Source organism: Methylobacterium sp. J-026 (genome assembly GCF_022829585.1).
Taxonomy (GTDB): Bacteria; Pseudomonadota; Alphaproteobacteria; order Rhizobiales; family Beijerinckiaceae; genus Methylobacterium.
Genome location: NZ_JAKSYC010000055.1, coordinates 1 through 45,238, shown reverse-complemented (window position 1 = coordinate 45,238; position 45,238 = coordinate 1). Strand labels below are relative to the sequence as shown.

General features: G+C 67.1%; 41 protein-coding genes. 30 read left to right on the top strand and 11 right to left on the bottom strand.

What is annotated here, in order from left to right; genetic code table 11:
• Positions 1 to 516 precede the first annotated feature (516 nt).
• The 9 genes from MKK69_RS04255 to MKK69_RS04215 all read left to right on the top strand — a co-directional run bounded on the left by MKK69_RS04255 (position 517) and on the right by MKK69_RS04215 (position 10,810).
• Positions 517 to 1,410, top strand: a complete 894-nt coding sequence (locus MKK69_RS04255) for an amidohydrolase family protein (RefSeq protein ID WP_243966121.1) — start codon at positions 517 to 519, stop codon at positions 1,408 to 1,410.
• Positions 1,411 to 1,538: 128 nt separating this feature from the next.
• A complete protein-coding gene (locus MKK69_RS04250; protein ID WP_243966113.1) occupies positions 1,539 to 2,324 on the top strand; it encodes an IclR family transcriptional regulator in 786 nt (261 codons plus the stop codon).
• Positions 2,325 to 2,416: 92 nt separating this feature from the next.
• Positions 2,417 to 3,220 carry a class II aldolase/adducin family protein gene (locus tag MKK69_RS04245; RefSeq protein WP_243966104.1) on the top strand — a complete coding sequence of 268 codons (804 nt, stop codon included), beginning with the start codon at positions 2,417 to 2,419 and terminating at the stop codon, positions 3,218 to 3,220.
• A gap of 11 nt (positions 3,221 to 3,231) precedes the next feature.
• The gene (locus MKK69_RS04240; protein WP_243966130.1) at positions 3,232 to 4,614 is read left to right on the top strand and encodes an MmgE/PrpD family protein; all 1,383 of its coding nucleotides are present in this window, start codon (positions 3,232 to 3,234) and stop codon (positions 4,612 to 4,614) included.
• A 70-nt stretch (positions 4,615 to 4,684) separates the two neighbouring features.
• On the top strand, positions 4,685 to 6,028 hold the full coding sequence (locus tag MKK69_RS04235) for an MFS transporter (RefSeq protein WP_243966102.1): 1,344 nt from the start codon (positions 4,685 to 4,687) through the stop codon (positions 6,026 to 6,028).
• A gap of 14 nt (positions 6,029 to 6,042) precedes the next feature.
• Positions 6,043 to 7,383 (top strand): MFS transporter, encoded by a 1,341-nt coding sequence (locus MKK69_RS04230; protein WP_243966099.1) that lies wholly within the window; start codon positions 6,043 to 6,045, stop codon positions 7,381 to 7,383.
• A 49-nt stretch (positions 7,384 to 7,432) separates the two neighbouring features.
• Entirely contained in the window at positions 7,433 to 8,221 is a 789-nt protein-coding gene (locus MKK69_RS04225; protein ID WP_243966097.1) for an enoyl-CoA hydratase, read from the top strand.
• A gap of 43 nt (positions 8,222 to 8,264) precedes the next feature.
• On the top strand, positions 8,265 to 9,437 hold the full coding sequence (locus MKK69_RS04220) for a CaiB/BaiF CoA transferase family protein (protein ID WP_243966095.1): 1,173 nt from the start codon (positions 8,265 to 8,267) through the stop codon (positions 9,435 to 9,437).
• A 68-nt stretch (positions 9,438 to 9,505) separates the two neighbouring features.
• Complete coding sequence (locus MKK69_RS04215; protein WP_243966093.1) at positions 9,506 to 10,810, top strand: MFS transporter; 1,305 nt, start codon at positions 9,506 to 9,508, stop codon at positions 10,808 to 10,810.
• Between the two features lie 479 nt (positions 10,811 to 11,289).
• On the opposite strand, the gene MKK69_RS04210 is transcribed toward MKK69_RS04215, so the two are convergent.
• Complete coding sequence (locus MKK69_RS04210) at positions 11,290 to 12,699, bottom strand: carbohydrate porin (protein ID WP_243966084.1); 1,410 nt, start codon at positions 12,697 to 12,699, stop codon at positions 11,290 to 11,292.
• A gap of 415 nt (positions 12,700 to 13,114) precedes the next feature.
• Positions 13,115 to 13,828: a hypothetical protein gene (locus MKK69_RS04205; protein ID WP_279598181.1), complete on the bottom strand. Its 714-nt coding sequence runs from the start codon at positions 13,826 to 13,828 to the stop codon at positions 13,115 to 13,117.
• 594 nt (positions 13,829 to 14,422) lie between these two features.
• Between MKK69_RS04205 and MKK69_RS04200 the strand changes: the two genes are divergently transcribed.
• From MKK69_RS04200 to MKK69_RS04170, 7 genes are all read left to right on the top strand, one after another.
• The gene (locus MKK69_RS04200; protein WP_243966080.1) at positions 14,423 to 15,556 is read left to right on the top strand and encodes a cupin domain-containing protein; all 1,134 of its coding nucleotides are present in this window, start codon (positions 14,423 to 14,425) and stop codon (positions 15,554 to 15,556) included.
• 518 nt (positions 15,557 to 16,074) lie between these two features.
• Positions 16,075 to 16,401 (top strand): TetR/AcrR family transcriptional regulator, encoded by a 327-nt coding sequence (locus MKK69_RS04195; protein WP_243966071.1) that lies wholly within the window; start codon positions 16,075 to 16,077, stop codon positions 16,399 to 16,401.
• A gap of 235 nt (positions 16,402 to 16,636) precedes the next feature.
• A complete protein-coding gene (locus MKK69_RS04190) occupies positions 16,637 to 17,533 on the top strand; it encodes an AraC family transcriptional regulator (RefSeq protein WP_243966069.1) in 897 nt (298 codons plus the stop codon).
• 177 nt (positions 17,534 to 17,710) lie between these two features.
• Positions 17,711 to 18,193, top strand: coding sequence for a (2Fe-2S)-binding protein (locus tag MKK69_RS04185; RefSeq protein WP_243966067.1), 483 nt, complete (start codon positions 17,711 to 17,713; stop codon positions 18,191 to 18,193).
• A 95-nt stretch (positions 18,194 to 18,288) separates the two neighbouring features.
• On the top strand, positions 18,289 to 20,460 hold the full coding sequence (locus tag MKK69_RS04180; protein WP_243966065.1) for a xanthine dehydrogenase family protein molybdopterin-binding subunit: 2,172 nt from the start codon (positions 18,289 to 18,291) through the stop codon (positions 20,458 to 20,460).
• Between the two features lie 2 nt (positions 20,461 to 20,462).
• Positions 20,463 to 21,062 carry an Isoquinoline 1-oxidoreductase subunit gene (locus MKK69_RS04175; RefSeq protein WP_243966063.1) on the top strand — a complete coding sequence of 200 codons (600 nt, stop codon included), beginning with the start codon at positions 20,463 to 20,465 and terminating at the stop codon, positions 21,060 to 21,062.
• 201 nt (positions 21,063 to 21,263) lie between these two features.
• On the top strand, positions 21,264 to 21,698 hold the full coding sequence (locus MKK69_RS04170; RefSeq protein WP_243966061.1) for a tautomerase family protein: 435 nt from the start codon (positions 21,264 to 21,266) through the stop codon (positions 21,696 to 21,698).
• Positions 21,699 to 21,726: 28 nt separating this feature from the next.
• On the opposite strand, the gene MKK69_RS04165 is transcribed toward MKK69_RS04170, so the two are convergent.
• The gene (locus MKK69_RS04165) at positions 21,727 to 22,263 is read right to left on the bottom strand and encodes a TetR/AcrR family transcriptional regulator (protein ID WP_243966058.1); all 537 of its coding nucleotides are present in this window, start codon (positions 22,261 to 22,263) and stop codon (positions 21,727 to 21,729) included.
• A 134-nt stretch (positions 22,264 to 22,397) separates the two neighbouring features.
• Between MKK69_RS04165 and MKK69_RS04160 the strand changes: the two genes are divergently transcribed.
• The 5 genes from MKK69_RS04160 to MKK69_RS04140 all read left to right on the top strand — a co-directional run bounded on the left by MKK69_RS04160 (position 22,398) and on the right by MKK69_RS04140 (position 27,860).
• Positions 22,398 to 23,804 (top strand): amidase, encoded by a 1,407-nt coding sequence (locus tag MKK69_RS04160; protein WP_243966044.1) that lies wholly within the window; start codon positions 22,398 to 22,400, stop codon positions 23,802 to 23,804.
• 81 nt (positions 23,805 to 23,885) lie between these two features.
• A complete protein-coding gene (locus MKK69_RS04155; protein WP_243966042.1) occupies positions 23,886 to 24,263 on the top strand; it encodes a tautomerase family protein in 378 nt (125 codons plus the stop codon).
• A gap of 175 nt (positions 24,264 to 24,438) precedes the next feature.
• Positions 24,439 to 24,588, top strand: coding sequence for a hypothetical protein (locus MKK69_RS04150; RefSeq protein WP_243966040.1), 150 nt, complete (start codon positions 24,439 to 24,441; stop codon positions 24,586 to 24,588).
• 306 nt (positions 24,589 to 24,894) lie between these two features.
• Positions 24,895 to 27,018: an ATP-binding protein gene (locus tag MKK69_RS04145; RefSeq protein ID WP_243966129.1), complete on the top strand. Its 2,124-nt coding sequence runs from the start codon at positions 24,895 to 24,897 to the stop codon at positions 27,016 to 27,018.
• Between the two features lie 488 nt (positions 27,019 to 27,506).
• Entirely contained in the window at positions 27,507 to 27,860 is a 354-nt protein-coding gene (locus MKK69_RS04140; RefSeq protein WP_313900824.1) for a response regulator, read from the top strand.
• Between the two features lie 173 nt (positions 27,861 to 28,033).
• On the opposite strand, the gene MKK69_RS04135 is transcribed toward MKK69_RS04140, so the two are convergent.
• The 5 genes from MKK69_RS04135 to MKK69_RS04115 all read right to left on the bottom strand — a co-directional run bounded on the left by MKK69_RS04135 (position 28,034) and on the right by MKK69_RS04115 (position 32,832).
• Complete coding sequence (locus tag MKK69_RS04135; protein ID WP_243966038.1) at positions 28,034 to 28,504, bottom strand: regulator; 471 nt, start codon at positions 28,502 to 28,504, stop codon at positions 28,034 to 28,036.
• A 565-nt stretch (positions 28,505 to 29,069) separates the two neighbouring features.
• A complete protein-coding gene (locus MKK69_RS04130) occupies positions 29,070 to 30,035 on the bottom strand; it encodes an alpha/beta fold hydrolase (protein ID WP_243966036.1) in 966 nt (321 codons plus the stop codon).
• Positions 30,036 to 30,172: 137 nt separating this feature from the next.
• On the bottom strand, positions 30,173 to 31,027 hold the full coding sequence (locus MKK69_RS04125; RefSeq protein ID WP_243966035.1) for an alpha/beta fold hydrolase: 855 nt from the start codon (positions 31,025 to 31,027) through the stop codon (positions 30,173 to 30,175).
• Between the two features lie 31 nt (positions 31,028 to 31,058).
• On the bottom strand, positions 31,059 to 31,829 hold the full coding sequence (locus MKK69_RS04120; protein WP_243966033.1) for an enoyl-CoA hydratase/isomerase family protein: 771 nt from the start codon (positions 31,827 to 31,829) through the stop codon (positions 31,059 to 31,061).
• A 97-nt stretch (positions 31,830 to 31,926) separates the two neighbouring features.
• Complete coding sequence (locus MKK69_RS04115) at positions 31,927 to 32,832, bottom strand: LysR family transcriptional regulator (protein ID WP_243966031.1); 906 nt, start codon at positions 32,830 to 32,832, stop codon at positions 31,927 to 31,929.
• Positions 32,833 to 32,952: 120 nt separating this feature from the next.
• On the opposite strand from MKK69_RS04115, the gene MKK69_RS04110 reads away from it, so the two are divergent.
• Both MKK69_RS04110 and MKK69_RS04105 read left to right on the top strand, forming a co-directional pair.
• Positions 32,953 to 33,627, top strand: coding sequence for a peroxiredoxin-like family protein (locus MKK69_RS04110; protein WP_243966029.1), 675 nt, complete (start codon positions 32,953 to 32,955; stop codon positions 33,625 to 33,627).
• Positions 33,628 to 33,670: 43 nt separating this feature from the next.
• Positions 33,671 to 34,387: an SDR family oxidoreductase gene (locus MKK69_RS04105; protein WP_243966027.1), complete on the top strand. Its 717-nt coding sequence runs from the start codon at positions 33,671 to 33,673 to the stop codon at positions 34,385 to 34,387.
• A 14-nt stretch (positions 34,388 to 34,401) separates the two neighbouring features.
• Here MKK69_RS04105 and MKK69_RS31310 read toward each other — a convergent pair whose 3' ends face one another.
• Entirely contained in the window at positions 34,402 to 34,677 is a 276-nt protein-coding gene (locus MKK69_RS31310) for a hypothetical protein (protein WP_409564775.1), read from the bottom strand.
• Between MKK69_RS31310 and MKK69_RS04095 the strand changes: the two genes are divergently transcribed.
• From MKK69_RS04095 to MKK69_RS04085, 3 genes are all read left to right on the top strand, one after another.
• Positions 34,667 to 35,392 carry a hypothetical protein gene (locus MKK69_RS04095; RefSeq protein WP_243966018.1) on the top strand — a complete coding sequence of 242 codons (726 nt, stop codon included), beginning with the start codon at positions 34,667 to 34,669 and terminating at the stop codon, positions 35,390 to 35,392. The two genes, MKK69_RS31310 and MKK69_RS04095, sit on opposite strands and share 11 nt — an antisense overlap.
• A gap of 96 nt (positions 35,393 to 35,488) precedes the next feature.
• Complete coding sequence (locus MKK69_RS04090) at positions 35,489 to 36,760, top strand: tyrosine-type recombinase/integrase (protein WP_243966016.1); 1,272 nt, start codon at positions 35,489 to 35,491, stop codon at positions 36,758 to 36,760.
• Positions 36,761 to 36,975: 215 nt separating this feature from the next.
• A complete protein-coding gene (locus MKK69_RS04085) occupies positions 36,976 to 38,574 on the top strand; it encodes an ABC transporter substrate-binding protein (RefSeq protein WP_243966014.1) in 1,599 nt (532 codons plus the stop codon).
• Between the two features lie 626 nt (positions 38,575 to 39,200).
• Here the strand turns inward: MKK69_RS04085 and MKK69_RS04080 are convergent.
• On the bottom strand, positions 39,201 to 39,431 hold the full coding sequence (locus MKK69_RS04080) for a hypothetical protein (protein ID WP_243966013.1): 231 nt from the start codon (positions 39,429 to 39,431) through the stop codon (positions 39,201 to 39,203).
• A gap of 444 nt (positions 39,432 to 39,875) precedes the next feature.
• A complete protein-coding gene (locus tag MKK69_RS04075) occupies positions 39,876 to 40,487 on the bottom strand; it encodes a hypothetical protein (RefSeq protein ID WP_243966006.1) in 612 nt (203 codons plus the stop codon).
• Here MKK69_RS04075 and MKK69_RS04070 point away from each other — a divergent pair.
• The 4 genes from MKK69_RS04070 (at position 40,480) to MKK69_RS04055 (ending at position 44,519) form a co-directional block, all read left to right on the top strand.
• Positions 40,480 to 40,662: a hypothetical protein gene (locus MKK69_RS04070; protein ID WP_243966004.1), complete on the top strand. Its 183-nt coding sequence runs from the start codon at positions 40,480 to 40,482 to the stop codon at positions 40,660 to 40,662. The two genes, MKK69_RS04075 and MKK69_RS04070, sit on opposite strands and share 8 nt — an antisense overlap.
• Positions 40,663 to 40,802: 140 nt before the next feature.
• A complete protein-coding gene (locus MKK69_RS04065) occupies positions 40,803 to 41,225 on the top strand; it encodes a hypothetical protein (RefSeq protein WP_243966002.1) in 423 nt (140 codons plus the stop codon).
• A complete protein-coding gene (locus MKK69_RS04060; RefSeq protein ID WP_243966000.1) occupies positions 41,225 to 41,365 on the top strand; it encodes a hypothetical protein in 141 nt (46 codons plus the stop codon). Before MKK69_RS04065 ends, MKK69_RS04060 begins: the two co-directional genes overlap by 1 nt.
• 295 nt (positions 41,366 to 41,660) lie before the next feature.
• A complete protein-coding gene (locus MKK69_RS04055) occupies positions 41,661 to 44,519 on the top strand; it encodes an AMP-binding protein (protein WP_243965998.1) in 2,859 nt (952 codons plus the stop codon).
• The last annotated feature ends 719 nt before the right edge of the window (positions 44,520 to 45,238 follow it).

Genomic DNA, 45,238 nt, shown 5'->3' with positions numbered 1-45,238 from the left:
CCCACGCGGACGGCGACGGGTCGCGCCGTGGGCGGCGCGCGACCGGCGCGAGGGCGGGGGCGAGCGGGTGACGGCCGCGGGGCGGCGTCGCGTGCGGCGTGGTGGCAGCCGGGGCCCGAGGGGACTGTCGGCCATGGTGGGAGGGTGTGTGCGGCGGGGTGGGGTGTGTGGCGTGATCGGGGGGGGGGGGGGGGCGGGCGGGGCGGGGGGGGGGGGGGGGGGGGGGGGGGTTACGCCCGTATCTTTCACAAGTGTGTAAGATCGGATGCTCGCTGTCCATAGGCATCGACGGTCGACACAGATCGAGGCAGGCGGCGGATGCCGGAGCGCGACCGATCGCATCGCCCTCTGAGAGGGTCGAACCAGCGCTCCTTGGCATTGACGAGCCGCTCGGCGAACCCTGAGATCTGATCCTTGAACGGTACGGGGCCGGCATCGAACTATTTCATATCTGTGCATTGCGATCGAATCCGCAGCAGGCCATCACGGGCACCGGATGCGAGCCGGAGGATGCCGATGAGCCGCGACTGCCTACCTCCGCAGGCGCCCGAGCCCCCGGGCTTCGCGCTCCCTGACGACGCCTGCGACAGCCACACCCACGTCTTCGGGCCCTACGCGCGCTCCCCCCTCGCGGAAGACCGCAGCTACACGCCCCCGGAGAATGACGGCGCCGCCCTGGTGCGCCAGCTCGACGCGATGGGCCTCGCCCGATGCGTGATCGTTACCGCCAGTGCCTACGGCGACGACAACCGCGCCATGCTGGACGCGCTCGCGGTGGCTCCGGACCGGCTGCGCGGCGTCGCGGTCCTGTCCGAAGGCGTCGGCGAGGCCGACCTCGACGCCATGACGGAGGCGGGCGTGCGCGGCGTACGCGTCAACCTGTTCCGCCGCAACGGACGCCAGGTTTACCGCAACGGCATGGGGCTGGACGCCCTGCGGACGCTCGCGCCCCGGTTGCGGGCGCGGGGATGGCACCTCCAGGCGTGGCTGCACGCACCGGACCTGCCCGAGCTCTGGCCGAGCCTGACAGCCTGCGGCATGCCGGTGGTGATCGATCATATGGGCCGTATGAGCACGGCGCGGGGCGTCGCTGATCCGGGCTTCGCGCTGCTCTGCCGGCTGGTGGCGGACGGCACGGCCTGGACCAAGATCTCGGGTGCCGACCGCCTCACCGAGGCCGGTCCGCTCTACGGCGATGTCGATCCCTTCGCCGCCGCACTCATCGCGGCCAATCCGGAGCGCCTCGTCTGGGGCAGCGACTGGCCGCACATCAACTACTTCGGCGGCGCGAGCGACCACGGCGTCCCGTCCGACGCGGATCTGCTGCGGACGCTCCGGCGCTGGACGGACGACAGCGCCCTGCATCGCATCCTGGTGGACAACCCGGCCGCGCTCTACGGATTCCCGTGAGTCTCCGCGCTACCGGCGCCCTCCGCCTTCCGGTATCACCGACCGGTCAGACGAAGAGGCGGGCCAGCCGGACCGATGCGGGTCATGTGTTTCATGGATGTGAATATCGTTCGTGCGGTGCTGGCGCCGTGACGGTGCGCGCGGACGTCCCGACCGAGTCGCAGGGCGCGGCCGTGAAGTCGGCGCGCCGGGTGGTCGAGGTGCTGGAGCATTTCGACCGCGTCCAATGCCCGCAATCGCTCACCGAGATCGCGGGGGCCCTGGGCTACCCGGCCTCCAGCACCCTGGCCCTGCTCAAGAGCCTGCTCGCCCTCGACTACCTCTCGTACGATTTCGAGCGGCGCACCTACAGCCCGACCATGCGGGTCGCCATGCTGGGCGCCTGGGTGCAGGCCTGCGTCTTCCGCGACGGGGTGCTGATCCGGCTGATGGAGGCGCTGCAGGAGGCGACCGGCGAAACGGTCGTGCTCGGCATGCAGAACGACCTCCACGTCCAGTACATCCACGTCGTCCAGGCTCGCCACCTCCTGCGCTACCACCTGCATCCCGGCACGTTCCGGCCGATCCACTCCACAGCCGCCGGCCGGATGCTGCTGGCGCACCAGTCCCGCGACGCGATCGCCCGCCTCGTGCGTCAGCTCGACCGGCGCGGCGGCGTGACCCTCGACCTCGACGCCTTCTGGGACGGCCTCCAGGCAGTCCGCGCCGCCGGCTACGCGTGGTCGGCCAATCAGGTCACCGAGGGCGCCGGGACCATGGCGGTGCTAGCGCCGAAGATGGCCGACGGGCGCGCCACGGTCCTCGGAGTCGCCGGCCCCCTGTCGCGCCTGGAACCCAACCGGGCGCGCATCCTCGCGGGCCTGCGCGGCATCGTCGGCCCGCCAGTCGCAGATCTGAAAAATTCACGGTTGTAAATTTTGCGGAGTTGAGCGACCCTCCGGTCAAGACGCGCCGGTGCTTCGGGACCCCTGTGGCCTGCGCCGGCGCCGAAGACGGGAGGAGACGGATGACGAGCGGCATCGCCGAGCTTCGGGGGAAGCGCTACGATCTCGATCTGCCCTCGATGCGCGATCGGGTCTCGCCGGAGGAGTGGGAGGCGCGGATCAACCTCGCGGCCTGCTACCGGCTGGTCGCCCTCTGGGACATGACCGACATGATCGCGAACCACATTTCGGTGCGCGTCCCCGGTGAGCCGGAGCATTTCCTGATCAATGCCTACGGGCTGCTCTACGAGGAGATCTCCGCCTCGAACCTCGTGAAGATCGATTTCGACGGCAACATCGTCGACAAGCCCGACTTCGACTATGGCGTGAACCGCGCCGGCTTCGTGATCCACAGCGCGGTCCACCGGGCCCGGCACGCGGTCGATTGCGTCATCCACACGCACACGCCGGCCGGCATGGCGATCTCCGCCATGAAGTGCGGCCTCCTGCCGATGACCCAGACGGCGATGCGCTTCTCGACGGTCGCCTACCACGATTACGAGGGCGTGGCGGTCGATCTCGACGAGCAGAAGCGCCTCGTGGACGACCTCGGCGACGCGGACCTGATGATCCTGCGCAACCACGGCCTGCTGGTGGTCGGGCCGACCGTGCCGCAGGCCTTCAGCAACATCTACCGGGCGGAACTGGCCTGCAAGGCGCAGCTGATGGCGATGGCGGCGAGCACCGATCTGGTCCTGCCCTCCGACGACGTCATCGCCAAGACCAACCACCTCTACCGGCCCGAGGTGCGCCGCCCGTTCGGCGTCCTCGAATGGCCGGCGCTCCTGCGCAAGCTCGACCGGATCGACCCGACCTACCGGGATTGACCGCCGTGACCATGGCTCACCCGGGCACGGTGATCGAGGTGCTGGCGGCCTACGCGGCCTCCGAGCGGGCGCACCCGCTGCCGGAGACCGTGCTGCACCACGCCAAGCGTGCCCTGATCGACTGGTTCGCCGCACTCCTGCCGGGCGCGCGCCTCCCACCCGCGACGCTGCTGGCCGCGGCGCTCGCCGACGAGTTCGGGGGTGCGGCGGGTGGCGGCCGCGCGGTGGTCTACGGCACCGGGCTCCGGGCGCCCCTGCGGACGGCGGCGCTGATCAACGCCACCGCCTCCCACATCGTCGAATTCGACGACATCTTCCGCGATGCGATCTACCATCCGGGTTGTCCGGTGATCGGCGCGGCGCTCGCCGCCGCGCAGACCCTGGGCGCGGACGGTGCGGCGCTGCTGCGGGCCATCGTTGTCGGCTACGAGGTCTCGACGCGCATCGGCGTCGCCGTGCAGCCGTCGCATTACCGCTACTGGCACACGACCGGGACGATCGGCACGTTCGGGGCGGCCGCCGCGACCGCCAGCCTGCTCGGCCTCGATGCCGGTCGCACCGCCCACGCGCTGGCCACCGCCGCCACCATGGCGGCCGGGCTGCAGCAGGCCTTCCGCTCGGACGCCATGTCGAAGCCGCTGCATGCCGGTCACGCCGCGGAGGCCGGGGCGCTGGCCGCCCTGGCGGCCGGCCGCGGCGTCACCGGCGCCCTCGACGTGCTGGAGGGGGAGGCCGGGTTCGGGGCGGCGATGAGCCGGGGCGCCGCGTGGGACCATGCCGTCGATGAGCTGGGGCGCCGCTACAACATCTGCGCCATGACCTTCAAGAACCACGGCTGCTGCGGCCACGCCTTCGCGGCCATCGACGCCGCCCTGGTGCTGCGACCGGATCTCGACCTCGACGCCATCGCGGACATTACGGTCGGGACCTACCGGACGGCCCTCGACGTCACCGACCGGCGCGCGGTCGCGACGCCCTTCGAGGGGCGGTTCTCGACGCCCTTCACCGTGGCGAGCGCCCTCGTGCACGGCAGCGTGCGGCTGGATGCGTTCAGCCCGGAGCGTCTCGCCGATCCACGGGTCCAGGCGTTGATGCGGCGCGTGGAAATGGTCGTCGACCCTGAGAGCGAGGGGGCGTTCCCAGCCCGGCGCTCGGCCGTCGTGACGGTCGCGCTGACGGACGGGCGCCGCCTCACGCAGCGGCAGCCGACCCGCAAGGGCGACCCGGACGCGCCGCTCACCGACGACGAGCTCGCCGACAAGTTCCGCGAACTCGCCGCGCCCGCGGTCGGCGCAGCGGCGGCGGCCGATCTGCTCGCGTCCCTGCGCACCCTCGACACGGCGTCGGCCGAGGCGGTGGCGCGGCTCGGGGTCGGTCCGCCGGTACCGGACTAGGCGGCCGGGCCGCACCAACACACCCGCCAGAGCCGCAAGATCGGCCGGCGGCCTCCAGGGAGGACAGCGCATGGACACGCGGGCAATCCCCGTCGGCCTCGCCACACACGATGGCACGCGGCCGGCTCGGGAGATGGACCTGGAGAGTGCCACGATCCGCCGGATCAACCGGAGGTTCATGCCGATCCTCGTCGTGGCCTACATGGTCTCGTTCATCGACCGGGTGAATGTCGGCTTCGCGGCGCTGACGGCCAACAAGGACCTCGGGCTCAGCGCCACGACTTACGGCTGGGGCGCGGGCATCTTTTTCCTCGGCTACTTCCTGTTCGAGTACCCGAGCAACGTGATGATGGGCCGGGTCGGCGCGCGCCTCTGGCTCGCCCGCATCATGATCACCTGGGGCTTCGTCTCGGCCGGGATGGCGCTGGTGACCGGGCCCGTCTCGTTCTGCGTCGCCCGGTTCCTGCTCGGCGTCGCGGAGGCCGGGTTCTTCCCCGGCCTGCTCCTGTTCGCCGCGCTCTGGTACCCGAAGGCGTACCGGGCCCGCTGCATCGGCCTCATGCTGGTGGGCATGGCGGTCTCGAGCCTCGTCGGCGCGCCGATCTCCGGGCTCCTGCTCGGGCTCGACGGGTGGCTCGGCCTGTCAGGCTGGCAGTGGATGTACATCCTCGAAGGGCTGCCCGCGGTGTTCCTCGGCGTGCTGCTGCTCTTCGTCCTGACAGATCATCCCGAGAAGGCCGCGTGGCTCAGCCGCGAGCAGCGGGACTGGCTGCGGACGGCTCTGGCCGCCGAGCCCGCCCGCGCGCACGCGGCGCCGAACATCTGGGCGACGATCCGCGATCCGAGGGTGCTGTTCTACGCCCTGCTGTTCTTCAACGTCACGACGGCGAGCTACGGCCTGAGCCTGTGGCTGCCGCAGATCATCAAGGCCGCGGGCCTGACCAATGCCCAAACCGGCTTCGTGACCGCGATCCCCTACGCGTTCGGAACGCTGGCGATGGTTTTGGGCGGTTGGTGGTCGGACCGGCACGCGGACCGGATCGTGCCGACCGCCGCCATGACCTTCCTGGTCGCTGCCGGCCTCGCCGTCTCGGTCTGGCTCGCCGAGCCGCTGGCGCAGTTCGCGGCGATCTGCGTGGTGATGATCGGGATCTACGGGCTGAAGGGCCCCTCGCTGGCACTCTACACGGAGCGTTTCCCGGGGCCGGCGGCGGCCGGCTCGATCGCCATGGTGACCGCGCTCGGCAACCTGTCCGGCTTCCTGCCCCCCTACCTCGTCGGCTGGATCAAGGACGCGACCGGCCAATTCTCCTACGGCCTCCTGTTCCTGGCCGCGGTCGCCTTCCTGGGCGGCGTGCAGGCCCTGCTCGCCCCCGCCTTCGAGCGGCGCCTCGCCGCCGCTGCGCCGCGATAACGGGAGGGACCGCGATGCTCGCCACGGACACCGCCTTCGGGACCGGGAGACCCACCCTCCATCGCCGCGTCGCCTCGATTCTCGGTGGCTCCGTGGGCAACCTGATCGAGTGGTTCGACCTCCACATCTACACGGCGTTCTCCCTCTACTTCGCGCCGCAATTCTTCCCCGGCGACTCGCCGAACGTGCAGCTCCTCAACGCGGCCGGGATCTTCGCCCTGGGCTTCCTGCTGCGGCCCCTCGGAAGCTGGATCTTCGGAATCTACGCCGACCGGCACGGGCGACGTACCGCGCTGAGTCTGTGCGTGACGCTGATGTGCGGGGGCTCACTGCTGATCGCGGTCTGCCCGACCTACGCGCAGGCTGGGATCCTGGCGCCAGCGGCGCTCCTGCTCGCGCGCATGCTGCAGGGTCTGTCCCTGGGCGGCGAATACGGGGCGAGCTCGGTCTACCTGACGGAGATCGCGGATGCCCGCCGCCGCGGCTTCTTCAGCAGCTTCAACTACGTGACGCTGATCTCCGGCCAGCTGCTCGCGACCTTCCTGCTGGTCGTGATGCGTGCGCTGCTGAGCGCCGAGCAGATCGCCGCCTGGGGCTGGCGCATCCCGTTCGCCATCGGCGCCGCCTGCGCGGTCGTCGGCTACGCCCTGCGCCGGAACATCGACGAGACGGACCAGTTCAAGGCGCTCCAGCGGCGGGGCACGGCGGAGCGGCCGACGCTGCGCCTCCTCGCCCATCCGCGCGCGCTGGTTCTCGTGGCGGGCATGACCGTCGGCGGCACCGTCGCGTTCTTCACCTACACCGTCTACATGCACCGCTTCCTGTCGAACTCGGCAGGGCTGACGCGGGACCAGACCACGCTCGTCTCCTGCGCGACGCTGCTGATCTTCGCCCTGCTGCAGCCGGTGCTCGGTGCGCTGTCGGACCGGATCGGGCGCAAGCCCCTGCTCCTCGCCTTCGGCGTGCTCGGCACCCTCGGCACCGTGCCGCTCATGAGCGCGATGACGGGGGTGCACGATCCGTGGTCGGCGTTCATCCTGCTGATGATCGCCCTGGTCATCGTGTCCGGCTACACCTCGGTCAACTCGGTGGTGAAGGCGGAACTCTTCCCGACGAGCGTGCGTGTCCTCGGCGTCGGTCTTCCTTATACCCTGGCGACATCGCTCTTTGGCGGGAGCGCCGAGTATGTCGGCCTGTGGTTCAAGCATCTCGGCCACGAGAGTTTGTTCTTCTACTACGTCAGTGCCTGCATCGCCTGCACGCTCGTCACGACGCTTTTCCTCAAGGAGGGCGGCACGGCGAGCCTCGATTCGGAGCGCGTGGAGGGCGAACCCACCGCCACGTGGGGCTCGTGACCGACAGCGCGCGCGGCGTCGACCCCTCCCAGCCGACAGAGGATAGCCCATGGCAGACCCCCAACTCATCGTGCAGCGGGACGGCCCGATCGGCTGGCTGACCTTCAGCAATGCCGCCAAGCACAACGCCATGACCTTCGAGATGTGGAGCGGCGTGCCCGAAGCGGTCGCCGGCCTCTCGGAGGATCCGGATATCCGGATCCTGGCGCTGAAGGGGGCGGGCGAGAAGGCGTTCGTGTCCGGAGCCGACATTTCCGAGTTCGAGACGAAACGCGGCTCGGGGGAGGCCCAGGCGGCCTACAACGCCGCCGCGGACGCGGCGACCGCGGTGATCCAGACCTGTCCCAAGCCGACCCTCGCCATGATCCGCGGCTACTGCATCGGCGGCGGCCTCGGCCTCGCGCTGGCCTGCGACCTGCGCTTCGCCGCCGAGGGCACGCGGTTCGCGATCCCGGCGGCCAAGCTCGGGCTCGGCTACCGATACGCCGGCATGCGCCGCCTGGTCGACGTGGTCGGCCCGTCGCGGGCCAAGGACATCTTCTACTCGGCGCGCCAGTTCGAGACCTCCGAGGCGCTGGGTATGGGGCTCATCAACCGGGTCGTCGCCAAGGACGCGCTCGAAGGGGAGGTCCGCGCCTATTGCGCCCGCGTCGCCGCCAACGCGCCGCTGACCATCGCGGCCGCGAAGCTCGCCATCGAAGCGGCCGCCACCGAGCCCGACCCGGACGCCCTCGCCGCCATCGACCGGGCGATCAAGGCCTGCTTCGCCAGCGAGGATTACCGGGAGGGCCCGATCGCCTTCCGCGAGAAGCGGCCGCCGAACTTCAAGGGCCGCTGAGCGGCCCCCGACCTGCCACGCCACGCGAAACCGGGAGACGCCCATGCCCTCTGCCACCGCGCTGAGCCGCTTCACGGTGCTGGATCTCACCCGCGTGCGCTCGGGCCCGACGGCGGTGCGCCAGCTCGCCGATTGGGGCGCCGACGTCATCAAGATCGAGCCGCCCGGGGGCGACCGGATCGGCGGCAACCGCGACGGGTCCGACTTCCAGAACCTGCACCGCAACAAGCGCAGCCTCACCCTCGACCTCAAGCAGCCCGAGGGTGTCGCGGTGCTGAAGCGGCTCGCGCACTCGGCCGACGTGCTCGTCGAGAATTTCCGGCCGGACGTGAAGGACCGTCTCGGCATCGGCTACGCGGCGCTGGCGGCGGAGAACCCCCGGCTCGTCTACGCCAGCATCTCCGGCTACGGGCAGGACGGCCCCTACCGCATGCGCCCCGGCCTCGATCAGATCGCGCAAGGGATGGGCGGCCTGATGTCGATCACCGGGGAGGCCGGCGGGGGGCCGGTGCGGGCCGGCATCGCGGTGGCCGATTCGAGCGCCGGCCTGTACTGCGCCCTCGGGATCCTGACGGCGCTCCTGGAGCGGGAGCAGTCGGGCCAGGGGCAATGGGTCCAGACCTCACTCCTGCAGGCGCAGATCGCGCTGCTCGACTTCCAGGCGGCGCGTTGGACCATGGACCATGAGGTCCCGCCCCAGATCGGCAACCACCACCCGACGGCCAGCCCCATGGGCGCCTTCCCGGCCGCCGACGGGCACGTGAACATCGCGCCGATCGGCGAGGCCATGTGGCGGCGCCTGTGCGGCGTGCTCGGCCATCCCGAATGGGCCGAGGACGCGCGCTTCGCCGACCATCCGTCGCGCAGCCGGAACCGCCACGTCCTCGCGGCGGCGATCGCCGCGGTGACGCGCACGCGAACAGCCGTCCACTGGGTCGAGGCCCTCAACGCGGCCGAGGTCGCCTGCGGGCCGGTCTATACGATGGATCAGGTCTTCGCCGATCCGCAGGTCCGGCACCTCAACATGGCCGAGACGGTGGAGCACCCGCGCCTCGGACGGCTGGGCCTAGTCGCGCAGCCGATCCGGATGTCCCGCTCGCACGGGCAGGTACGCACGCCTGCCCCCGATCTCGGTGCGCAGACCGACGCGATCCTCGGTGATCTCGGCTTCGACGCGGGCGCCGTGGCGGAGCTGCGGGAGGAGCGGGTGATCTGAAGGATCGCGAGCCCGGCCTCGAGACCGGGCGGTCAGGAGGGGGACACCATGTCGGATCGGAGACGCCCATGGACCGCGTGAGCCTCGCCGCGGTTCCGGACCGCGCCGCAGCCGGAGGGGTGACGTCCAGCACCCGGATCTTCTGGATCACCTGGGCGGGCTGGATGCTCGATGGCTTCGACTCGGCCATCTACATCTTCGTGCTGGTCCCCGCGGTTTCGGAGCTCCTCGCGGCCGGGGGCATCCAGCCCGCCCGCGGCACGATCGCGCTCTACGGCGGCTACTTCTTCTCGATCTTCATGCTGGGCTGGGCCTGCTCGATGTTCTGGGGCTGGCTCGCCGACCGGATCGGGCGCGTGAAGGTGATGTGCCTGACGATCCTCGTCTACTCGATCTTCACCGGGCTCTGCGGCCTCGCGGGCGGGCTCGCGTCCTTCGCGGTGTTCCGGTTCCTGGCGGGTTTCGGCGTCGGCGGCGAGTGGGCGGCGGGCACGCCGTTGCTCCACGAATCGGTGAGCGAGCATCAGCGCGTGCGGCTCGCGGGCTGGCTCCACACCGCGACCCCGACCGGTCTGTTGCTCGGCGCCGCGGCGTCGTTGCTTGCGCCGGTGATCGGCTGGCGCGGCATGTTCATGCTCGGCGTTCTCCCCGCCCTCCTGGTGTTGGCCATCCGAGCGACCGTGTCGGAGCCCGACCGGGCGCGCCGCGCACAAACAGGATCCGGGCTCCCCCAGCCCAGCATCGCCGAGATGTTCGTGGGGCCGCAGGCCCGCACGACCTGGGCGGCCGGACTCATGATGTCCTGCATCATCCTGGGCCTGTGGTCCTCGACCTACTGGGCGCCAACCTTGGTGATCAGCAAGCTCGTCGCAGCCGGATCGACGTCGGCCGCGGCGCAGAAGGTGGCGGCGATCAGCGGCATCGTCACCAATATCGGCACGCTCGTCGGCTGCCTCGCGATGCCGTTCATCGCGACCTGGTTCGGCAGCCGGCGCCGGACGGCCACCGCCTTCTTCCTCGGCGCGTTCGCCATCAACCTCGTGGCTTATCTCGGCGCCGCCATCTGGCTCGACAGCGTGACGCTGTTCATCGCATTGCTGCCGCTCGTCGGATTCTTCACCAACGCGGTGTTCTCGCTCTACACGATTTGGCTGCCTGAACTCTTCCCGACGAGCCGCCGGGCGTTCGGGTCCGGATTCGCCTTCAGCTTCGGACGGCTCCTCGGCGCGCTCGGGCCGACGATTGTCGGCACCCTCGTGGTCGTGACGGGATCGTACCCGGAGGCCCTATCGATCATCTCGCTGATCTACCTGATCGGCTTGCCGACAATCTGGCTCGCCCCTGAGACCGCCGGCAAGGAACTCCCGGCCTGAGAGCGAAATACTGTCGCTTGGTCAAACGTTTCTGCGCGCTGATCGTACCCTGCAACCAGACAAGGACGCCGCCGTTCGCGACGCGCAACCCAACAGGAGCGGATCGTGCCCAGAGCGGCAGCGTCCGCTTTGGAGCCAAACCGTCTGCCAGGGACTGGCTGGAATGGGCGCAGAGCGGAACGGCCGGTCTCGGGCATCGAGCCGACGCAGCTTACAGCGCAGTTTGGCCGCCACGTCGCCGCCGTGGCCTCGTGAACGAGCCGCCGTCTATCATGCGTCATCCTATCGATCCGGGTCGCCGGGACCGCATCGGGCGGGCCGATTCCACCGGGGTAGATATCGCGTGGCGCTGGAGGCGGTCGGTTAAGGCGCGGTCTCCGTGCTGGAGTGCCGTCCGTTTACGACCGTGAAGCCCTCGACCGCCCCTCGGAACACCGCCATGCGCAATGCGGCCGGTTCCGCCCGGCCTTCGACGCCCCTCAATAGGTTAATGTCGCCCGGACACCCACAACCGTGGCGTTCCTGATAGGCCGTCCCGTGGGATCGCGCGGATCGGGGATGTTGCCGCCCGGATGGAAGACATACTGCAGGTTCGGCTGCACGGTTACGCCCGGCCCCAGGACCGCTTGGTATGTCGCTTCGACGAGGGCCTCGAACCGGCGCCGCGGCATCGCGGTGCCGGTCGCCAGGATGGTGTCGCCGTCGAAGCCCCGCGCCGACGGGGAGATGCGCGCGTAGGACACGGCCACGCCGGCTGTGTCGTTCGAACGGGTCGGAAGGAGGCCGCGGTAGCCGATGCCCGCATCGACGTAGAGATCGACCAGGTTCCGGTCCCCGGGGGAGCCCACGGCGCGCACGAACGCGCTCGCGCCCTCGTCATCCTTGCCCGGCTCGCGAAAGATGGTCTGGTCGATGATCGCGTAGAGGCCGTCGTTGCCCCTGAAGCGTCGCGCGATGCCGGTCGTCGACGGATCCGCGAGGGAGCGCCCCGTGCTGTCGATCCGCAGCGAATCGAACCGGCCGAAATGGTGCCAGCCCCCGACCGTGACCGTCCCGGGCTCGTCCAGGATCTGGCCGGACCGGTCCCGCGCCTCGAAATTGTAGGCGTAGGCGGCCTCCGCGATCAGGAACGGCGGGTCCGACAGCCGGAAGTTCGTCCCTGTCCGATCGCGTCGTTGCGGGTCCGGGTCTTTCCACGCCTGCGCCGGCCCAGCCGGGTCACCGTCGAACAATCCGACCTGGAAGGAGAGGTTGGGGGTCGGGAGATATTTCGCCCGAACGGCCGGCGCGCCGAACGGGTAGGCGGGTCCGCCGCTCGGCAGGTTCGTGCCCGCGATGGTCGGCCAGCCGAAGGTCGAGTTGATGAACAAGGTCGCAGTCTGGCTGACGAGGAACTCAGTGTCGGCCGCGATCTGCCCGATCTTGACCGACAATCGGCTGTCGAAGACCTGTTGCTCGACCCACAACTCGTACAGGCGGGTCGAGGGAAGCGCCTCCAACTCACTCACCACGGCGAGGTCGTTCACCGCCGCCCGGGTCAGTCCCGCTCCGTTGATCTGATAGGCCTCGGCCCGGAACGCCAGGCCCTTCCACCCCGCCAGCCGGTCGAGATCCACGTCGAGCTGCATGTCGATGCGGCCGACGACCGTCGCGGTCCGCCGCGTGCCGCCGTTCGTGTCCCCGAGGATGTCGGCGATGGCGTTGAAGCTGAGGACGATCCCGCGGTCTGCCAGGAAACGGCGAAGGCCGGTCGGGTCCGCCGCGTCGCCCAGCGTCGCCTGGATGGAGGTGGTTGCAACGGCGGACGGTTTGCCCGAGACCTCCGGCTGGGCCACAGACGTGCGCGGATCGCCGCCCGCACCCGTGTTCGCGTTTTGCGCGGCGCACATCGCCGGCGTCAGGCAGCGAAGTGCGAGGTCGACCGCGCATGCGGCGCGGATCGCATGCGCCGCCCAGGGGCGATGACCTGCGGTTCGTGACCGGGCGGATGCGACCATCGCCGCGTACGGTCCGTCAGCGGCGCGCGGCAAACGTTCCGCCCCCAAAGGTCAGTCGCACAGGCATGAGGCTCGCCAGAACTCGTGGTGCGTGCATCGACTGCTACCATAGTGACACGCGTTCGACGGAAGAAGCGGCACTGGCGCGTGTCCGGCCGATACCGTCCAGCGACCGCATCGGTGTGAAAGATGGAGCGACCGATCCCGTCATGAGACACGCATCCGGGTCCGGCTGCTCGTAGTACATGTGATGGTACATGCGGGCATACGGGACGCACTCTTCCGTTCTCCGGTGCCTTGCCCGGACTTATGCGAGGATGTTGACGGCCCGGGCGGCCACGAGCGCCACGGTCAACAGCGAGATCAGCGCCTCCGTCATCATCAGGAGCTTGGCGCGCGCCGTCAGCGGCAGCGTGTCGGTGGGCGAGAAGGCGGTGGCGTTGGTGAAGGCTACAAATAGGTAGTCCACGAAGCCCGGTACGAACCGCGCCCGTGCATCGTCTTGCGCCATCGTCATCTGCGGGAACAAGAAGTCTGGATCTTGCGCCCTGGGATGGCCGCGCAACGCCGCGCCGCCGCGGTCTGTGGTCCAGAACCACAGGGCGAAGATGATGACGTTGGTGCCCCAAATGTTGAGGGCATCGACAAGCAAGGTAGAACCGCCAGCCGCCTTGCCGTTCAGGAGGGCGCGTACCAGGGCTGCGAGGGCGGCCGTGTTGGCCACGGTGACCAGCGCGGTCAGCACCACCGCAAGCCGTCGGATCCGGCGATGAAAATGGTGGATCTCGGCCCAATGCGCGTCCGTTGTGGCACGCCGCGCACGGCCCTGGTTCCAGGCTGTGATCGTTGTGAGCGGCACGAGCAGCGCAACTTCGAGGGCGGGGGCAAGCCACCGCGGCCCTAGCGACAGATCGTTGACGACGAGCAATTGCAACCCGGCGATGCAGGCGACGGCGCCCCGGGCGAGCCAGAAATCGAGTCTGCTCGTCCGCACGCGATCCGGACTCGGGGGAGGCCCCATGAACAATCCCCGATGCTACGCCGTTAAGGGCTGTCTTGGCTGGATCCGCTGAATTTGTGTTGAAGAAGAGGCTGCTGCCGCGCTGACCCGGGCGGAGTGGGGTGGGCCTGAATCAGATGCCGTCGCGTTGAATTCGCCTCGGCGCATCATGCGATAGGCCAGGTGGTCCTTAGGTGAGCGGAAGTGGTCAGGAAGCGGCCTGAAACCGAACGTCGCGAAGCGATTGGCGCGGTTGTGGGTGGCTAAGCGCGCGAATGGCCTATCGCGCCAGGTGCGTCCGCTCACAAGATGCAGTTTCAGCCCACTGAATGACCGGGATGGGCGCTGAGCGATCATTCGGCTGCCGACCCATACCAGCCGCTCGCACCATGCCGGACATTTCTCAAAAGCAGCCATACGGCACGCCCGTACGTTCGATCCTCCGTAATCATCCATCACGACTACGTGAGTTTTTGGCATACAAAATTTCACGTACGGCAACGCAGCAGGGACCCAGCTCTGTCGGGCTCGCTGCAGCGAAATTTGGGAACACAAAAGATGGACGCTAACCGACGCGCATTCCTAGGAACCGCCGCCCTTGGAGCCGGTGGCCTAGTGGCGCTGACGCAGCAGGCTGCTGCAGTGACCACGGATCACGGCGCGCCGGGCGCGGGCGGCTTCGGCCGTGACGTTCAGCAGCTCCCCCCGGGCGCGCAGGTCGCCTACCACGACCCTAAGGATGTCGGCGCCATGCCCGATTTCCATTTCTCCCTCGACGGCAACGTCCCGAAAATCACGTCGGGCGGCTGGGCCAAGGAAGCGACCGTTCACCAGTTCCCCATCAGCAAGGGGATCGCGGGCGTCCATATGTTCCTTGATCCCGGCGCTTCGCGCGAGCTGCACTGGCACGCCATCGCCGCCGAGTGGGCCTACGTGATTGACGGCCGCTGCCAGACGGTTGTGCTCGATCCGTCGGGGGCGAGCGAGATCAACAATTACGAGCCAGGCGACCTCTGGTTCTTCCCGAAGGGCCACGGCCACTCGATCCAGACGATCGGCGACAAGCCCTGCCACTTCATCCTGTCGTTCGACAACGGCGCCTTCTCGGAGCACGGCACCTTCTCGATCACCGACTGGGTCGACGTGTCCCCGAAGGACATGCTGGCGGAGAATTTTGGACTTCCGAAGGAAGCGCTCAACGCCTTCCCGAAGGGCGAGGCCTACATCCAAGCCGGACCGGTCATTCCGCTCTCCCAGGCGCTCGATGCACCCTGGCCGAAGGAATCCACCCACAAGTTCCGGCTCCTGAAGGACCCACGCGCCGTGCGCGAGTTCGACGGGGGGACCTTCCGTCTTGCGACCGTCGACGAGTGGCCGGTTTCCAAGTCGATGTCGGGCGGCGTCATGACGATCCGGCCCGGCCAGATGCGCAAGTTCCACTGGAACGTGAATGCCAACGAGTGGCATTTCTACCTAAAGGGTAAGGGCCAAGTGGCGCTATTCGGCTCGGGCGGTCGCGGCAAGGTCGCAGAGTTCAATCCGGGCGATGTGGCCTACATCCCGATGGGATTCGGCCACGCGATCAAGAATGTCGGTGACGAGGATCTGGAGATCATCCAGACCTGGGACAATGGCAAGTTCGAGGAGATCGACCTCGATGCTTGGATCAAGGCCAGCCCGAACTATCTCGTGTCCAACAACTTCGTCGGCGTACCGGCCGAGACGATCACGAAGCTAAAGCAAGGCTAATCGAAATTCTATTATCGACTAGAAGGGTGAGGTTCTTCTGTAGGGCCTCACCCTCCATGAACTAAGACAACCTGCTGTACTGCCTCATGGTATAAGACCTCTGATTATACCGCTTAGCCGCCCGAAAGCAGACCGGCAGAAATCCACCTTGAACAGCCATTGCGGTTCCGATCCATCGCAGAAGCTCGATGAGGCGGAGTCGTACCGCTGAATCAGATGGTTCGTCGTCCGCCCGCCTCGGTGCAGGGATCGTCCGAGGGCAGACAGCGTCGCTGCGGTTTATTTGGCCTGGTTCATCGTCCGAACCATCACGTCATCGCGCGCGCAAGAGCCGCCTCATCGAACGCAGCCTCGCTTGGCTGCGATCGTGGGTGTATCGGTCATCGAGCGGGCTCACGACCGCTTCCAAAAAAATTACCAACCGTTCTAGACGACCGGTCTAATTTGGGCTATATGCCTCTCATGGCACGCGAGAGTGACAACATCGCCGTCCGGCAGGGCATCCTGGACACCGCATCGTGGGTGCAAAGGGATTCTCGGGCGTCGGGATCAACGAGACTCTAATCGCGGCTCAGGTCCCGAAGGGGGCGTTCGACCACTATTTCGGTTCGAGGGAGGCGCTCGGCGAGGCGATTCTGGCCGACCACCTCGCTGAACCTGCCTTGAAATACGCAGAACGATTGATGAATTACTGGCGCAAGTGGCAATCAACACAAGGCGGTATCGACTATCAACGCAAGTGCCTACCGGTAAAGCTCGCTAACGGCTTGCTGATGACCAGCCAAAACCCGGCCTCCTCCGGACCGGCGGCCGAGCGTCTGCTCGAACGGCTTGCGAACCGGTGAGGGCCGGAGGCGTAGTGCCATCGGAGACGCGGCTGTCCCTCGGCGCAGCCATCGAACGCCCTTCTAGAACCGACCACTGAACGGCTGCATCGAGCGGGGCACCGAAACCGTCGCAGCGCCCCGCTGCCAAGAGGCTCTCTCGCATCAGACCCACGGCACGCGCCGACGAAGGTCCGGCCGGATCCGAGTCCTGGGACTCACGCGGGCAGCCCCATCAACGCAGAGAGGCACTCCCATGTCTGACGCCTTAGAGACCTTCAGAGGATTGCAACGGGTCTACGATTTTCCGGCGCGCTCCGGGACCGTGCAGACGCTGGTGCCGCGTGTGAAGCTGTTTTGGTCGACGGAGAAAACCGAGAGGACGCCCACGCTCCCGAACCAAAGCATCGTCATCATGATCAGCGGCCGGAAGACGGCGCATCTCGACGGCGCGCGGATCAACTACGACCAGGACAACTACCTCGTGGTCAGCATGCCGGTCCCGTTCGAGTGCGCCAGCGATGCCACCGAGCGTGACCCCTTGCTCGGGATGTCCATCGACATCGACCTCCCGGCTCTCAACCGGTTCGCGGACATACCAGGCGCGGTGTCCCCGCCGGCGACGGAGGAGCCGACATTTCTGCCGCCGGGCCTGCAACCGGCACCGGTCGACACGGCGCTATCGGACGCCGTCCGACGTCTCGTTCGCATGCTTCGCTCACCGAGCGACACGCTGGCGCTCGGCGCCTCGACCGCCGACGAGATCGTGTACCATGCGCTGAAGGGTACGCATGGGGCCGCCCTCTTGGCCCTGACGAGGCCGGCAAGTCAGCACGCACGCATCGCCCGCGCAATCTCGCGGATCCATCGGGGTCCCGCCAGAACGCTCGCGGTGGATGAGCTTGCGACCGTCGCAGGCATGAGCGTCAGGAGTTTCCATCGCGCGTTCAAGGCGGCGACCCGCAAAACCCCGCTGCAATACATCAAAATCGTCCGACTGAGCATGGCGATGAGCTTGCTTCAATCTGAGACGCGCGATGTCAGTGCGGTCGCGCGACAGGTCGGCTACGAGAGTGGCTCGCAATTCAGCCGCGAATTCAAACGTCATTTTCACGTAACCCCGACGGATGTCAAAGCGCGGCGGCAATCCTGACGCGCCGCGGTTACTTCTACCCGCCCGCATGCCGATTGATTTTGGCAGGATCCGGCTTTAATTTGGCAGGAACAGGCAAAACTGAAGCGTGGCGTTGGTTATAGTGATCCGCGAACGGTTCAGGATGCTCTGCCGCGGGTCTCCGGCAAGCCCTTGAGCCGCGGTGGGAGGTCCCCGGTGATCTCGTTCTCGGTCAACAACGTCGACGTCCAGGTCGATGCGCCCGGCGACACGCCCCTGCTCTGGATCCTGCGGGACTGGCTGAACCTGACGGGCACCAAGTTCGGGTGCGGCGTGGCGCAGTGCGGGGCCTGCACCGTCCACGTCGACGGCCAGGCGCGGCGTTCCTGCGTCACCCCGGTGGCGAGCGTCGCCGGCTCGGCTGTCACGACAATTGAAGGCCTTGCCGCCACTGTGGGCGATGGGCGTGAACTCCACCCCCTCCAGGCCGCCTGGATCGAGGCTCAGGCCCCGCAATGCGGGTATTGCCAATCGGGCCAGCTGATGCAGGCCGCGGCACTTCTGGGTGACAATCCCGATCCGTCCGACGACGACATCAGGAACGGCATGGCCGCCAACCTGTGCCGCTGCATGGCGTACATACGCATCAAGAAGGCGATCAAGCTGGCCGTCCGGGCCCAGAACGGGGGGCGGAAATGATAGGGGTCGACGTCACCCGACGATGGTTCCTCGCATCCTTGGGAAGCGCAGCCGTCGCGACAGGCTTCCTCCCGGCGGGCGCGCAAGCCGGCCCCTTGTTCGGCGGTGTCTCGTCCGGGGGCTACGATCCTACGATCTGGTACGAGATCGTCGGTGACGGGCGCATCCTGGTTCACGTCACCCGGGCGGAGATGGGCCAGCACATCGGCACCGCCCTCGCGCGCGTCGTCGCCGAGGAGCTTGAGGCGAACTGGGACCATGTCGAAGTCGTCCACGTCGACACGGATCCGCGCTGGGGCGTCATGATCACGGGCGGCTCCTGGTCCGTGCACAAGAGCTTCGACCAGCTGAGCCGGGCCGGAGCCGCCGGCCGCATCGCGCTGCTGGAGGCCGGCGCGAGGATGCTCGGGGCACCCCTGAACGAGTGCGTCGCCCGCGACAGCGAGGTCCGGCACGGCACGCGTGCGGTCAGCTACGCCACCATCGTCTCCTCCGGCAGGGTCACCCGCCAGTTCACGGAGGAGGACCTCAAGGCGATAACCTTGAAGCCGGCATCGGAGCGCCGGTTCCTCAACCGAGACACCGTCGCACGCGATGTGCCGTCGAAGGTGAACGGCACCGCCGTCTATGGCATCGATCGAAAGGTCGACGGCATGGTGTTCGCGCGGCCCGTCCTGCCACCGACCCGCTACGGCAACAGCATCCTGAGCTGGGACGACACGGCCGCCCGCAAGCTTCCGGGCTATCTCCGAACCGTCGAGATCGTCGATCCGACGAAGACTTGCCAGGGCTGGCTCATCGCCGTCGCGGAGAGCTGGCCCATCGCGGCCAAGGCAGCCGATCTCATCGAGGTCAGGTACAAATCCGATGGCGGCGCGGCGAGCGACGCGCAGATGCTCGCGGAAGGTGCACGCCTCGTCGAAGAGCCGAATGCGGGCGGTGTCTTCTACCAGGAGGGTGACCCCCTCACACGGATCGCCGGCGCCGGTGCCGGCGAGGTCCACGAGGGCACATACCGTACGCACTCAGCCCTGCACATGCCTCTCGAACCGCTCAACGCCCTGGCCTGGCAGGACGGGAATACCTGGCGCGTGCACGCCGGCAACCAGTGGCAGTCGGTCACGCTGCCGCTCGTGGCCAAGGCGCTGGGGATCGATCAGGCCAACCTCGTGTTCGAGACCTCCTACCTCGGGGGCGGCTTCGGCCGGCGCCTGTACTGCGAGTACATCGTCCCGGCTGCGCTCACCGCGCAGATGATGAGCCGACCCGTCAAGCTGATCTTCGCGCGATCGGATGACACCAAGTTCGACCAGCCGCGCTCGCCGACCGTGCAGAGGGTGCGCTCGGTGACCAACGAGACGGGCGCGCTTCTCGCCTACGACCACGCTTGCGCGTCGGGATGGCCGACCGACTCGATCTCCCCGGAGCTTCTGGCGCCGAGCCTGGACGGCCAGGGGAAGATCGACCTGTTCGCCATCAACAGTGCCGACCACTGGTACGATACGGAGAGCCAGCGGATCCGGGCCATTCGCAACGCCCTCGTCCATGCGACGCTACTTCCCGGCTACCTCCGGTCGGTCTCATCCGGGTACACGACATGGGCGGTCGAGACGCATATCGATGAGCTCGCCCATAAGCTCGGTCGCGATCCCGCCGAGTACCGCCTTGCCCTCCTCGGTGGGACGGGCCGCAACGGAGGCGTTGCCCCGCACGCTGTTGGCGGGGCCAACCGCCTCCGGGCGGTTCTGCAGCGCGTCATGGAGAAGGCCGAGTGGTCCGGCCGGGAAGCGCTGCCGCCGGGCAGAGGGATGGGTCTCGCACTCGGTACCGGACAGGAGCGCGAGATGCCGACCTGGATCGCCACGGTGGCGCAGGTCTTCGTCGACGTCTCGAGCGGTGCGGTCACGGTCGAGAAGCTGACGTCCGTCGTCGATGCCGGCACGCTGGCCCATCCGGACGGTGCGTTGGCCCAGGTCGAGGGGAGCATGCTCTGGGGCCTGTCGCTCGCCCTGTTCGAGGGCACGGAGTACGAGAACGGCCTGCCCCGGGACCTCAACCTCGACACCTACACGCCTTTGCGCATGACCGACGTGCCCGAGCTCGACATCGAGTTTCTGCGCAACGACCACATGCCGGTTGGCCTGGGCGAGCCCGGGGTCATCTCCATTGCGCCTGCCATCGGGAACGCGATCTTCGCCGCCGTCGGGGCTCGCGTCCGCGACCTTCCCATCCGCCCAGAGGCGGTCCGCGCCGCGATGGGAGCCTGACCATGCGCGTCGTGATCCTGACGGCGGCCGCGGCCCTGTCCGCCACCGTGGCCCTCGCGGCCGGCGCCGAGCTGCGCCGCTCGGAGACCTTCGACGTGATCCCAGACAGGACCGAACGGTCCGTCGCCCTGTTTGAGGAGATGGCGAAGGTCATCACGCACCCGCGCTGCATGAACTGCCATCCCGCCGATAACATCCCCAGGCAGGGAGACGAGCGGCGCCTTCATCATCCCCCGATGGTTCGCGGCGACGAGGCCAGCTTCGGCCCCGCCGGCCTGCATTGCAATTCGTGCCACGGGTCTGAGAACGTGGCGGTCGTCGGCCACGACCGGGACATACCGGGCCATGATCCATGGCAGTTGGCACCAGCCAGCATGGCCTGGATCGGGCTGTCGGTGCCCGAGATCTGCGTACAGCTCAAGGACCCGGCCCGGAACGGCAACCGCTCGCTGGCGGACATCCATACGCATCTCGCGACTGACGGTCTGGTCGGCTGGGGCTGGCACCCCGGCAAGGGTCGAGAACCGGCCCCCGGGACCCAGGAGATCCTCGGCGAACTGACGCAGGCGTGGATCGAGACCGGTGCTGCCTGCCCGAAGTAGCAACCCGATACGGGACGCCTCCATGACAGCGAACATTGCCGGTCGGACGCGTCGGTCGATTGGCTGCCGGGGAGGGAACGGCCAGCCGGCCTCCAGCTTAGCTCATGCCGACGCGAAGATCTCGCGCGGGACCATGACCGGTCATAGCGCCTGGAACCCCGTCAAAGTCCCGCGGACCGCCATCGGACAGGGAGAACGCACATGCCGACCTATGCCATCACGACCGCGAAGGACATCACGCCCGAGCAGCGCGCTCGGATCGTCGAGAGCGTTACCGCCATCCACGCGGTCGAGGCGACCGCGCCGCGCTACTTCGTGCAGGTCATCTTCCACAGGGTCGAGCCCGGGGCGATGTTCATCGGCGGCGCGCCGGCCTCACCCGACCACGTCTGGGTACGCGCCGACATCCGGGCGGGACGGACCCGGGAGCAGAAGGCCAGGATGCTCACGCGCATCATGCAGGAGACCGGCGCGATCCTCGCCGTCTCGGATCAGGACGTCTGGGTCTACATCTCGGACATCCCGGCCATCGGCGTCCTGGAGTTCGGCACCGTGCTGCCGGAGCCGGGTGAGGAGGAGCAGTGGCTCGCATCCCTGCCCAGCGCCCTGCGCGAAAAGCTCAGGCAGGCGGCCTGACGCCCGATCCGGTCCGGCGCGGTCGGCCTCAAGCCGGCAGCAGGCCCGAAGCGCGATAACGCTCGATCGGCGTGTCGAACAGCGCGCTGTCGGCGCGGCTCCTCGCCAACAGCCGGGCGCCGGAAATCGCGGCGAAGATGGCCGGCGCCCGCGCTTCGCTGTCCTTGGGATCGACCAGCTTGGCGTTAACCAGCGCTTTGCCGATCCACGCGATGTTGACGTCGGCGAAGGCCCGCGCCTCCCGCTGCACGACGTCCGGCAGGGTGGCGTACTCCGCCGACATGACGCTGCACAGGCAGAGCCTGTTGCCGTCGGCGAGCGACCTCCGGAAGGTGTTGGGGTAGCGTTGCAGGCTGCGGACCGGGTCACCGGTCTCGGCCAGGATGGCGTCGAGCTCGGCCGCCGTATCCTGCCAGTATCGCCGCGCGACCGCCGCGCCGAGATCAGCCTTGCTGGCGAAGTGGTGGTCGATGCTCGCCGCCTTGATGCCGACGTCAGCCGCGAGATCGCGGCAGCTCAAGCCCCCGTAACCGTGCGCCTGAGCCGTCCTCCGTGCGGCGCCCAAATCCTATCCTTGGAACTCACGCTCATCACTGCCTCACACGGCCAAACGAAAGCTTACCGATCGTCAGTTCGGCATTGAAAGCCGAAAAGTTGAGACCTGCCCCTGAGCGACCTAACGACAGATAGGCACGCCACTTGCCCCAGAATATCGTCTTCTCCGACGCCACCGGACTGGCCGAGCTGATCCGGACCAAGGAACTCTCGCCGGTGGAGGTCGTGAGGGCGCATCTCGACCGCATCGAAGCCGTCGACCCCAAGGTCAATGCCATCGTCACCGTCGCCGAGGGGGCGTTGGCCGCCGCGCGGGAGGCCGAGGCGGTGGTCATGGCGGGCGGGGAACTCGGGCCGCTTCACGGCGTGCCCTTCACCGTCAAGGATTCCATCGACACGGCGGGCGTGCTCACGCAGCGCGGCTCGCCCATCTTCAGAGGCCGGATACCGGATGCCGACGCCACCAGCGTCGCCCGCATGAAGAAGGCCGGCGGCATCCTGCTGGCCAAGACCAACCTCCCCGAATTCTCCTACTGGATCGAGAGCGACAACCTGCTCTCCGGCCGGTCGAACAACCCGTGGGACCTGACCCGCACGCCCGGCGGGTCGAGCGGTGGCGAGTCCGCGGCCATCGCGGCGGGCATGTCGCCGCTGGGTCTCGGCACCGACCTCGCCATCTCGATCCGGGGCCCGGCCGCGCAGACCGGCATCGTCTCGCTGAAGGCCACCCACGGCCGTGTGCCGATGACCGGCATCTGGCCGCGCGTACCGCGCCGGTTCTGGCATGTCGGCCCGATGGCGCGCTCGATCCGCGACCTCGCGCTCGCCTTCGCGCAGCTCGCCGGTCCCGACGGCCTCGACGCCTTCGCGTCGAGCGCCGTCCCGTTCGACGCGGGCATGGGCGGCGCGCCGGACCGCATGCTCAGGGTCGGCTGGATGGTCGGTCCGGGCTTCGGCCCGATCGACGTGGAGGTCGCCGCGACCGTGCGCGCGGCGGCCGAGGCCCTCGGGGATGCGGGCCACCGCGTCGAAGAGGTGCGCATCCCGGCTCTGGAGCGCGACTTCGCCCTCGACGTGTTCGACAAGCTCCACGTCATGGAGATGAAGCCCGCCTTCCGGGAGGCGACCGCCGGGCATGAGGACCAGATGTACAAGATGGCCAAGACCATGCTGTCGCTGCCCGACACGTCGATGGAGGCGTACATCGCGGCCGAGCAGGCGGCGGAGCGGCTCCGGGACGGCTATGCCGCTTACTTCCAGGACCACGACGTCCTCCTGACCCCGGTGCTGCCGGTCCCGGCGCACAAGCACGGCATCGACGAGCTCGTGGTCAACGGCGAGACGGTGGACCTGACCTACCTCCAGGGCGCGACCGTGCCGTTGAACGTGACAGGCCTGCCGGGTCTGTCGATGCGCTTCGGGACGAGCCGCGAGGGGCTGCCGATCAACGTGCAGCTGTTGGGGAGCTGGCAGGCCGAGGCGACGATCTTGCACGTCGCTGCTTTATTGGAAGGCAAGAGTCCAGTTCGAGATCTGCACCCGACCCTTTGACGCCGTGAGCAGCTTGTCGGTGAAATACCGATCCCAAAGAGCCATGCTCGTTTAATCTTAACCCTCAAAATGGAGATCACCATGCCATTTGCGCGCATCGATCTAATCAGAGGAAAATCCACCGCGTATCGCGCCGCCGTGGCCGACATTGTCTACAGTGGCATTGTCGAAGTACTAAAAGCCCCAGATGGCGATCGATTCATTGTCATCAACGAGCACGACCCCGAAAATCTGATCTACGATCCGACATTCCTCGGCTCCAGCCGCTCCGCGGATTTCATCCTGATCCAGGTCACCAGCACCGTCGGCAACGACCAAGCTTCGAAGCGCGCCTTCTACCGGTTCGTCGCCGACGAACTCGGGAGCAAACTGTCCGTTCGCCCGGACGATATTATGATCAACATGGTGTTCGTTGCCCGTGAAGACTGGTCGTTTGGCAAGGGCGAACCTTGGTTATAACTTGTCTTTGTTTTGAATATTCCAGACAAGAGCTGACCGCCGCTTTCGCAACCTGCCCTCGGCAGCTCTGACCCTATCGTCTCGACACGCCAGGGCAGCGATCAGAGGTGAGCCCATTCTCCCTGGGGCTCATCGATGGATGGCTCTTCGACGTGAGCTCGCAGAGACGTATCTCATGCCTTCCAATGGCTCCGTCGCTGTCGCCATCGCGGCGGTCATTCTCACCACATCCCCAGCACTGCGCGAGGCACCGCTGCGTGTTCGCGGCACCATCGATGCGATCAAGCTCGGCCGCTGCGTCGGCAGCACCGGACGACAGCCTTGAGTCAGAGCGTAACCCACTCGTGAACCCCGAGAGGCCACACCGCCTCGGCCGTTTTCGTCCACGCGCGAAGGCTTTTCGGCCCTGCGGAACGCATGAGCACATGGCCCTGGGGGAGTGGGATGCAATCGAGACGCGCCCGACAACGGAATTCGGACGCGCCCGGGTATAAAGGTGCTAGGGTTCCACGAGCCGTCGTCGCGAAGCGACGGCTCGGCGTCCCGGAGACCCATCGATGAGCCGTTCCAGACCGGCGGCCGCCTTTAGGATCGCTTTGCCGAGACGAGCAGGAACGTCACCGCTGTGACGATGCTTCCGCTGCCCGACGCGCCCGGTTCGACCGCAGCGGGTAGCTTCGCGCGCCGGCTTGCCTGGGGCGTCCGGACCGCCGGGTTCCTCGGTATCCTGACCGGATCCGCGGTTCTGTGCGGCTATACCTTCCATCTGCTGGTGCTCACGCGGCTCCTTCCCGACCTGCAGGCGATGTCCGTGCTGACCGCCGGCGGACTCGGCCTGCTTGGCGCCGCGCTCGTGGTCGAGACCTTCGGACGCCGCCGACTGGCACGCGCCATCGGCGGCTTCGTCTCGTTGACGGCATTGGCGGTCCTCGCGAGCTATGCCCTCGCAGGAGGCGACATCATCAACCGCCCCTTGGCGCAGGGACTGTTCGGCTATGACCCGGACCTCGCCGGCCGGACGTCCATCGCGACGGCGGCCGGATTGCTCTTGGTCGCCGCCAGCCTCCAGTTCGATGGACGCCTCGACATTCGGGGCGTGAGCCTCAGCAACGCCTGTGCGGTGATCGGCGCCGGCATCGGCGGCCTGGCGCTCGTCGGCTACGCCTACGGCGTGCAGGACCTCTATGCCCTCAGCCCCTTCAGCACCATGGCCCTGCACACCGCAGCCGGTTTGTTCCTGCTCGGACTCGCCGCCGTGGTCGCGCGTGCCGACCGAGGCTGGGGCGCCGTGATCGCCTCCGACCTCGCGGGCGGTGGCGCGACCCGGCGCCAACTCGGCCTGACGCTGCTCATCCCCGTGGCCGGCGCCGTGCTGCTGCGTACAACCGATGCCCGGCACGTCGGGCCCGGCATGGCGATGGCGCTCCTCGTCTCGCTGACGGTCATCTGCCTGGGCCTGATGGTCCTGCGCGACGGGCGTATCCAGGACGAACTCGACCGGGAGCGCCGGTCCCGCAACGCGGTGCTGTCGCATGCGAGCGCGGAGCTTGAACGCGACCTCGCCATGCGCGCCGCCGCCCTGGATGCGGCGACGCGCGAGCGCATGCAGGCGGAGGACGCCCTGCGTCAGGCCCAGAAGATGGAGGCCATCGGGCAATTGACCGGCGGCGTTGCGCACGACTTCAACAACCTTCTCACCGTGATCCGTTCGTCGAGCGAGCTCCTGCGCCGCCCGAACCTGCCCGAGGACCGGCGACAGCGCTACGTCGAGGCCATCGCCGACACCGCCGCCCGCGCCGCCAAGCTCACGGGACAGCTCCTGGCCTTCGCGCGGCGCCAGGCCCTCAAGCCCGAGGTGTTCGACGTCGGGCAGAGCGTGACCGCCATCGCCGACATGATCGGCTCGCTCACCGGCGCCCGCATCCGGATCACCACCCGGGTACCCGACGAGCCCTGCTTCATCGACGCGGATCCCAGCCAGTTCGACACCGCTATCGTCAACCTGGCGGTGAACGCCCGGGACGCGATGGCGGGAGAGGGGGAGCTGGCGGTCACGGTCGTGACGGGCGTGGCGGAGGGAATTGCGAGCCGCGGCTTCGTGACGGTCGCGATCACGGACACGGGCTGCGGGATCATCCCAGCCGACCTGGAGCGGATCTTCGAGCCGTTCTTCACCACCAAGGGTGTCGGCCACGGCACCGGGCTCGGGCTCAGCCAGGTGTTCGGCTTCGCCAAGCAGTCGGGTGGGGAGATTCGTGTCGCGAGCACAGTCGGCCAGGGCACGACCTTCACGCTGTCCCTGCCGCGCGTGGCGGGGATGAGCCGGGCCGGCGTCGTCGACAGCGAGCCGGAACCGCTGGTGGATGGCCACGGCACAAGCGTGCTCGTGGTGGAGGACAACGTCGACGTCGGCACCTTCGCCACGCAGGCCCTGACCGAGCTCGGCTACGGCACGGTCTGGGCGGCCGACGCCGAGGCGGCGCTCGCCGAACTCGCCCGGAGCGCCGCCCGCTTCGACGTGGTGTTCTCCGACGTCGTGATGCCCGGCATGGACGGGATCGCGCTCGGTCAGGAGATCCGGCGTCTGTACCACGACCTACCGGTGGTACTGACCTCAGGCTACAGCCATGTCCTCGCCCAGAATGGCACCTACGGCTTCGAGCTCCTGCACAAGCCGTACTCCGTGGACCAGCTCTCCCGTGTCCTGCGCAAGGCCGCGACCTGGCGCCGGCGCAAGCGCATGCTGGCCGGCTGATCGATCGGCACGGATCGGCAACTCCTCCGACCCGCGGATATCGACCTCGTTCCCCCGGGAGCGGTATTCGCGGGCGGCGGCGGAGGCGGGGCGACGGGCGGGCATGATCGGGCCGAGCGGCCGATGCGCGGCCGACCCTGTCCACAACGCGAACAAGCCCCGGGCGAGGGCCGGCGGAAGGCCGGCAGGGACCTCGAACCGTGCCTTCAGGTAGCCGTGCGCCTTGGCGTGGACGGCCCCGTGGGCGTAGCCGGAATCGGCATGCGTCTTCCCCTGGATCGAGAGCATGGCCGCGGTCAGGCCCTGCCGGACCTCCTCTTCGTCCGCCGGAATGGTTTCGAAGGACGGGTCGAACCGAAGCGGGGCAGGCTGTGTCATGCCCTCAAACGGGGGGGGGCGACTCGGGGATGTTGCCCGACCGGTCGCGAGATGCACGATCGCGAATCCATCGACGGGAAACCTTCCCGCGCGAACTCCATTTCACCCCCGTGACCCGTGAGGCCCAGGGCGATGCGCCCCACGCCCTCGTCGTCGACGACGCCCTGATCCTGATGGGTGCGACCAGCATCCTTGAGGATGCGGGGTTCCGGGTGCTGGAGGCGATGAGCATCGCCCAGGCCGTGGTGGTCCTCGAACGCAATCACGAGGCGGTGCAATTGCTGTTCACCGACGTGCCCATGCCGGGGGATGGGGACGGCTTCGCGTTGGCCCGGCAGACCGCGGAGCGATGGCCGCACATCGCGGGCGCTTCGGGCGAGGCCTGGACCCGGCGACCTGCCCGAGTGGGTGACGTTCATCGGCAAGCCGTTCGGCGCCGAGATCGTCCGGCACCCTGTCCGTAAGACCTGGCCCGACGCGAAGCACCCCGAGCCCTTGAGGACATGGACGCCGGGCGCCGACGGGTGGGACATCCGCGGCATCCCATCGCTTCCGGGCAGTTTCGTTCCGGGAGCGCTGGGTCCCGAACCTCCGCGAGCATCGGGGTGGCTTGAAGCATCCGCGGTGCTGTCGAGCGCTACGCCGCCCGGGCGGTGACCTTCTCGAAGGTGCCCGTCGCGACCTGCTCTTCGAGCTGCGCCTTGAAGTCCGCGATGCCAAGGACCTGGACGGGATTGCCCGCGTCGTCGAGGAACTCGTAAAGCGCATCCTCGATGTTGCGGTTGCTGAAGAACACGATGGCGTCCTCGTCGCCGCCGCCCTCCGTGTGCGGTTCGCCGTTCGCCACGCCCGAGACGTAGCTGCCCGTCGGACGGATCTCCTTCAGGGACCCGTCCTGTCGATAGAACCTGAGTTCGCCCTGCATGACGAGCGTGACGTAGGGGCTCTTATGGCGATGCAGCATCACGCGCTGGTTCGCGGCGAACTTAAACACGACGTCGACGATGCGGTTCTCCTCGTCGACCTTGTAGACGAAGAAGGCGATGTGCGGCAGCCAGTCGAGGGTCCGCCAAGTGATGTTGGTCTCGTCGAAGGTGTGTTCGGACATCTCGTTTCCTTCCGTTCCCCCATCCCGCCTCTCTTGGCGGATGCGCGGTCTTCCGCTGCATCGGATGGTTCGACGTGAGGGCAACGCCCTCCACGACGATTCGGTACGACCCGGTCCGTCCAATTCGTCGTGAGGCGGGTCCGCCGCGCGATCCGGAGCCGCTCCGTGGCCTCACGGTCGTGTCAGCGCCTCCCGTTCCGCGTCGGGATGGTTCCGCGCGATGACGGTGCAGATCTCGATCTGCCGGCTGTCTTGGGCCGTGACCTGATCGTCTGGGCCGCGGCGCCACGCGAGATCGCGACGCGCCGGCTCAAGATCGAGAGCACGGTTAGGGACCTCCGCATCGATGTCGAGGATGCGCTAACGCTTACGGACGGGACTGAGATTTGAGCCCTCGGCTCTTCGGCTTCCGCGTCGAGGGACTTCAAACCAGCCGGACAGCACTGCGTCCATCCCGATTATGCGGCAGCCGTCAGCGGCATCTCGGAAGCGGACAGCCTGCAAAGGTCGATCAAAAGCCCGGTCGATAGGCGAGAACCGAGCGTTCGACGATGCAGGCGGAGCTTCAGCGACGGGCCGATGATGGTGGAACGGATGTCTCGACGCGGCCGAGGAAGTCGCGGGTGAGCCGGGCGACCTCGTCCGTCGCCTCGTCCAGGGCGAAGTGCCCGGCCTCGAGGATGTGCAGCTCCGCCTTCGGCATGTCGCGCAGGTAGGCGTCCGCGCCCGGCACGATGAAGGAGGGATCGTGGCGGCCCCACAGCACGAGCGTCGGCAGCGGATGGCCACGCATCCAGGCCTGCCAAGCCGAGTAGGCGGCGACGTTGGTGCGGTAGTCGTAGAGCAGCGCCGCCTGGATCTCCCGCTCGCCCGGCCGTGCGAGGATGGCGTACTCGTCCGTCCAGGTGTCGGGATTGTACCGCTCGCTGTTGGGGCTGGTGCCGAGGTGGCGCTGCCTGGCGCTCTCCAGCGCGGTGAAGGCGTCGACCTGCTCGGGATGCGCCGCCGGGTCTGCCCAGTACCGGGCGATGCCCTGCCACTTGGCACCCAGGCCCTCCGCATAGGCGTTGGCGTTCTGGACGATCAGCGCGCTCACCCTTTCGGGATGGGCCAGCGCCATGCGGAAGCCGACCGGGCCGCCGTAATCCTGCATGACCAGCGTGTACCGCTCAATCCCGAGATGGGCGACCAACGCCTCCATGGTCCGAGCGAGGTTGTCGAAGGTGTAGGTGTACTGCGCGGGGGACGGCGCATCGCTCTGACCGAAGCCCGGGTAGTCGGGGGCGATGAGGTGGTAGCGGTCGGCGAGCAGCGGCAGCAGCGGATCCCACTGCCGGGACGACGACGGGTAGCCGTGCAGCAGCAGGACCGTGGGCGCGTCCCGCGGGCCGGCCTCGCGGTAGAAGATGCCCACGCCGTTGATCGCGACCCGATGATAGGTCGTCGTGGCCGAGACCGAGGGAAGCGGGTGCGGCGTCCCGTGCCCGACCGTCAGGGCAGTCGCTGCGGCCAGGAGAGTCCGTGTCGGCATGGTCCCGCTCCTTCAGAGGTAAGATGGGATGCTGCGGTCGAGAGAACCAGCGCGGGCGGCCTGGGCCGGCACGATGTGGCGCGCAGCCCCTGCCCACCGGGCCCGTCCTCGCTGGAGGGCCTGGATATGCTTTCGGCTCAGGCACTCAGGAAGCCGGCGATAGCCCCCGCGATGGTCGCAGCATGGGTCTCCAGGGCGAAGTGCCCCGTGTCGAGGAAACGCACCTGCGCATCCGGCAGGTCGCGCCGGAACGCCTCCGCCCCGGCGGGCAGGAAGAAGGGATCGTTCCTTCCCCAGATCGCCAGCAGCTTCGGCCGGTGTTCCCGGAAATAGGCCTGGAAGGCGGGGTAGAGCGCCACGTTGCTGGCATAGTCGCCGAACAGGTCGAGCTGGATCTCGTCGACCTCGGGCCGCTGGATGTACCACGCGTCGAGGGCACTCCCGTCGGGCGAGACCAGCGACGTATCCGGCACGCCGTGCTCGTATTGCCAGCGGATCGAGGCCGGGGTGAGCAGCTCGCGCAGCGCCTGGCGGTTGGCGTCGCTCGGGTCCCGCCAGTAGCGCTGGATCGGGTTCCAGCCCGCGCTCAGCCCCTCCTCGTAGGCGTTGCCGTTCTGCGAGATGATGGCCGTCACCCGCTCCGGATGCGCCAGGGCCACCCGGAAGCCGGTGGGCGCGCCGTAGTCGAAGACGTAGAGCGCGTAGGTCTCCAGCCCGATCACCTCGGTGAAGCGGCCGATCACTTTCGCCAGCGCATCGAAGCTGTAGGTGAAGGCGTCGCGCGGCTTGATCTCCGACAGGCCAAAACCCGGCAGGTCGGGGGCGACGAGGTGGAACCGGTCCGCCAGGAGCGGGATCAGGTCGCGGAACATGTGGCCGGACGAGGGGAAGCCATGCAGCAGCAGAAGCGCCGGCTTCGCGGGGTCTCCGGCCTCCCGGTAGAAGATTGTGAAGCCGTCGACATCGGCGGTGCGGTAACGGATCTGGGTCATCGGACTCTCCGTGAGATCGGGTGCTGACGGCTCAGGCCTGCGCCGCCATGCTCCGCGCCACGTCGGCGGCGCTGATGCCCTCCAGGGCCAGGCCGTAGCCGGTGCCCTCCTCGACGAGCCGGCGCAGGCGCTGCGTGAGCGCGATCCGGGTGTAGCGGCCGGTGAGCGGCGGCAGAGCGGCGATGCCGTCCGCGATCTCGTGCGCCCGCGCCAGCAACTGGTCCCGCGGCACGATCTCGTTAACCGCGCCCCAATCCTTGGCAGTCTGCGCGTCCAGCACCTGCCGCGTCAGCAGGAAGTACCGGCCGCGGATCGAGCCGATCACTTCGGGCCACAGGATGTGCACGCCGTCGCCCGGCACGATGCCGAACTCGAAGTGGGGCTTGTCCTGGAACACCGTCTCGGGTGTCGCGAGCACGATGTCGGTGAGCAGCGCGTACTCGCTGTGCAGCAGGACCGGACCGTTCAGCGCGGCGATCATCGGCACCTCGATGTCGAGGATGTTGCCGAGCACCTTGCGACCCTCCCGCAGGATCTTGTCGTAGCCCTGCGGCGTGAAGAAGTCGAAGCCCTCCGGGCTGATCGCGTCCATGAACGCGTCGCCCGCTCCGGTCAGGATCACCGCCCGGTTGCCGCGGTCCTCGCCGATGGCGTGGAACAGGTCGACGAACTGCTCGTGGGTGTGCCCGTTGAAGACGAGCTTGCCGCCCTCGGTGTGGAGCATGACCTCCAGAACGCCGTTCGGCTTGCGGGTCAGGCGGGCGTTGGGGAAGGCGTCGCGGTAGGTCTCGAAACGGGCCATCGGTGCTGTCCTCGTGCTGGCCGGCCCCGTTCGGTCGGCGTGGGGACGAGTTAGCCAGTTCCGGCCGGCGACGGACGATGGCCCGAGGCGATAAGGGTTATGCCGGCGCGGAATGGGCCGCCCGGTTTTCGGCCAGGGCCGCCTCGACGAAGCCGGCGAAGAGCCGCGCCTTGGCACTGGCCATGCGGCCGGTGGGGAAGACCGCCCAGAGGTCGATCGTCGGCAGCGTCCAGGGCTCCAGCAGGCGCCGCACCCCGCCGCTCGCCAGTTCGGGGGCGAACATCCAGTCCGACGTGACGGTGAGGCCGATATCAGCCAGGACCGCGGCCCGCAGGCCCTCGGCCGCGCTCACCCGCACGCGGCCGTGCACCGCGACCGAGGCCTCGGCGCCGTCCCGGGTGAAGGACCAGGCATCGGGCTGCTGGCTGTAGATCACCGCCTCGTGCCCGGCGAGGTCCGCGGGACTGCGCGGCTCGCCCGCGCGGGCGAGATAGCCGGGGCTGGCGAGGACCGAGCGGCTGCCCGTTGCGATCTTGCGCGCGACGGCGGCCGAATCCGGCAGGGCGCCCATGCGCAGCGACAGGTCGATCCCCTCGCTGACGAGGTCGATCACCCGGTCGTCGAGGATGATCTCGATGTCGAGGTCCGGGTGCTCGGCGAGGAAGCGCGGCAGCATCGGCACCACGTGGAGCCGCGCGAAGGTGGTCGCCGCCGAGACGCGCAGCCGCCCCGAGAGCCCGGCGCCCGCGCCGCGGGCGGCGCGCTCGGCCTCGTCCGCCTCGGTGATGGCGGCCTGTGCCCGCTCGTAGAAGCGCAGGCCCGCCTCCGTGGGGCTCAGGCCGTGGGTGGAGCGGACGAGCAGGCTGACCTGCAGCCGGTTCTCCAGCTGCGCGATCGTCTTGGAGACGGCCGGCTGGCCGACGTGCAGGAGCCGCGCGGCGCCCGAGAAGGAGCCGGCCTCCACGACCCGCACGAAGGTGGCCATCGCCTGATACCGGTCCACGCCATTCCTCCCTGGAATGAGCGTTATCGCCTCGTGCTGCCTGCCCTGTCCATCGGGAGGGGCGCATCACTCCGGCCGTCGTCGCCGCATTGCCGCGATGATGTCTCGGGACACCGCGCCATGACCCTGCAATCCAAGCTCGACGCGTTCAAAGCCGATTTCGAGGCGGGCAAGCCCCCCTACAACGTCCCGCCCTCGGTGATCCGGACGATGCACCGGGCTACCGCGGAGCTGATCGCCTCCGGCGCCGCCACCCGTACGCTGAAGGCCGGCGACCGGGCGCCGAGCTTCACACTCACCGATCCGGAGGGGCAGCGCATCTCCTCCGCGGCCCTGCTGAAACGCGGGCCGCTCGTGATCAGCTTCTACCGCGGCGTGTGGTGCCCCTACTGCAACCTGGAGCTCCAGGCGCTTCAGGGGACGGTGCCGCTTTTCGAAAGCCTCGGGGCGGGCCTCATCGCCATCTCGCCGCAGACGGCGGCCAACAGCCGGAAGTCGGTCCGCCAGAACGCGCTCGGTTTCCCGATCCTGTCGGACCCGCACAATGCTGTCGCGGCGGCGTTCGGCCTGCGCTTCGCGCTGCCCGATGACCTGGTCGAGCTCTACCGGGGCCTGAGGAACGACCTGCCGGCGTTCAACGGCGACCCGAGCTGGACCCTGCCGATGCCGGGACGCTTCGTCGTCGGACAGGATGGCGTGATCCGCTACGCCGAGGTGAACCCGGACTACACCCGCCGCCCCGAGCCCGCGGACATGCTTCCGGCGCTCCGCCGCACTGCCTCCGTTCCCGCCTGATCGGACACGGCTTCCCGGCCGCGCAATCTCAAGGAGATCCAGGATGTCCCGAACCTTTCTCGTGACCGGTGCCAGCAAGGGCATTGGGCTGGCCCTCGCCCACCACCTCGCCGGCGCGGGCCACCACGTCGTCGGCCTCGCGCGCGGTGGCCTCGACGGTTTCCCCGGCACGCTCGTGCCGGTCGACCTCGCCGACGGTGCGGCGACCGACGCGGTCCTCGCCGAGCTCACCGGACGCTTCGCCTTCGACGGCGTGGTCAACAATGTCGGCCTCGTCCGGCCGCAGCGGCTCGGGGCGGTCGAGATCCCCGCGCTCGACGAGGTCCTGCGCGTCAACCTCCATCCGGCGCTTCAGGCCGTGCAGGCGACGCTGCCCGGCATGCGCCGACGCGGCTGGGGCCGGGTCGTCAACATTGCCAGCCTGACTGTCCTCGGCAGCGTCGAACGCACGGCCTACGCGGCCGCGAAAGCCGCGCTCGTCAGCTTCACCCGCTCCTGGGCGCTCGAACTCGCCACGACCGGGATCACCGTCAACGCGGTCGCGCCGGGGCCGACCGAGACCGAGCTGTTCCGGGCCAACAACCCGCCGGGCAGCGAGGGCGAGACGCGCTACCGCGCCGGGGTGCCGATGGGCCGCTTCGGCCGGCCGGAGGAGATCGCCGCCGTCATCGCGTTCCTGATGTCGGACGGGGCGGCGTTTATGACGGGGCAGACCCTCTACGTCGATGGCGGCGCCTCGATCGGCCGGGCGGCGCTGTAGCACCGGGACGCCGCTCAATGCGTCCCGGCGGCATCGAGATCGTTGTCGCCGCCGAGCAGCTGCAGGCACCATTCGGTGAAGGCACGGACCTTGGCGGCTCGATGGAGCGCGAGGAAGCGCGCCAGCTCCCGTGACAGGACCCAGCGCGAGAAGAACGGATCGACGTTCATCCTCAGGCGGCCTCGCACCGCCTGAACGCTGCCCGCAGCATCCAGTGCTGCGGCCTCGATCCCGTCGAGATGTGGACCGACTCGCTCCCAGAACCGCAGTCCCTCGTCGGTGAGCCGCAAGATCCACCGCTACTCCAGCTGCTCGACCCACAGCCGGCAAGGCAAGACCAGCTGCACCGGCCGATCGATCCGGATGGAAACCCTCGACGCGTTGGTCACAGACCACCCCGTGGCTGAGCTGTTGCACCCTGACCGGCTGCGGGCGAGGTTCGCCTCGCTGTGGTCGGTGCGGGCGGACAAGGCGATCCAGGTCGACGGGCGGGTGGCGGCACTGCGCCGTGAGAGCGCCGGGGCTGAGGAGAAGCTGAAGCGCCTGTACCGAATGATCGAGGAAGGGATGACCGATCTCGACGACAACCTGAGGGACCGTCTTGCAGCGCTGAAACGGGAGCGGGACCGCGCCGAAGCGGCGCTCGACCGGATCCACGTCAACGCGCGTCCGCGGGCGGAAATCGCTCCGGAGCTCATCGAACGAGTCGGCCGTCTGATGCACGAGGCCGTGACGACGGGAGAGATCCCGTTCCGGAAGGCTCGGCTTCAGGCGATCGTCGACCCGGCCGAGGTCGGGGCGGATGTCATCCGCATCGTCGGCGGAAAGACAGCCCTGGAAACTGCCAGCCTTGACGCAGGCTCAGCCGCGACACCCGGTGTTCGCGTTTCTGTAGAAAATGGCGCACCCGACACAATTCGAACGTGTGACCTTTGCCTTCGGAGGATTACCCTTGCATGTTTTCCGGTGATTACCCGAGACAGCCAATCGCCACCAAGGCACTGAACGCAATAGTTTTTACCCTTATAATGAGCGCTCCCATGATTACCGGGTATTGACGCAGATTGTTTCCGCATGCTTCCGCAAGGCCGGATGGCAGGCATGGCGAAGATCACGAAGCGCACGGTAGACGCGGCCGAACCCCGGGGACGCGACTACTTCCTGTGGTGCGATGAGCTGCCTGGCTTCGGCCTGCGAGTGTTCGCCTCCGGTCGCCGCAGCTACCTCGTACAGTATCGAGCGGCCGGACGGTCCCGCCGCGTCACGATCGGGCTGCACGGCGCACTGACTGCCGAGGAGGCCCGGCGTGAGGCCAAGGCATTGCTCGGCCAAGTCGCCCGAGGCGAGGACCCGGCGGAGGAGCGCGCGACACGCCGCGGCTCGATGACCGTAGCCGAGTTGTGCGACGCCTATCTCACCGCAGCCGACAAAGGCCTGATCATGGGGAAGGGCGGCCAAGCTAAGAAAGCCTCTACCCTGTACGTCGATAAGGGCCGGGTCGAGCGACACATCAAGCCGCTCCTGGGCCGCAGGCTGGTCGCTGAGCTGGCGGCCCCAGATATCCAGCGCTTTGTGCGAGATGTTCAGGCCGGAAAGACCGCTGGCGTGGTCAAGACCGGCTTCCGCGGCAAGGCGGTCGTCGAAGGTGGGTCCGGCACGGCTGCGCGCACGTTCGGGCTTCTCGGCGGCATCCTGAGTTATGCGGTCAGTGAGCAGATCATCGCTCTAAACCCGGCCGCAGGGGTGAGGCGCCCCGCAGACAAGAAGCGCAAGCGTCGGCTCACGCCTGAGGAGTATGGCTTGCTCGGCCAAGCGCTGGTCAAGATTGAAGAGGGCAGGGCGGAACGCTGGCAGGCTGTGGCCGGCAACCGGTTGCTGGCGCTGACCGGTTGCAGGCTCAGCGAGATTGTGAAGCTGTGGTGGTCCGAGATCGATCGGGCGGAACCCTGCCTGCGGCTGGAGGATACTAAGGAGGGCGCCTCCGTTCGACCGATCAGCCGAGCCGTCCTGTTGATCCTAGACGGTCTCCAGCGGGTACCTGGCTCGATCTACGTCCTGCCAACAGCGCGGCGAGGGCAGGGGCCTTTCGCCAGCCTCGACGATGCGCTGGAGCGCATCGTGAGCAAGGCTGGGCTAGAGGGCGTCACAGCGCATACCCTTCGGCATTCGTTCGCCTCGACGGCCGGCGATCTCGGCTACAGCGACTCGACGATCGGCGCGATGCTGGGTCATGCTGGTCATGGCATCACGTCGCGGTACATCCACCACCTCGACGCGGTTCTGCTCGCCGCAGCGGACCGAGTCGCGATGCAGATCGCTGGAGCGATGAGCGGCCCCTCACCAAAGTTGGGTCTCAAGGAAACGAGCTCTTGATCGCACATCCGATCTGCATCGCTTCCAGTCGAGATGCGAGCGGAATTGCGCGAGGCCGAACGAGCCGTGATGATATGGCCGCCCGGCCGGTGCAGTAGATGCTTTGGGCTCGACGCGACCGATGAAGAGCATGGACCGCTTCGAGGCGTATTGGGAACGTCTCTTGCAGTCTGATCCGACGCCACGCCGGCACGCCGCGTTCGGAGTTCGAAACCATGCTGCGACGAACCTTTCTCAGCGGCGCGGCGGCGGCCGGCACCCTGCCGTTCCTGCCGCCGCGCCCCGTGCACGCGCAGGGCAGCCGCGCCACCGTGCTGCGCTTCGTCCCGCAATCCGACCTGACCATCGTCGATCCGGTGACCACTACCGCTTACATCACCCGCCATCATGCCTTGATGGTGTTCGACCAGCTCTATGGGCTCGACGCGCAGCTCAAGCCGCAGCCGCAGATGGTCGAGGGCCACACTGTCGCGGATGACGGCCGGCTCTGGGGCTTCCGGCTTCGCGAGGGGCTGAAATTCCACGATGGCGAGCCGGTCCGAGGCCGCGACTGCATCGCGTCGATCCGGCGCTGGGCCCAGCGCGACAGCCTCGGCCAAGCGTTGATGGCCCGCACCGACGCCATGAGCGCGCCGGACGACCGCAGCTTCGTCATCCGGCTAAACCGGCCCTACGGGTTGATGCTCGAGACATTGGCTAAGCTCGGCCCGCCCGCCCTGGTGATCATGCCGGAGCGCCTCGCCGGCACCGATCCTGCGCAGCAGATCCCGGAGGTGATCGGGTCTGGACCGTTCCGGTTCAACACCAAGGAACGGCTGGTTGGTGCCCGGGTCGTCTACGACCGCAATCCGGATTACCGGCCGCGGGAGGACGGCGTCGTCTCCTGGGCCGCGGGGCCGAAGCGGGTCCATTTCGAGCGGGTCGAGTGGCAGGTGATGCCCGATCCCGGCACCGCCGCCGCGGCACTTCAGAACGGCGAGGTCGATTGGTGGGAGAACCCGATTAACGACCTGTTGCCAACGCTCCAGGGCAGCCCGCGGATCGTGACGCAACTCGCCGGCCGATTGGGCAATCTCGGCACCGCGGTGATGAACCACCTCTACCCGCCCTTCGACAAGCCGGCGGTCCGGCGGGTGCTACTCGAAGCTCTGTCGCAGGAAGACTTCATGGCCGCGGCGGGGGGCGATGACCCGAAGCTCTGGCGCACCGGCGTTGGCATCTTCACCCCGGAAACGCCGATGGCCAGCGAGGCGGGCCTCGACGTGCTGACGCGCAAGCGCGACCTAGCGCGCTCCAAGAAGGATCTGATCGCGGCGGGCTACAAGGGCGAGCGCGTGGTGCTGATGTCGGCAAGCGACAATCCCGTGTTGGGTGCGCTGGGCGCGGTGATGAACGATCTCCTCAAGCGCCTCGGCATGAACGTCCAATACGCCGTGTCGGATTGGGGGACCCTTGTGAGCCGCCGCGCCAGCAAGGCGCCCCCGGACCAGGGCGGCTGGAACATCTTCAATACCACCTGGACTGGGCTCGACATGACCAACCCGGTTGCCGAGCAGGTCCTGCGCTGCGGCGGCCAGAAGGGCTTCTTCGGCTGGCCCGATATCCCGCAGATCGAAGCCCTGCGCGAGGCCTGGATCGAGGCACCCGACGATGCCGCTCGCCAGAGGATCGCTCGCGATCTGCAGGGGGCGGCCATGACGCAGGTGCCGTTCTTGCCCACGGGGCAATACTTTTACCGGACCGCCTACCGGCGAGAGATCCGCGATATCGTCCAGGATCAGTTTGTCTTTTGGAACGCTCGCCGGGAAGGCTGATCCGGGTGTGGTGCCTCGAAGAGTGCGCGAGGGCGTTACCGGAAGCGTGATGGACGGGGCAGGGGAGCCGCGATAGCCCCCGGCATCGCGAAAGAAATCCCAAGCGTCGGCGACCTGCGCCGCAGGGCCGAAATCACGGACGACGAGATCCAGGCTGCAACGGATGCCTTTCTCAAGGACGAGGGCGCCAAGCCGTTCGCGTTCAGTCCGGCCACCGGATCGACGTGGCCAAGGCGATCGAGATGCACCCGTAGGCCAAGATGCTCCTGGCTAACAAGGCCACCACACCGGGCCTGCGCCGGACCATGGTCATGACCGGGGTCGTCGAAAGATTTCCGATCGAAGGTTGAGCGGTTCCGTTCCCTGTTGGCCGCTGCTCAGATCAGCCATCCGGATCCGGCCCACGATCATGGCAGCTGCCCGAGTTGCATAGGGAGAGGCCGACTGCTCAAAGAAGATGCCGTCCGAGGACGAGATGATCCAGCGGAAACACCCCCCGTACAAAGGACAAGGCTTCACCGCGAGCCTGTAGGTACGGGGCAAGGCGTCAGTCTCATTGATGCGGCAGAGCGATAGATGGTGGAGGGACTCCGACAGGAGCCCTCCCGATACTGAAGGTGAGCGTCTCACATGCGGTGCATCATCCGCTTCTTCATCATGTGACGGCGCATCATCCGCTTATGCATCATGCGCTTCTTCATCATCATTCGGTCGCCGTGCATCATACGGACCTGGGTGATGCCGGATTGGTCGGTCTGCATCCCGCTCGGGGTCATCGGGGTAGCCGAGGCGGAACCGGCGAAAGCGAAGCCGCCAAGCAGGACCGAAGCGGCAAGGGTAAGTTTCATCTTGTTCATATAAAATCTCCTATTATGAACGGACTTGGCGCCCGGACTAGCCACTAAAACAAGTACTATGTCTTTATGTTCCCATCAAATATCTATTATTTTATTCAGAATAATATAAAGCACAAGGATATGTACCGCGAAACAGACGTTTCACGCGGCACCCACGTTTGGGCGTCAACGTCCGTTACGGAACAGGTCCGACCAAAGTTTCAGGGAGAGCGGCGTCGGCATGAGACGCCGATTGGCACCCATCTCGGTGGGGTGCTTTCCCAGCAGATCACCTGAGCGAAACACCACCGGACCCGTGGCGAATGATGAAGCCATGCTGACCGTCGATAAGCGGCTGACGCGCGTGGTCCTGCGCGAGATTGCCAGTCTGCCCGGCGACATCGAGACCTCCGACGACGGCCACGCAGCCACTCTGGAGGAGATGGCTACCCTCGACTTCGCGGCTTACATTTTCGACACGCCGACGCGCGATCCCAACGGCTGGATGGGGGAGTTCGCCAGTCGCGTTTCCTTCTCCAAGGCGGTGCTCGGCGCCCGACGAGAAACCTCCTTGCGGATCGCGGTCTGGACGTCGGCCAAGGCGTCTCCGATCCACCGCATCAGCTTGCCGGCTTCGTTGAAAACCGGGTCGGCGCTGCGAGCGGAGTCCAGACAGCAGCGAGGTCCCCAGGTGTAAGCATCGGCCAGAGCTTCGACGTTCTCGGCCATGTCTTGTATCGCCCGCAGATCGCTGAGCGAGGCAGACGCGAGGTCGAGCATGGCGACGAGTCTGTGAGCATGCGCCGGCTCCTCGACGACTTCCGGCTCCGGCTCCGGCTCCGGCTCGGCGGTCTTGGTCGCGCCCCCCTCCTGGCCCAGCACCGCAGACGATGCCGCCACCATGTACCGGGCGCAGGCCAGGCTCAGCAGCTTGCCCCAGCCTTCGAACGTCCCCTGTGCAGCGTCGAGCGCCTTGAACATGCTTGCGGGCGTGCCGGCATCGCGCTCGCCGCCCTTCTGGATGAAAGCGACCAGTTCGGGCTTGCTCATGCGCAGCGTGCGATCGGCGATGTGCATGCTGATGGCGTGGTGGGCGATGCTGGCCGTTCAGACGATCGAGAACGGCGACTCTGCTGAGACCGCGGCCTTTGCCCGCGAGCTGCTGGCGGTCGCCGAGGCTGATCGCATGAGGGAACTATGCCTCGCCGAGGCCCTGAGAGCCCGCACCCAGGCCGGGCCCGAAGTCCGCTGACGGCGGCTCCCTACCCCTCCGTAGCCGTGCGTCCCGCCCCGGCCGGATCCCGCCGGGCCTCCCCTTCATCGCGACCCGAGACCATCACCATGGGCGATGTCCTGACCTTCACCCCACGTCCGAAACCGGCCGATCTAGATTTGGAGCCGCTGACCGGGCCCGCGCTCCGCGCCAGCCTGGAGGAAGCGGCACAGATCGCCCTCGATGCGGCGGATCGGATTATCGCCGTGCTCGACCACATGGACGGGGATCCCGACCTTGAGGACAGCGCCGACGACGAACCGTCCCTGGCCGCTCCTGGAAACCAGGGATCACAGGTTACTTGGCTTCGTGGAACGGATCAGGACTGCGAGGCCGGAGCGCCCGAGATCGCGATCCCCGAGACCCGCATCGAGGCCCCGCCCGCGACGGCGTCCGCGCTCGCGGCCAACCTATCCGCCATCAGCATCGAGCCAGTGCGATGGGGTGGCCGGGGCAACGTCGTCTCGCTGGCGGGCGTGGCTGTCCTGGACCTGTCCGCCGCGGCCGGTGACGCTCTCCTGGCTCTGGCAAAGCGCCGCTGATGTTAACGGCCATCCCGAACCATTCCCGGCACGCCGCGGCCGCCGAGCGCCTGTCCTGGCCCGACACGGCCCGGTTCGTGATCCCGCTGCTGCGGGTGTGCTGGCTGAGCCGGCGTCTTGAAGTGGGCACCGCCGCGTAGGGCGGGAGAGCCTCGACAAGCCTGCCCAGCGCTGCTCGCTACGGCTCGCCGTCGGGTGGAGGCGCACGACGCGGTCAACGCTCTGCTTGAATGGCTTAGAAGCAGCGGAAGACGATGCCTAAGCCAGTCAGCGGCATCGTCCGGAGCGAGACAAGACCAGGCCGCCTAGCAAGCTGCGCCTTGATCGTGTAGGGCCCAGACCTGCCCGCGGCTCGCGGCTCGCGGCCCGCCGCCGTCGCCCGGCGGCCCGTCATAGCGGCGACCGCCGGACTGGAGGCTGTTAGAGAGCTAACCCATGCTGTCCGCCTTGCGTCATCTGTTCGGCCTGTCCGGTGGCGGACGACGCAATTTGGCAGTCGCGCACGGCAGCGCTTCTGACGGCACACCCACAGTCGAGCCCGTGGTCGCCTTGGCGGCGACATTCCGGCCGACCAGCTTCAATTTTGTCGGGCCTGCCGGCAGTCACCATCTATCCGCTAGCGAGCTGCAGGACTTGGCCGAGCGCGCCGCCGTCTTGTTCCGTCAGACCCTAAAGGGCCGACGCATTGGCTTGGTCTTCCGCTCCGAGCCAAGCTTGATCGCCGCCTGGCTCGGTTTGGTGTCTGCCGGCTTCGAGCCGCTGATCCTGCAGTACCCGACGGAGAAGCAAAACCGCGCGGTCTGGACGCTCTCAATCAGCAATTCGGTTCAAATCGCCGCCCTCGATCAAATCATATGCGCCCCCGAAATCACCGAACTGCTATCCGGACTCCCGGCAGCACCCGTCGTCGCGTTCACGCTGAAGGATTTGGCGCACGTTGCCCCCGCCGAGCGGTTCGCGTTCCGCGCGGAAGCGATCATCCAGCTGTCCTCGGGCACGACTGGTCACCGCAAGGCGATTGCCTTCACACAGGCTCAGGTCGCCCGGCATCTCAGCGACTACAACGCCGCAATGTGCCTTGGACCGGGCGATGTCTGCGTATCGTGGCTGCCGCTCTACCACGACATGGGGTTTGTGGCCTGCTTCTTGATGCCGATGCTACTCGGCCTGCCGGTTGTGATGATCGACCCGATCGACTGGGTCCGTCAGCCCGGCCTCCTCTTCGAGGCCATCGCCGCGCATCAGGGCACGTACTGCTACATGCCGAATTTCGGCTTCGAGATCATGGCCAAGCAGCGCGTCAGCCTTTCAGGAGCGGGCCTGTCCACGATGCGGCGCTGGGCGTCGTGCTCGGAGCCGGTCTACGCTGACACAGCCCGCCGCTTCCTATCGGCTCACGCCATCCCGGCGGAGCATTTCTCAGCCTGCTACGCCATGGCCGAGAACGTGTTCGCGGTGACGCAGTCGGACGGGCTGGTGGTAGTCGAGGCCGACGGGGTCGAGCAGGTCTCGTGCGGCACACCGATCCCCGGGGTCGAGCTCGAAATGCGCGACGGGCAGATCTTCGTGCGGAGCGCGACGGCGGTCCAAGCCTATCTCGGCGGCGCGCAGGTCGCGGACGAGCGGGGCTTCTACCCGACCGGCGACCTTGGCTACGTCACCGCCGACGGATTGGTGGTGACGGGTCGCTCTGGCGATGTCCTGAACATCGCCGGCAAGAAGTATATGCTCAACGACCTGGATTACGCCGTTAACCAAGCATTCCCAGCGGCGCGGGGTCGTGCGGCGGCACTCGCGAGCTTCAATCCGCGATTGGGCACAGAGCAACTCCTAGTCCTGGCTGAAAACGAGGATTTCTTTCTCCGAGACGATGCGGCGGCGGTGGCTGCTTCCGTGGCGGAGCGCACGGGCGTTGAGGCGGTGGACGTACACTACGTGCCGCCGGGCTTCATCACGAAGACGTCCTCGGGCAAGATCAATCGCAAGAAGACGGCTGCCGACTGGATCGCAGCGCGGGCCTTTCAGGCGACTGGGGCAAGCCGCGGCGGGGATGGGCGTCCCCTGGCGGCGGTGATCGCCGAGCTTTTTCCCAAGGCACCGCGGGACGTTCCGCTGAAGGAATCCTTGGATTCACTCGGACTCACCGTCGTGAGCATGCTCCTGGAGGAGCGTGGCTTGGCCCTGACCGATGGCTTGACCGTAGCAGATGTCGAGGCCGCCGATCGCACCGCGCGCACCGAGGCAGAGACTGTCGAAACGGAGCAACAAATCCGGGTCTTCAATTTGGGCGATGTAATGGCGTTCCAGCGGCTTACGCCCAGCTATTTTGAAGATTTATCTGAGCAACTCGGTGTGCGTGTTACTTACGAACAATTCTGTGCTCCGCCGTCTGCTGTTTTACTGAATGATCTTATATTTCATGATTATTTCATGGTCCGCGATCCACGTGGAGTTTCAGCTTACGATCAGTTCAGAAGTGTCGCGAGCATGATAAAATCTGCTAGCGTTTTAATGCTAGATGATTATTCGGAGTATTACAGAGTTTCGCACCAATTTGTGCCGGCATTCAGTCATAATTTTGTCCGGGATCCCGCCGCGGATCAGTTAGCTTGGCGTTATCAGCGCTATACATGGGATCATCACCTGCATCCGATACGTGTGCTCAAGCCCGAAGAGGTCTCAACTGATACCGAAGCATCAATCCGACGTTTGGCTGCCTATCTGAGAGCTCCGGTCTTCCGAGTGGCTTTTCAGGAGACGGCGGGTCGCCGCAGCTCGGAATGGGAGCATGTCGTGGGTCAATACAAAGCAGATTGTGATATCTACATTGACGATGAAATTGATTTCGACCAACCCGGTATCATGGCATCTTTCGCGCGTTACCTACGTGAAAATAAAAATAAACTTGTCAAAAAGGCTGATCAGAGCGGCGTTCGATACGTTATGGAGCATTTCCATTTTTGCTCTAATTTGATCAACAAAGATAAAATTTCCGATCTCATTGATCGGCACGAAAAGTTTTTAATCTATGGTCCAAATTCAAGTCTTATATATATCAGAAACGAAATTGAGAGGAGGGGAAAATATTACAAGCAGATCATGAATTGGCAGACCGAAGGGGAGCCATTCGTGCATGAATTCGATTGCGTAGTCGAAACAGGCAGCTGGACTCCGACAGCACTGGGAACGTCGGTGCCGATCTACCAGCTGTTCTGGGCTGGTTATACGGAGGTCCAAAATAAATTTCAGAAGGACGCGGTTTGGTTTTACGAGCGACCACCTGTAGCTCTGTAATACTGCCCGAGGTCGTTCAGGCAAAAGTTCACCGACTTGGCAGCCGATATGAGAGAGCGTGCTCCGATGTAAGCCCGCCCGAAGAGGTTAAGGTCGTCTTGCCACCGACCGTCACCGCGTTCAGGACCTATCAACCGGATGATCCTGGCGAGCGCCGCATCTTCCCTGCTGCGGGGTTGGTTAGCCCGCCGTGGCCCATCGGCCTTTCACCAAGTCGCGGTAGAACGAACCGACTCGATAGGCTGCTTGCCGCCATGGCTTGAGGCGCCTTCGACTCTGCTGCGGCGCCCTTCGGTCAAGCACCAAGCGATCAAATATTTAGTTATCATTCAGCGATCGCAGGTCGTACCATTTCGTTAGAAGTTCATACGTGTGCCGTCCGAATAGCTCAAAATCGGCGTGCTCGCGGTTCGCGGCCTCCGACGTGATGTCGGGGCCCCTAACACCCGCCGCGAATGGCGGATGCGACTCGAGGAGCACAATGTCGTGCCCGACCTTTTCGAGCTCGCTCATCGCCACCTCAACGTTGACTTAACCGTGCGGTCCGGCCGACATGGACCGTTCCGGCATGCTCACCTCTAGATGTTTGATCCCAGGGTTTGATGGTGCATTCTTCACGCTGGAGTGGAGGGACGCGCTATGGGCCAAGTTCTTCACGGCAGCGCCACCACGACGGAGGCAGTCCGTCGAGCGATCCAGCATAGTCAAGCGAGCCTGAG

Excerpts from the sequence above, each read along its gene's own strand:
- MKK69_RS04255 (WP_243966121.1), top strand. The coding sequence starts at position 517 with ATGAGCCGCGACTGCCTACCTCCGCAGGCGCCCGAGCCCCCGGGCTTC.
- MKK69_RS04245 (WP_243966104.1), top strand. The coding sequence starts at position 2,417 with ATGACGAGCGGCATCGCCGAGCTTCGGGGGAAGCGCTACGATCTCGAT.
- MKK69_RS04240 (WP_243966130.1), top strand. The coding sequence starts at position 3,232 with ATGGCTCACCCGGGCACGGTGATCGAGGTGCTGGCGGCCTACGCGGCC.
- MKK69_RS04235 (WP_243966102.1), top strand. The coding sequence starts at position 4,685 with ATGGACACGCGGGCAATCCCCGTCGGCCTCGCCACACACGATGGCACG.
- MKK69_RS04230 (WP_243966099.1), top strand. The coding sequence starts at position 6,043 with ATGCTCGCCACGGACACCGCCTTCGGGACCGGGAGACCCACCCTCCAT.
- MKK69_RS04225 (WP_243966097.1), top strand. The coding sequence starts at position 7,433 with ATGGCAGACCCCCAACTCATCGTGCAGCGGGACGGCCCGATCGGCTGG.
- MKK69_RS04220 (WP_243966095.1), top strand. The coding sequence starts at position 8,265 with ATGCCCTCTGCCACCGCGCTGAGCCGCTTCACGGTGCTGGATCTCACC.
- MKK69_RS04215 (WP_243966093.1), top strand. The coding sequence starts at position 9,506 with ATGGACCGCGTGAGCCTCGCCGCGGTTCCGGACCGCGCCGCAGCCGGA.
- MKK69_RS04210 (WP_243966084.1), bottom strand. The coding sequence starts at position 12,699 with ATGTGCGCCGCGCAAAACGCGAACACGGGTGCGGGCGGCGATCCGCGC.
- MKK69_RS04205 (WP_279598181.1), bottom strand. The coding sequence starts at position 13,828 with ATGGGGCCTCCCCCGAGTCCGGATCGCGTGCGGACGAGCAGACTCGAT.
- MKK69_RS04190 (WP_243966069.1), top strand. The coding sequence starts at position 16,637 with ATGTCTGACGCCTTAGAGACCTTCAGAGGATTGCAACGGGTCTACGAT.
- MKK69_RS04175 (WP_243966063.1), top strand. The coding sequence starts at position 20,463 with ATGCGCGTCGTGATCCTGACGGCGGCCGCGGCCCTGTCCGCCACCGTG.
- MKK69_RS04170 (WP_243966061.1), top strand. The coding sequence starts at position 21,264 with ATGCCGACCTATGCCATCACGACCGCGAAGGACATCACGCCCGAGCAG.
- MKK69_RS04155 (WP_243966042.1), top strand. The coding sequence starts at position 23,886 with ATGCCATTTGCGCGCATCGATCTAATCAGAGGAAAATCCACCGCGTAT.
- MKK69_RS04150 (WP_243966040.1), top strand. The coding sequence starts at position 24,439 with ATGCCTTCCAATGGCTCCGTCGCTGTCGCCATCGCGGCGGTCATTCTC.
- MKK69_RS04145 (WP_243966129.1), top strand. The coding sequence starts at position 24,895 with ATGCTTCCGCTGCCCGACGCGCCCGGTTCGACCGCAGCGGGTAGCTTC.
- MKK69_RS04135 (WP_243966038.1), bottom strand. The coding sequence starts at position 28,504 with ATGTCCGAACACACCTTCGACGAGACCAACATCACTTGGCGGACCCTC.
- MKK69_RS04130 (WP_243966036.1), bottom strand. The coding sequence starts at position 30,035 with ATGCCGACACGGACTCTCCTGGCCGCAGCGACTGCCCTGACGGTCGGG.
- MKK69_RS04125 (WP_243966035.1), bottom strand. The coding sequence starts at position 31,027 with ATGACCCAGATCCGTTACCGCACCGCCGATGTCGACGGCTTCACAATC.
- MKK69_RS04120 (WP_243966033.1), bottom strand. The coding sequence starts at position 31,829 with ATGGCCCGTTTCGAGACCTACCGCGACGCCTTCCCCAACGCCCGCCTG.
- MKK69_RS04110 (WP_243966029.1), top strand. The coding sequence starts at position 32,953 with ATGACCCTGCAATCCAAGCTCGACGCGTTCAAAGCCGATTTCGAGGCG.
- MKK69_RS04105 (WP_243966027.1), top strand. The coding sequence starts at position 33,671 with ATGTCCCGAACCTTTCTCGTGACCGGTGCCAGCAAGGGCATTGGGCTG.
- MKK69_RS04090 (WP_243966016.1), top strand. The coding sequence starts at position 35,489 with ATGGCGAAGATCACGAAGCGCACGGTAGACGCGGCCGAACCCCGGGGA.
- MKK69_RS04085 (WP_243966014.1), top strand. The coding sequence starts at position 36,976 with ATGCTGCGACGAACCTTTCTCAGCGGCGCGGCGGCGGCCGGCACCCTG.
- MKK69_RS04080 (WP_243966013.1), bottom strand. The coding sequence starts at position 39,431 with ATGAACAAGATGAAACTTACCCTTGCCGCTTCGGTCCTGCTTGGCGGC.
- MKK69_RS04070 (WP_243966004.1), top strand. The coding sequence starts at position 40,480 with ATGTGCATGCTGATGGCGTGGTGGGCGATGCTGGCCGTTCAGACGATC.
- MKK69_RS04075 (WP_243966006.1), bottom strand. The coding sequence starts at position 40,487 with ATGCACATCGCCGATCGCACGCTGCGCATGAGCAAGCCCGAACTGGTC.
- MKK69_RS04060 (WP_243966000.1), top strand. The coding sequence starts at position 41,225 with ATGTTAACGGCCATCCCGAACCATTCCCGGCACGCCGCGGCCGCCGAG.
- MKK69_RS04055 (WP_243965998.1), top strand. The coding sequence starts at position 41,661 with ATGCTGTCCGCCTTGCGTCATCTGTTCGGCCTGTCCGGTGGCGGACGA.